A 57671-nucleotide genomic window follows, 5' to 3' on the forward strand; every position below is an offset into this window, starting at 1 on the left:
GGAACCTCTCCTGATACTATGTATTTTAGCACTTCCATAAGACGTTTTCCATGAGTATCAGACAAGAAATCATTTAGCTTTCCGTGGCAATACAAATATATATGGGTAACTCCATCTTTGTATTCAATGCCTGGATGTGTTGATTAGAAAAGCCCATGCTACTTTTTCAAGTAACATGAGCTCGTAAGCCATTAATTATCCTATTCCATAGCTATCCTTGAAGGCATCGCTTATCTCCGCGCCTTCTAACATTTTTTGACCTCTTTGGATGAGTTCCTCTAATGAATACTGTTTGAAGTAGCCAAGTTTCAGCTCCCCATTAACATTTTCATTAAACACAATAAATGAGTCTGTGCCTTCATGATATCCAATACAATTCTTAAGATATGCAGTTTCAACCCAGGAATTAGTATCTATAATGTTATACACGTAATCCTGTTTGATATATAGAAGATGTTTTGCATCATCAAACCTCATCATCGAAGTCCCATTATATAGCTGTGGACGTGAAATAGTAATACCTGCAATCAGTTCTCCAGTCTCAGCCTCATATCTATATAGGGTGCCATTGGAATAAACCGCATAAAACTCCCCATTATGTGAAGTCATTGTAACCACTTCTCCCTCTGGACAAGCAATCTTATAAAGTTCTTCTCCCTTTAGGTTACTAGCAATAATAAAATTATTATCAGTGGTATAAATTCTTTCTTTTTGGTAATCGAAATATATCCCGGTTGTTCCGTGCCAGTCATTGGAATGTGCTACAACTACAACTTCTCCAGTCTCAGTGTTAATTATTGAATCATCCTTATAAGCAAAATAAATAGTGTTAAGTTCTGGACAATAATCTATTTTTTTCTCATAGTCACTTCCGAATAAATACTCAAAGCTCACATCATACAATCTGGTTGATCCATGCATTACATCGCAAACTGCAATCTTATAATACTCATAATTCATAGAGTCTAGATAAATCAATTTACCATCTTTAAAAATTGGTAGAGAACTCGTTCCTATACTAGAATCTCTGGCAATCACTATTTCTCTTACTTCCATAGTATCAGCTTTAACTCTGAACAAGGATGTTTTATCGTTTTCATAATATTTTATAGATGCAACACCATTTTCAAATCCGATAAGTTTGCACTTATAAGTATTTAAATCAAGAGGAACCTCTCCCAAAAGTTCTTTTGTATTCACATCAAAGAAAGATATTATAGCCTTTTCATCCTCAGTTCTCATTACAGCCAGCTTATCACCATCTATGATAAGTTCCTCGAAAGGCGTATACGGATATGTCGGAGAATCCTTAAACTCTTCAAAACTCTCATCACATACTCCCACGCCATAGTATATAATTTCTGAACTTGAATCTTTAATGATGTATACTCCTCTATTAGCCACTGCTTTTTCTATATCATTAATAAAATAATACATAAGAGAAACACTATCAGCCGATCTTTCCTTACTATTTCCAACAGTACCTGTGGCTCCATTCCTAAGGAAGAAACCTGGATAGTCATCATCTTTACTCATCATTATGCCGACTATTGTATCAGTAAAATCAAATCTATTGATCCGTTCACCAGTTTTCTTATCCCAAACCTCACAGATATCACCGCTGTAATAAGCGAAAGCTGAAATATTTGGAAGATCAACAAAGCCGTAATCATAAAGAATTGCATTGGATATAAAATCATTACTCCATCTCAATGATAAGTCTTCGCTATTAATGCAAAAGATATTCTCAGTCTCAGGTTCCATTACTTCCATGGTTAAAAATCCAAAGTTACTTTCTGTCCACTCTCTTCCGACAGCCAGGCAAATTGAGTTATCGTCAATCCATTTATATTCATCAAGAGTTTGATTGTTGGCAAAACAGCCCATCTCTTCTAAATCTCTATAGATCAGACTATTTGAATTCAAATCATAAACTACAATACATAATCCATCATCTACATTACCTAAAAAGGCTATTTTATCACCTTTGGGAGATACTCTAAAATCGCCAAAGTTAATGCTTTTCGCATATGCGTCTTCTGATTCAATTATATAATTGTCAATGACTTCCCCATTTGAAATAGATACTTTAAAAATACCATCTCTTGTTGTGCCGATCAAAATAGAACCATCAGTAAGAACATTGTAATACCCAGATAAGCTTGTATAATCATCAAATAAATCATCTTTTTCCCATATAACCTGCCCATTTGTAATGTCAATTGCTTTTAGTGTATGGCTTCCCTGTATAACAAAAGATTTTTCATCGGCAAAATATATTTTTTTAACTGGATCGAGTTGGGAGCTAAATGTATATACAAGCTCGTGACTACTGCATTTCCATGCTTTGACATTATGAGACCTGTCTATCGCAGCAATGTATTCTCCACCATCAGCAAAAACCATTTCAGAAACAACATCTGGCATCGTGTAGTTCCAAACTGCGGTTACTCCCGCTCCTGACCTATTCTCATAAGCAAGTGAAGCATTACTCAGTGCCTTTACAGCCTCTGGCACAACTGGTTTGTCGGGATTTTCCTCATTGGGGAGGGCTTCAAGCGCAAGGTATAATGCATTGATCCTCTGCTCTTCGTCGAGAAGTCTTGAAGATTCTGTGGCAAGGTACTTGGACTGGCTGATAAGGGCCTTTTGGTAATTTTCGTTGACCCTGTGATTGCTGTAGAGCATGTATGCACCAAAGCCTACAGAAAGCCCCATTACGCCTGCTGCCATTGCAGTTAAGCGTTTCATCTTGTACTGGCGCTGTCTATTCATAAGCTCGTTATAGGAACATCCGATAAGCGCGGCCGCAAGTCGTGGAAGCTCTGTATTCTTGGCTTCTTTCAGGGGAAGTCTCCAGTCGCAGGACAGAGGTTCAACAGGCTCTGTAACAGTTTCCACCTGCCCCATAGAGTTAAGTCTCTGAAAGGTTCTACTAAGTAGCATTTTGGGAATAACTTCGTATGGTTCTCCCTCTGCCAGAACAGTCAGAACTCTATCAATTGGATGATCCTGCAAAAAGATGGTGATTTCCCTCTCTACCCAAGTGGAAAGGCAGGTGCTCTTTGAGCAGAGGACAATAAGGTAATCTGAATTTCTAAGGGCATCTTCTATAGTTCCACTAAGGTCACTAGTAATAGGAAGTTCATCCTTATCCCTGAAGATGCGCTCTATCTTTTTTACGCCTGTCTTTTTCTGTATTTTCTTTGGAATATGGTAACGCTCCAAAGCCTTTTCAATCTGCGCAGCCACCTTGTTGTCAAGCTCCGCATGTTTGTATGAAATAAAAGCATTGTAATGTAAGCTCATATTAGAATCCGTATTCTTCTCTTAATTCCTGTGAAGGTTCTGTTCCTTTTGTAAGTTTCTTTGCTTTCTCAATAAGTTCCTGGACTGAGTAGTGTCTGAAATATCCTATTTCTTCCTGAGAATTCTCAACATCCGATGTAACAATGAAGGTATCTGTGCCCTCGTGATATCCAAGGCTTCCTACAACGCAGGCTGTCTGGACATAGCTCTTTAGCTCTATAATATCTATTACGCCATCAATCTGAAGATAGAGTAAATTATTCTCAGGGTCATAATTAAATTCAACCCTGTCTGTTGTGATTGGAGATGTATATGGGGTAAATTCTGTTTTTCCAATAAGTTCTCCAGTCTCAAGATCATATCTATAAAGCATTCCATCCTCATAAGGAACCAGCAGAACTGCCTTACTATTGTCTAACGCTCTGTAAACTGATACATCGTAAGGTTTTATCTCTGGGCATTTGATGCTATAAAGCTGTTCGCCTGTATAGTCGCTGACTTCAATTGAAGAATAGTCAGTCTCAATAGTCTTGTGGCTTGTAGCATCAATACTCACCTTCTTAGTATCCTGCCATTCTGAAGAGTGGGTAACGCTTGCCACTTCTCCTGATTCAACATTCAGGATGTAGTCAGCACTTCCGGCCAGATAGACTATGCCATCTTCCGGGCAATACTCTATATTCTCGACATTTACATATCCATTCTCAGGAAGCGCAAACTCTTTTTTCTCAGCTGTCTCTACATCATACAGAGCAATAGTATTCTGTGAATAAGATTTACAGTCAAAATAAGCTATCTTGCCATCTTTAAAAGACATCTCGCCGCAGCTTGTTTCCTCAGCCAGTGTAGTTGTCTTGTTGTTTCCTGATATATCATCAAGTTCAATAAGCTCTAATACATTTCCTCCGATGCTTGAATAGTGGGAAATATATATTTTGCCTTTATCTGCTGCAATAAAATTGTAGTGATTATAAGAATTATCCTCATTATCTATATGAACGCTCTTTAAGAACTTTTTATTCTGAGCATCATATAGGTCAATGGTTATTCCGGCGTCATCTCCTCTGAGTACAGCAAGACTGTTTTCTCCTACAAATGCACTCTGTGACATGATGTTGTCATAAGAAAGAGTCGCATCAAAGCTAAGATACTCATCGTCTGAAACACCCACACCATAGTAAATAATAGAGTTGCTGTTTCTGACATGAGCATAGGCTCCCTTTGAAACCTTTATGCTGTCAATATCATCAGTAAAATACTTGGTTAAAGCTATGGTGTCAGTTCCCTGCGAAGGAAGTGGAATAGCATGTTTTCCTGACTCAGTCTGGAAGATAGGAAATTCTGCACCCTTGTTTAGCTTGGCTCCGACAATTACGTCGTTTAAGTTGTAATCATAGAGCATTTCACCAGTATTTGGATCTATAATGGTAGCCTTGTTTCCTTTGTAGAAGCAGAGTCCGTCCATTTCAGTCAGAACTATGAATCCATCTGTGCTTGAATAGGTGGTAAAAGAAAAATCGTAGTTCCATCTTGTAGACTTATCTTCCAGATTAATGCAAGTTATCATGTCATGGTTTGTTGAGTAAACATCCATGTTAAGAAAACCGTAGTTTCCGCCCATTCCTTCCTGGTTTACTGCGATAGCTATCGTATCATTATCCATCCAGCAGAAAGTGGAAAGGAAGTTATCATCGGTAAAAAGCCCCATCGCCTTGAGGTTTATAAACTCATAGGTCTTGTCAGATAGATTATATATGCAGAGGCTTTTATCCTTGGTATCACCCAGTTCCACTTCAAACATGAGCTTTTGTTCATCAGGAGAAATGATCATGTCAACAAAATAGCACTTCATAGCATCAAGATCATTTTCTGCAAAGCCATAGGTGTCCACTATATTTCCGGTAGCTGAATCCAGCTTATAAATAGTGGCATCACCTACTGGAACATAGACAAAAGAGCCATTGTCACTAGCTGCGTAATAATTGGCCACTGCTCCATCGCCTAATTTCTCATGTTCCCAGAGGACAGTCTTATTCTTGACATCGACGCATCTGACAAAATATAAGCCTGTTACAAGAAGCTTATCTTCTGATATGTAGTAGATCACATCTGCGCAGTCATCACTTGAAGAATAGCTATACACAAGTTCTTTTGTCTGAGCATCCCATACCATCACGTTGTCAGACATATCGATGGCAGCCAGGGAGTCTCCGTCAGGTCCCACATAGAACTTTTTTATATTATCAGGCATTGTATAGTTCCAAACTGATGTGATATTGGAGCCGTAAACTGTCTCGTAGGCAAGACTTGCATTTGCTATAGCTCTTTCTGCCTCTGGAATTACTGGTCTGTCAGGCGTCTCTTCATTTGGAAGGGCTGCCAGCGCAAGGTGGAGGGCATCAATTCTCTTTTCATCTTCAAGAAGCTGTTCAGAAGAGTTGGCCAGGTATCTTGACTGGTTGATAAGTGAATTCTGGTAGTTCTCGTTGATCTTCTGATTGCTGTAGAGCATGTATCCGCCAAAGCCAACAGAAAGCGCCATCACGCCTGCTGCCATGGCAGTAAGTCTCTTCATCTTGTACTGACGCTGTCTGTTCATAAGCTCGTTATAAGAGCAGCCAATAAGAGCAGCTGCAAGTCTTGGAAGCTCAGTGTTTATAGCTTCCTTACGAGGCAGGCGAAAATCGCAGGAAAGGGGCTCAACCGGCTCAATAACTGTTTCTACCTGGCCCATGTAGTTAAGTCTTTGAACAGTTCTATTAAGAAGCATCTGGGGGATAACTTCATAGGGCTCGCCCTCTGCCAGCACAGTCAGAACGTGGTCTAATGGATGAGTCTGTAAAAAGAGACTTATCTCCCTCTCAACCCAGGTCGAAAGGCGTGTGCTCTTGGAGCAGAGAACTATAAGGTAATCTGAATTAAGAAGTGCCTCATTTATGGTGTCTGTAAGGTCGCTTGTAATTGGAAGCTCATCCTTGTCCCTGAAGATGCGCTCTATCTTCTTCATTCCGGTTTTTTTCTGGATCTTTTTTGGAATATGATATCGTTCCAATAGTTTCTCTATGTCAGCAGCTACTTTATTATCAAGTTCTGCATGTTTGTATGATATAAATGCATTATAGTGTAAACTCATGTATCCTCCTGAATATCGTCCTCAATATATTCTTTCCACAAATCCGATATTTCATTTTCAAAACTAAACATATTCCGCTCGATTTTATCAAGCTTCAAAGAAAATATCAACGCAACTTTTTTGCAATTTTGTTTGTACTAGATTTGCACACCCATAGGTTATACAATTTGCCTCTCATTTTTGTTTCAATTGCTTTTGAACCTATAAAAATAAGGAGCTGCGTCTGTTTTATAGGTATATCACCCAAAAACAATGCAGCTCCTGTATAATTCAAGCTCTATTACTCATTCTCCGCCTTCTTCACGGTCTCAGGGAAGATGATCTTGTTTACAAAGAAGAATACTACCATTGAAACGCCGCCGTTTAATACTGTAGTTCCGATGTTGTAAACAAATGCTGGAACAAACTTGCCTGCTACAGCTACCCAGATGCAGTTGATTGAGTTTACGATGCAGGTGATCAGGATGAATGCTGCAACGTACCATGCAATCTGCTTGCCGGGCTTGTCGTGGTTACGGAATACAAAAAGCTTCTGGATAGGGAAGTTAATGCATTCGCCGATGACCATGGCGATCATGTAAGCTACAAAGTAGGCAAGTCCACCGTGTGCCTGATCGTAGCCAAGAATATTCCAATCAAATGTCTCACCAAATAATGTAAGAGGAATTCCAGGCCATCCAAAAGACCTGTCTCCTAAAAATGCAAAAGCAGCTGGTAAAAATGTAAGGAGAAGGTACTTAAATACTGTGATCAGGTTACTTACGACCACAAATAAGCCTCCCTCTCTCACCCACTTAGCAATCTTAGGGTGCTTCTCCTCGAAACTCTTCCAAAAATTCATTACAAAAATCCTCCATCAATTATTATCAAAGCTCTATTAGGCAGCCATTAAACGTCTACACTCACTTAATCTTAGCCTCATATTCCTTGTTGAGCTTACTGTTACGGAAGTAACCGGAAATCACCTTGCCAAGTCCGCCAAAGAACTTGCCATTTACAATATCAACAATGCCATCCACCATATCCATTGAAACAGCGCCGCCAGTCATTTTGGCCATAGCTCTGAATGGCATGTTATAGATAAAGAGTACGTTAAGATTAGGCTTGCCGCTCTCATCAGCTTTCTTCTTCATAGCTGTAAGACGCTTATAAGCAAATCTGGCAAGTCCGCTCTTTGCATAGTACATCTGGCAGATAGCATCATTGGCTGTCAGAAGTCCGCTCCACTTGCCATCTGGAATGCTTCTGCCAAGAAGTGCCTCAAACTCAGCATCTTCTACAGTCTGGATCTTGCCGCTGTAATATGTAGGCATCTTCTCTTGAACATATGGAAGCTCCTCTGTAGTTGCAGTTCTTGTAATGTCGCCAGTCAGCCTGATATCTGCGCTGGAAGCTCCCAGGAGGATCTTGTACTGCCCACCTTCTACTTCCCACTTGTTAGTCTTGACATTCCAGTAACGGAAAGTCTTATCATCAAAGGCAATCTCAACCTTCTTGGATTCTCCTGGCTTCAGGAACACCTTGGCAAATCCCTTAAGCTCTTTTTCTGGTCTGAATACCTTGGCATCAGGAAGAGAAACGTACATCTGAGCAACCTCAGCACCTTCCATCTGTCCTACATTCTTGATGGTAAAAGAGATACCCTCTTCAGTAACATTAAGATCGCTGTACTCAAAACTTGTATAGGAAAGTCCAAAGCCAAATGGATAAAGCACAGGAACTTCCGCAGTTTCATAATATCTGTAGCCAACAAATACGCTTTCTCTGTACTCAGAGGTTCTCTCTGTGCTTGGATAATAGCGGTATGCAGGTGTATCCTCAAGTCTTCTTGGAACAGTCTCTGAAAGCTTACCAGATGGGCAAACTTTACCGGTTAAAATGTCCATAACAGCACTTGCTCCAGCCTGGCCATTTAAATAGCCATGGAGAATAGCCTTGAAGTAATGATGCCAAGGCATCTCAATTGCTGAACCTGCACTAATGATTCCAACAAGATTCTTGTTGACCTGTCCAAGCTCCTGTAAAAGATTTATCTGATTCTGAGGTATTCTCATGTGTGTTCTATCCATACCCTCAGACTCACTATCTTCATTAAGACCAAAGAAGAAAAGAACTATGTCAGCTCTTTTTGCTATATCAAGAGCTTCCTTCCTGGTTGCAGCATCTTCCTCGCCAGTTCTGGAATAGCCCCTTGAAGATCCAATAACCTGAATATCATAATTGCCCAGAATCTCTGATACAGTCTCAATCTTAGTAGGATTAACAAGAGATGAGCCTGCGCCCTGGTATCTTGGAACAAAGGCAAAATCTCCAATTATGGCAACCTTGGCACCAGGCTTAAGAGGAAGGATGTTGCCCTCGTTCTTAAGAAGGATTGTGCTCTCAGTAGCAGCTTTTCTTGCTACTGCGTGATGTGCTGCCTTGTCAAAGTCATCAGACTTGCCCTGAGCGTTAACATAAAGAGTCATGACAGCATCAAGAAGCTCGTCTACTCTTGCATCCACATCCTCCATGCTGATCTTGCCGCTCTCAACAGCAGCCACAAGTTCTCTTGCAGAATCAAGGCCAGGATTAGGCATCTCAAGGTTTGAGCCTGCTGCCACGCCAAGAGCATGGTCATTGGAAGCACCCCAGTCAGTAATTACTATTCCGTCAAAGCCCCAATCTTTTCTCAAAATATCAGTCAAAAGATGCTTATTCTCATTGGCATATGTGCCATTGACCTCATTGTACGCAGACATGATAGTCTTGGCCTTACCTTCTTTTACAGCAATCTCAAAACCAGTAAGATATATTTCTCTTAAAGTACGCTCATCAACAACCGCATTCATAGCCATACGACGAAGCTCCTGTGAGTTCACCGCAAAATGCTTGGGACAAGCGTATACACCCTGTGACTGAATACCTCTTACATATGATGCAGCCATCTTACCTGCAAGATATGGATCTTCTGAAAAATATTCAAAGTTTCTTCCGCAAAGAGGACTTCTCTTTATATTAAGACCTGGTCCCAACAGCACGTTGACACCTTCTGCCATAGCCTCTTTTCCAAGTGTCTTTCCTAGTTCCTCGCCAAGCTCTGTATCCCAGCTATTGGCTACTGTTGCTGCAGTAGGGAAGCATGTTGCAGGAAGGGATTCGTTAAGTCCCAGGTGGTCTCCCGCTCCAGCCTGCTTTCTGATACCGTGAGGTCCATCTGAACAGAATATGGATGGAATTCCAAGTCTCTCAAATTCCCTTGTCTGCCATTCTCCCTTTCCGCTCAAGAAAGCTGCCTTCTCTTCAATTGTCATCTTCTCAATGATATCTTGATATTTCATTTTTTCCCTCGCATATCTATGTAATTTGCCAATTCCATGTGACAATTGGCAAACACCTTTTTAAATATGGAAACATAGGTCGGCACAGGACCTCCCGTGCCGCCTATGATCCAATCATATCCTATATATTTATAGGTCTAAATTACTATTACTCTACAGTAGCTTCTGCTGCTGCCTTTTCATTTGCTCTATTCTTCTTGAAGTTCTTGCAAAAGATAGCCATAAGGCAGATCATAAGTACTGCAAATACGCAGTCACAAACGATCATAAGAATCTTCCAGGAAGCCATTCCTGTCTTGAGATTCTCAGGTGCATAAGCACGGCTGTTAACTACAGTATAAAGAATATTCTTGGTAGCCTCACGCATAGCCTGCTGTGCTCCGTTTGTATCTCTGAACTGAACGCTGTTTGTAGCTGTTGGATAGTTAACAAGCATACAGTCTGTACCATTTCTGATAGCCTGGTCAGATGACATGTATCCGTAAACTCCGAAGTAGTCAGTAAGTACGAAGCCATTGAAGCCCCACTCATCTCTAAGAACTGTCTTAAGAAGTTCCTTACATCCGCCTGCCCAACGGTTACCAATGTAGTTGAAGGAAGACATAACTGCTGTCATCTCAACGTTCTTGACACTGATCTCGAAAGGCTTAAGGTAAATCTCACGAGCTGCCTGCTCATTAGTCCATGTGCAGAGCATGTCGCATCTATTGCCTTCCTGATCATTAAATGCAAAGTGCTTAACATAAGCGTAAACTCCGTTAGCCCATGAGCCCTTTGTAGCTTCTGAAGCAATCTTTCCAGAAAGAACACCGTCTTCTGAATAGTACTCAAAGTTACGTCCAGCAAAAGCTGTTCTGTGAATGTTCATAGCTGGTGCATACCAACCAGATACATCCATCTCGTTAGCCATCTTACCGATGTAGTCACCGAATGAATAAGCAAGCTCTTTGTTGAAAGTAGCTGCAATTGTAACACCTACAGGGAATCCAAGAGATCCAACACCTGTAAAGTTATTGTTGATTGAAGCAGGGCCGTCACAGTCGTTTGTACGAACCTTGCCGATTGACTCAACTGAGTTTGTCTGATATCCGCCAAGAGAAATAAGGGCGTTCATATCATCAAGTGTCATAGCATTAAGGAGCTCATCCCACTTAGGATCGTCCTTGGCAAGACCACGAAGGTCCTTGAGCTGAAGTGATGAAGCTGCGCCAGTTATAACTGCTGCTGCGTTTGGATCCTCATCAGCTGCTGTAGCTTCTGGTGTAAGGTAGTTGCTGATGTTGTAGAAAGTTGCCTTTACATCTGCAGGCATCTCGTAGCTCTTAGGAGCTGCTGTTGCTGCATTGTAGTTAGCAAATCCATCTGCTCTTGAAAGGTACTCAAGGTTACCATTAGCAAAATCAAATGCGTTTGTAGCTGTAACCTTATCTGAAGTTCTCTTGTTTGATCCGTCATAAGTTACTGTAGTTCCTACAGTGTATGTCTTAGAATCGATAACGTTGTGAGAATCCTTGTTGATAGAAATCTCATAGTCACCAGCGTCAAGTACATAAGCCTTAGCGTTCTGGTAATCATAAGATGCCATATCTTCTGCTGCAAAAGAGATAGTGATTGTCTCTGATGCGCCTGGCTCAAGGAGCTGAGTCTTTGCAAACTCTACAAGGTTTGCAGAAGCCTTCTCGATTCCACCGTTCTCATATGGAGGATTGTAATAAACCTCTACTACGTCCTTACCTGCAACAGAACCTGTATTTGTAACAGTTACATCAAAAGTAATTGTTCCATTTTCCTCAGTAATGTCGCCCATTGTCTGCTCAAATGTTGTGTATGAAAGGCCATATCCGAATGGATACTGAACCATTTCGTCATAGTTGATGAGACCTTCAAGTGCTGCTGTCTCATAGAACTTGTATCCTACATAGATACCCTCTACGTAATTTACAAAGCTAACTTCTGCCTTGGTCTCAACGCCAGTAAATCCTGTTGATACATAAGCGAAGTCTTCCATATTTGTATAGTTGAAGTCACCAAAGTTGTTCCACCAAGGTGTCTTTGTCATGTCATAAACATAAGTGTCGATTGTCTTACCTGATGGGTTAACCTCACCAGTTACGATCTCGCCAAGAGCCTTCATACCAACGTGGCCCATACCTGCTGCCCAGAGAACTGACTTAATCTGTGGGTGATCTTTTACAAAACCAAGCTCGAATGCGTTAGCACCGTTGTAAACAAGGATTACCTTGTCAAAGTTTGCGCATACAAGGTCAATCATCTCTTCTTCTCTGTTTGTAAGCTGAAGGTAGTGATCACCTGCATCCCAGTCGTTACCCTCGTTGAGAGCATCATCATAAGTACCAGCTGTGTAAGTTGTTCCATCCTTGAAAGAACCATCTACTACAGAAGGCATATTTGTTGGAAGGTCTGCACCCTCACCGCCTGAACGGCTGATAACGATCATAGCTGTGTCTGAGTAAGACTTAGCATTTGACATAAGTTCGTCTGTATAAAGAGAAACGTTAGGTTCTGGAAGTGTCCAGTCCTGATTCCACATACCAACTACTGGTCTGTCTGCCTTGTAGTCTGTGTAGAACTTTGTAAGTTCAGCGTTTGTCTCGATTCCAGCATCACTAAGTGACTTAAGAAGATCGATAGTTTCATATGCATCATTAAGAGCACCTGAACCAGCGCCACCAAGGATAGGATTTGTTGAAGCCCATCCGAAAACGTTAAGCTTGCTTCCTGAAGCAACAGGAAGAGTGTTCTCATCATTCTCAAGAAGAACGATACCCTCTCTTGCGATATCCTGTGCAAGAACAGTTGTCTCATCAGATGTAGTCTTTGAGATTGTACCGCTTCCACTAATAAGATCCATCATTGTGCTCATAGGTCCTGTCAGGATCATATTCACACATATAACAATACCAGTCAGCATAGCAACAAGTGCTGTGCCTCTTACAAGCTTCTTGGTTGACTTCTTAAGCTTCATAACTGCGATCATGATAACGATTGCAACTGCAATTATGATACCTATAGCAATCAAAAAAGGCTTGATTGAATTGATGACTTTCATCACGTCATCCAGATTGATAGATAACATAGATTAACCTCCCTTTTTTAATCTGGAAACTAAATCTGGTCAGGATCTAGTTCCTTAGTTTGACCGCATAAATAATCTTAGCGGCGCTTACAACATGAGGTTAACACGCATAAAAAAAACGTGCCGTTTTTGTCATAAACGGTACGTTTTTTGTCATGAATGGTGTTTGACCTTTTCCAGATACATATTGTCGTCCATATGTCTAAAGAAGCTATCCACATTATCTTTTTCCGGATCAAATAATGTATAGCCTATAGATAGCGATAACTGATACTGTCTACCCTCTGTCTCGTTAAAAAGATCCAGCTCATCCCTTATATTTTTTACCACCCTTTTAAGGGCTTCTTCGGAAGTTCCCTTCAATATAAGAATAAACTCATCTCCAGCAAATCTTACTGCCACTGCCTTATCAGGTTTACTAAGAGTTATGACTCTTGCAGTGTCAATAAGGGCTTCATCACCAACGGAATGTCCGAAGGTATCATTTATTTTTTTAAAACGGTCAACATCTATCATGATGCCGCCCATACGAGCCCCCATGTCCCTGGAGTACTGTTCGAGGACGTAGTCAAGGAAGGCCCTGTTATAAAGCCCCGTCAGCGTGTCCAGATAAGAAAACTCATTCTGAAGAGACATATAGATTGCTGTAAGTCCCACTGCCAGCGATACCCAGATAAGTGATATTCCGTAAAAGACAAGCTGAATAATGCACCCTGCTATTACAGGCCCCATCATAAGACCTATTGGGAAAAATCTCACCTTGCCGTATCTACTCTCATATCTTTTAAGAAGCACATAACTGTAAATAAGATATCCAAACTCGACGATAAAGTAACCATAGCTAAGGGGGAGTCTGTGATATACATTCATTTCATCAATATAAAAAACTACCGGAACAAACAAATTCATCAAAGAAATCAGAATCAAAATAAGTCCGGGTACTGCTATAAATTTGTAGCGCCTTCTTATCCTTACTGTAGACTTAAATAGCTTGAGCTCAGTGTACATACACCATCCAATAGAAAAAAGAGGATTAGTCATAAAGCAGTAAGTGTTGCCTGCATAGCCAATAATACGGCTAAGCTGCCCTGGCTTTCCATCAACATAAAAGGTAAGAAAATCAATAGCACAGGCAAAAGCCGACAAGCCTGCTATAAGAGAAAAAATCTTATACTCAAACCTGCCCTCAGATCTTCGAATGTGGCTGCTGTATAGCATCGCTATAAGAATGACCACACCTATATAATCAGCTACAGCTACTGCAACTAAATTCATCCAAGCCCTCCTTTTGGAATAAGCATCGTAAGCTCAAACCAATTATCTTTAAGGCCAAAATTCAATGTTCCGTGGTATTTTTCCACTGTATATCTGATACTCTTAAGTCCAAATCCATGATTTCCCTTATCAGCCTTGGACGTAACAGGGTAACCATTTTTAATTGTTATAGTGTTTTCGCAATAGTTATTTATCTGGATCAGTATAAAATTCTTTTTCTGGGAAAGAGATAGATGAATAAGCCTCTTCTCAGGATCCTCTATAAGAGCCACACTCTCAATTGCATTATCAAGGGCATTACCAAAAATGGTACAAATGTCCGCCACATGCATAAATTCCAGAATATCGCCATCTGCAACGCAGGTTATCTTGATGTTATTGGCCCTGCAGTTCATCATCTTTCCGGCAATCAGAGTATCAAGCACACTATTTCCAGTCTCCAGCTCTGGGCTGTAGGATTCAAGCTCCTGTTCCAGGGAATCAATCCACTTTTTGCGCTCCTCATCGCTCATCTCAGCGCGAAGCCCCGCGATCTGGTGCTTTAGGTCGTGATACTTCATATTGATAACTTCAAAGGTAGACTGGTAGTTTCTGTACTTGTCGTACTGGGCCTTCAGCATTGCGTGGATATTCCGCAGCTCTTTTTCCGCAAGAAGTTCGCAGATACGGCTCTGATATACATAAAGAATCATGATGCCTGCTATATCCACGAGGGTTCTTATGTAAAAGATATCTGCCTCAAGTCCTGCAGAAAATGGGGTATTCCTAAATACAAAGCTAAGGTTACTAAAGGCAAACACTACTGCGGCTATGGCAATTGCAGCCCACAGCTCTCTTCCATTTATCTCAAGCTGGAAGACTCCCCTGGTTATACCAATCTCCATATAATGGGCCCAGGTAAAAACAAGAGTGTAGACTCCCACAAGTATCAAAATCTGGACTAGTATCGAATCCGTCATGTTCCTGATAAAGTATGCAAGCTGCCACTCAAGGGAGGCGGCCAATTCCGCCAAAAGAAAGGCTCTTGCACAGTAATAACCTATGACATTTCTGCTATCATCGCAGCAAAAAGCCATATAGGCATACATAAGCCCCACAGCAATCAGCATGCAGGGAATCCAGAATACTACAGGAAGCCCCTTAGTCAGTACCAGAAACATGCTCTGAACCACAAGTGCCAGGATAGTAACCAAAATGAAGTCCTCATTTTTGACTTTTCTTTTCATCACAAGGCAATAGGTCAGGCAGGCCAGCCACTCAGCCAGGGCCGTGTATATTCTAGGAATGTCTTCGAAAAAAATTTCCATACTATTTACCAATAAACATCAGGCCAGAGATGCCATGTAGTCTGTAAGTGCAGACATGAAGTCATTTTTCCTTGATCTGCTGATAAGTAGCTTCTTGCCAGCAATGATGCAGCTTCCATTCTCCACTCCGTCTACAAACTTAAGATTCACAAGATAGCCCTTGTTGCTCCTAAAGAAATTGTATCCTGAGAGCTGTTCCTCAAAGTCGCCAATCTTGGCTCTTATTGTAAACTCTCCGCCTGTAGTGTAGAAATTGAGGTTGTGCCCCTCGCTTTCTATATAAAAAATGTTGTCGATATCCAGCTTTTTTACCCCTGAGGGCATATCCACGGTGATAATCTTGGAAGTTGGCTTTTTTATCTTGCCGACAGCTCTTCCAAGTTTCTGTGAAAAAGCAAAATAGCTAACTGGCTTAAGGACATAGTCCATGGCGTCAACCTGATAGCCCCTTATGGCATAGTTGGTCATGTTTGTGATAAACATAATGACTACATCACTATCAAGCTTTCTGATCTCCTCTGCTGCAGTCATGCCGTCCATAAGCTTCATCTCAATATCCATAAGGATAATGTCGAACTGCCCCTTATATCCGTTAGTGATCTCATCCCCATCAGAAAATCTTGTAATCTTGAAATAATTACCGCTCTCGGACTGGAATCTGTTTATGTATTCTGTAAGCTGTGCTGCGTATGAATCCTCGTCCTCAACAATTGCAAGCTGAATCATATCTGTTCTCCCGGATGAATACAGGTCTTTTACCTGGTCTTACTTGTTCATGAAGGTGCGCACGTTGATCCCGTTTACTTCTATGTGATCATCCACTGCGATCACCAGGCACTGTCTGCCATCGACAATTCTTGATTCCACAAGATCTGTCCTGTCTGGCTTGACCTTGATCACCACATCTGGAGTCTCTATATCAAACTTCTTGGTATTGGCTATATTGCTGGCAAGTAGAGGAAAATCCTCATCTCCTGCGCATTTCACATAATTCTCGTCAAAATAGTCAAGTCTGTCCTGAGCTACACCGCTGTCCTGAAGAAGCTGCTTGACGTCTTCCTTTTTAAGCTCGAGAGGCTCCGGATCGCCCTCGTGGTCTTCTATCATCTCATTCAAATTATCATGAATGTTCTTCATGATGTCGTAGTCTGCCTCTTCGCCTATGGTGTTCTGAACTACAGCATCGAAGATGTCCTTCTGCTCAGGCGCTGAGATAGGTGCTCTTCCGCCAAACATTGCCTCAACAAACTCTGGCTGAAGGTCATCAGGCTTCTTTGTGAAATAGAGCATGTTGTGGATATCTGTATCTCTTTCTATAAAGGCTGGGAAAAGAAATCCCTTTGTAGGGCCTTCTACAATCCAGTCACGGAATCTGTCTTCAATGACGTTCTTGCTCTCGTTGTAGCCAAGTCCTGCCTTGGAGAGCTTGACCGGGCAGATGCTGCAGAGAATGTAATCATAAATCTTCTCAGATGCATCCTCCATCTCAATTCCATCCCTTGTGATACCTGGAATGTCGTAAACTGCGTGAACAAGAATAATATAATAGTTCTCGCCATTTACATAGTTGGCGATGATCTTGTCATAGAACTCATCCACAAGCTCATCGTCCTCGAGTCTTGAATTTCTAAGAGTTAAAAGAAAATCTTGAGTCCCTCCTGGCTTCTCCTGGTCTAGAGGGAACTCAAGACTAATTAGGTTCTTGCCAAAAGTGCCTGCAAGTGTATGCTGGAAAATGTCCAGATATTTGAACATTTCTTCCTCTGGAATCTGTCCAAAGGCCTTTCTAAAGGTAAGTCTCTTGTTCTTTTCGTGATCAACATAACATCCGCAAATGTGATCTATAGTACATCTGTCTGGTGTAAACTGTTTCTTGATTTCTAATGTTTCTGCCTTATTCATTTTGAGTGTTATTTTCCTTTATCCATGAATTTTTGGCACATATCCACTGCGAACTGCACCGGATACAATTGTACCATGACGGAATCAATAAGGTCACCTATTGTCATCCTAAAAGCTATTTTAACAAATTTATCGTAAGTAGTATCAAACATTTTTTCGAATACTTTTATACTCTCAACATCAATCTGGTTAACAACAGGAGTGCTGATATCGGTAGCAATTCCAAGCATTGAAGATAAAGATGTGGCACTTGTGCCCATCATCTGGTTCATGGCTTCTGAAGCTGCAGAAAGATGAAGTTCTGTGATTTCTCCGGAAGTATTGGTGCCATCGCCACCCATCATAAGATCTGTCATGACTTTTACGTCATTCTCTTTTAACACAAGCACGTTGTTTCCTTCAAGGCCCTTGACGTAATGGATCTGCACAAAAATACAGGTTTTCTCATAATCATCGAGAGCTTCGCTTCTTTTGATCAGCTTAACATTAGGGGTAGTGATATCAACTTTTCTGTTCACCATCATGCTAAGCGTGGTGGCAGAGTTACCCATGCTGATATTTGCTATCTCACCTATGATATCAATCTGTTCCTGAGTTAAATTTAATTCTTCCAAAATCAGTACCTCCTGCGGCTTAACTGTAGAAAAATTCTAATCTTATTTTAACTTTCCCAGGTGCTTTTTGTAAATGTTTTTTACGCTATATAGATAAAGCTTTATTGTTTTTTTATATTTTTCTGACAATCATTTGGTGAGCATCTTCGTGAGTGACGTGAGCGTTTGTGAGTGTTTTGTGTGATTTTAGTGAATTTTTGTGATTATTTAATAATATTTTAAGTGATTAATTGTGATTATTTTTGATTGATAATGATTGCGTATGATGTTATCATGCAATTAGAGTTCAAATTATATACGTGGTCATCACAATCTTTTTTTCCATATATATTCATAATGATCAGAGGGGAACAATATGCTTACTCAGGAAAGACGGGATTTAATTGTTGCACTTATAAATGAAAGAAATGTTGTAACAGTGGCTGAGCTTATGGAGGAGTTTGATGCCTCCGCAGCTACCATCAGAAGAGATCTTACTGCTCTTCATGACGACAAGAAGATTGTTAAGGTCTTTGGCGGCGCAACATCCATAATCGATCAGGATGTGAACACTACAGAGCCTACAGTTTTAGCTAAATCTGTGCTCAACACTCAGGAGAAAGAGGCTATCAGCAAATATGCTGCTTCATTAATAAATGATGACGACTTTGTTTATATCGACTCAGGTACCACTACTCTGGAAATGATCAAATATATCACCAATACCAAGGCCAAGTACATCACAAACGGCATTGTTCATGCCAAGAAGCTTTTGGAAAAGGGCCTTAGCACCATGATAATTGGCGGAAGATGCAAGCCTACAACCGAGGCCATAATCGGTCCTGACTGTATCGAAGGCATCAGCAAGTACCACTTCACCAAGGCTTTCATGGGCACAAACGGGATTTCACTTCACGCAGGCTACACTACTCCTGATGTGGATGAAGCCCTGGTCAAGCAGGAAGCTGTCAAGCACGCCTACGTTTCCTACATACTGGCGGACCATACCAAATTTGGCAAGGTAAGTTCAGTAACTTTTGCAGAGATACCTAACTGCTGCATCATCACAGACAAAGAGCCTAATAAGAACTACAGCAGTAAAACAATCATAAAAAATGTAAATGATGGAGAGAAATTATGATCTACACTATTACCTTTAATCCAGCAATTGACTATGTTGTAAGGATGGGCTCAGAGCTCCTTCCAGGAATGACCAACAGGTCTGACTCCGAGGAATGCTACTTTGGTGGCAAGGGCATCAATGTTTCAACAATTCTCAAGAACCTTGGGCTTGAGAACACAGCTCTTGGCTTTGTAGCTGGTTTCACTGGAAAGGCCATCGCTGCTGATGTAGAGAGAAAAGGCATCAAGGCTAATTTCATCGAGCTTCCTGAAGGAATCTCAAGAATCAACGTCAAGATAAAGGGCGCTGCTGAAACAGAGATAAATGCCCAGGGCCCCAAGATTCCACAGAGCGCACAGGATGAACTTTTTAAGCAGCTCGATGCTCTTAAGGACGGAGATATTCTGATTCTGGCAGGCAGCATTCCAAGCTCTCTTCCAAGTGATGTATATGAGAAGATCCTTGCTAAACTCTCTGACAAGAAGATTGATGTTGTTGTAGATGCTACCAAAGATCTTTTAAAGAACGTTCTTAAGTATCATCCATTCCTTATAAAGCCCAATAATCATGAGCTTGGAGAGATGTTTGATACAGTTTTAAAAACTGATGATGAGATTGAAGCTCATGCCAAGAAGCTCCAGGAGATGGGTGCCAGAAATGTTCTTATTTCCATGGCTGGCGATGGAGCAATGCTCATTACAGAAACTGGTGAGAAGCACAGAGTTGGCGTTCCAAAGGGACAGGTCAGAAACTCAGTTGGCGCAGGCGATTCAATGGTTGCTGGCTTTGTTGCAGGTTACCTTGAGAATCACGATTACAGTCAGGCTCTCAAGATGGGAACAGCTGCAGGAAGTGCCACTGCTTTTTCCGATGATCTTGCAACTGGCGAAGCTATCAGAGAGCTCTACGCCAAGCTGTGATCACAAATATAATTGAGTAGATGATTACTCTTTATATATAGCTATAAAAAGAAGGTATATATTGGGACAACCAACAAAGGAGGGACTATGAAAATAACAGATTTACTCAAAAAAGATGGCATCAATCTGAAAGTCAGCGCTGCTGATCAGAATGCTGCTATTGATGCACTCATTGAGTTGCATGAAAAGGTTGGAAACTTAAACAATGTTTCTGCTTTCAAAAAGGCAATCCTTGCAAGAGAGGAAAAGGGCTCAACAGCAATTGGCATGGGAATCGCAGTTCCACACGGTAAGTCATTTGCAGTAGCCAAGGCTGGTGTTACAGCCATCACAATTCCAGAGGGTATCGACTACAAGTCCCTCGATGGAAATCCTAGCAAACTGTTCTTCATGATCGCAGCTCCTGATACTGCTGCTGACACACATCTTGAAGTTCTGTCCAAGCTTATGACACTTCTTATGGACAGCTCTTTTGCTAAAAAACTTATCGAGGCTAATACTCCAGATGAGTTTCTTTCAATAATCGATGCTAAAGAGGCTGAGAAAGACAAGGAAGAGGCAGAAAAGAAAGCCGCTGCTGCTCCAGCTAAGGCTCCTTCAAGCAAAAAGCTTTTAGGCGTAACAGCCTGCCCTACAGGTATCGCACATACATTCATGGCTGCTGAAGCTCTTGAACTTAAGGCTAAAGAGATGGGTCTTTCAATCAAGGTTGAAAAAGACGGATCTGCAGGTGCCAAGGATGTCCTCACAGCTGATGAAATTGCTGCAGCTGATGCAATCATCATTGCCTGTGACAAGAATATCGATATGGAGAGATTCGATGGTAAGGAAGTTATCATTACTTCTACCAAGGAAGCTATCCACAATCCAGAGGGTCTTATCAAGAAGGCCAGCGAAGAAAAGCTTGAAGTATATCACTTCACTGGAACAAAATCAGCTTCTATGAGTTCTGCTGCTGATGAAACACTTGGAAGAAAGTTCTACAAGCACCTTATGAACGGTGTTTCACATATGCTTCCATTCGTTATTGGCGGCGGTATCCTGATCGCGCTTGCATTCCTTGTTGATACAGTCGCAGGATATGGTGCAACTGGTGGCGGTAACTTCGGTAACATGCTTCCACTTTCATCTTTCCTTAAGTATGTTGGCGGCCTTGCAATGGGTCTCATGGTTCCTGTACTTGCTGGATACATTGCTTACTCAATTGCTGACAGACCTGGTCTTGCAGTTGGTTTTGTAGGTGGTATGCTGGCTTCCAGCGGTAATGCAGCTCTTTTCTCAGGTGATAGTCCAGCATTCCCTTGGGTTACAAGGCTTATGGGCGAAGGTACTCCACTTGATGGATTTAACACATTTATTGGAAACTTCGCATTTACAAGTAACGGCGCTACAGTATCAGGTTTCCTTGGTGGTATCGCAGCTGGTTTCCTTGCAGGTGGAATCATTCTCGTTCTCAAGAAGCTGACAGCTGGATTTCCTAAGTCACTTGAAGGAATCAAGCCAGTACTTATTTATCCACTTTGCGGCATATTTATCATCGGCGTTTTGATGAGCTTTATCCTTAACCCAATCATCGGTCTTATCAATGTAGGACTTAGCAGCATGCTTACAGCACTTCAGGCAGCTAATCTCATTGCAGTTCTGGGACTTATCCTGGGCGCTATGATGGCTATAGATATGGGCGGCCCTATCAACAAGGCAGCTTATGTATTTGGAACAGGTATGCTGGGAACAGCACAGGTACTCATGGAGAAGGGCGCAGAAGCTAATGACCCTGCAGTAGTTGCCTGCTACATCGCAATGGCATCCATCATGGTAGGTGGTATGGTTCCTCCAGTTGGTATCGCTATCGCATGTAAACTCTTCCCTTCAAAGTTCACAGAATCTGAGAGGGAAACCTGGATCACAAATATCGTAATGGGAAGTTCATTCATTACTGAGGGCGCTATCCCATTTGCAGCAGCCGATCCTGCACATGTAATTCCATGTACTCTTGTAGGTTCAGGTATTGCCGGTCTTCTTTCAGCAATCTTTGGATGCACACTTATGGCTCCTCACGGCGGAGTATTCGTATTCGCAACCGTAGGCAAATGGCCACTCTACATCCTTGCATGGCTGATTGGATCATTTATCACTGCTGTTATGCTTGGTCTTATTAAAAAGCCAGTTAACAAATAAATTATAAAAACCATTCCCAGAGGGTTATTATGCCTTCTGGGAAATTGGTGCTTTACTAGAGAGGAAAAGAAATTATGGTATCACAGAAAATCACAGTAACTAACGAACAGGGAATGCACATGCGTCCAGCAAGTCTCTTTTGCCAGACAGTGACTCCTTTTGCAAGCGATGTAAAGGTTGTTTTCAACGGAACAAGCTATGATGCTAAGAGCGTTATGATGCTCATGAGCGCTTGCATCAAGTGCGGCTCTGAAATCGAGATCGTATGCGATGGTCCTGACGAAGCAGATGCCCTCAAGAAGGCTGTTGAGCTTGTTGAGAGCGGACTTGGTGACTGAGCTTCAGTCGAGTTGGTAATGGCTACCCGGTAGTGTGTGAATGGCTACCCGGTAGTCCGGAAGTGACTGCAGTGGTATATGTATGTCTCTCATAGTGCTAAGCATTTCGCAAAGCCCAGAGAAATAATCTCTGCGTGCACAGGCACTTGAGATTATTTGGTCTTTGCTACATAGCACTAAAATCGATCCATACATATACCACTTGCAGTCATTCCTCATATATGGAGTAACCTTCTATTGTAAACTGCAAAGTTCTAACATATGCCTTTACATATTGCCTGGTTAGCTTTATCAATTATCGCCAGGTTTATCTGACAACAACACAACATATGTCAATTTAGGCAAGTAATAGAGTCTACTTATTAGGTGACAATAGACTGCTAACAGCGTCTAATGGTAAATAAAAAGTTCAGTACATTTTAGACAAGAAATAAGATATGGAGGAAGAAAATGCACAAAGGAATTGCAGCATCACGTGGCATAGGAATTGGTAGCGTTTGTGTCATAAAGGAACACGACCTTAGCTTTGAAAAGAAAAAAATCGAGGACACAGCTGCTGAGAAGGAGCGATTCAATAAGGCGCTTGATGAGTTCAAGGCTGAAACAACTGCCATGGCTGAGGATATCAGAAAAAGGATTGGCCCCAAGGAAGCAGAAATCCTTGAAGGTCACCTGGTTATGGCGTCAGACCCTTCAATGTCAGGCGAAATGCTCAAGATGATCGATGCCGGTCAGTGCGCTGAAGCGGCTGTTGAGGCAGTCTGTGATATGTTCATAGGCATGTTCTCACAGATGGATGACGAGATGATGAAGCAGCGTGCTTCTGACATTAGCGATATCAAGATCAGCCTTTTAAAGCTTCTCTTGGGCATCAAGGATATTGATATCAGCAAGGTGCCAAAGGGTACAGTTCTGGCCTGCAAGGATCTTACTCCTTCTATGACTTCCCAGATCAACAAAGACAATGTATCTGGTATCATCACAGAGGTTGGAGGCAAGACTTCCCACTCTGCTATTCTTGCAAGAGCCCTTGAGATTCCTGCTGTTTTATCTGTTCCTGATATCACAAGTCTTGTTAAGGACAAGGATACAGCTATTATTGATGGAACTGAGGGTATTGTATACATCAATCCTGAGGGAGATGTTTTATCCCAGTATATAATCAAGCGAGAAGATTTCATCCGCAAGCAGTCTGAGCTTAAGGGATTCCTTGGCAAAGAAACACTTACAGCTGATGGCAACAGTGTTGAACTGTTCTGCAATATCGGTACACCCAAGGATGCTAAAAAGGCTCTTGAGTGTGACGGCGAAGGCATAGGTCTTTTCCGTTCAGAATTCCTGTTTATGGATTCCAATCATCAGCCATCTGAGGAAGAACAGTTTGCAGCTTACAAGGAAGCTGCCCAGACCATGGGTGGCAAGCCTGTTATTATCAGAACTCTTGATGTTGGCGGCGACAAGGATATTCCTTACCTTAACATCAAGAAGGAAGAAAATCCTTTCCTGGGCTACAGAGCTGTCAGATACTGCCTTGGCAACAAGGATAGCTATAATTTGCAGCTCAGGGCTATTGTGAGAGCCAGCGCCTTTGGTAAGGTGAAGATCATGCTTCCTCTTGTTACCTGCGTAGACGAGCTCCGCGCAGTTAAGGACATGATTGCTGATATCAAGAAAGACTTCGATGCAAATGGAATCGCCTATGACAAGGATATTGAAGTTGGCTGCATGATCGAGACTCCTGCTGCCTCACTTATAGCTGATATTCTTGCTAAGGAGGCTGATTTCTTCTCAATTGGAACAAATGACCTTACTCAGTACACTATGAGTGTAGACCGAGGAAATGCTGATGTAGCTTATCTTTATTCTACATTCCAGCCATCCGTCCTTCGCAGCATCAAGCACATCATAGAATGTGGCCGCAAGGAAGGCATTCCTGTCGGAATGTGTGGAGAAGCCGCTGCTGATCCGCTTATGATTCCTCTTCTTATTTCATTTGGACTTACAGAGTTTAGTGTTAACCCTGTTCTGGTACTCACTGCCCGCTGTATCATCTCCAAGTGGAGCAAGGCTGAAGCTGATGAGCTTGCAGATAAGGTTATGAGCCTTACTACAGAGGCTGAGATCGTAGCTGCACTTAAGGAAGCTTCTAAGGAATAAATTGTGTTAGATGGCTTGATTAGCTTGGCTAATTTATGAATTGTATATTAGTGTATATTTTGGCTGCCGCACTGTGAATTCACAGTGTGGCAGCTTTTTTCTATGCTGGCATGGGTTTAATATAGCTTCTGTGATGCATAGTTTGTTTTTCTATTTCTTCTGCATTACATATTGCAGAGCATTTCAAGCAAAACAAGACTTTTTAATTAAATTGCATGAATTGTAATTGGTATTACCCTCGTAGTGTTACGTAATACTTATATGCAAATTTATCTTGCTTCGGTATTACTCCTCTGGCGCTAGGTAATATCAATAGCAAGGAATTCTTGTATAAAGGTATTATCTGCGTAGGCTCGCGTAATACCTTTTTGCAAGTTTATCTTGCTTTAGTATTACTACCCTGGCGCTAGGTAATATCAATAGCAAGGAATTCTAGTATAAAGGTATTATCTGCATAGGCTCGCGTAATACCTTTTTGCAAGTTTATCTTGCTTTGGTATTACTACCCTGGCGCTATGTAATAACAAGAGCAAAAAATCTTGTATAAAGGTATTACCCGCGTAGTGCTGCGTAATACCTTTTGCAAATAAAAAGAGCATAAGGTTCTTATTCTAACAAAACCTTACGCTCTCAATCATTTATTATCTTAGTTATTCTTTATTCACTATTATTTCTAACAGCTTCTAAATTTGTATTTTTCAAATATTCTTATATTCTATTGTTTCTAAATCTATATGGTTAATGGTTAAAGCTCATATCACAATCATCTAATCATCTCATACTGCGGAGCATTTCGATTGCTGTCTGAGGACGTCTCTCCTCATGAGTATCGCTTGAGTAATCATATTTAGCAAGAAGTTTCTCTCGCATCTCCTCAGGGTGATTATATAATTGATCCATAAGTCTATCAAAGACCAGTTTGTATTCTCCCATATTATTGCCTCCTACCGTGCCGAGCTGCCAAACTAGTTATCAAGTTGGTATTATGAAACATACTGCCAATCTTATCTGATCAGAATAAGTAAAATGATCATACTATCCAACACATCTAGTTATAAGCAGTCCCACGAACATGCTGTCCCACTCATCTAGTAATAATCGGTACTACGTACATAAAAACTACTGTTAATTCACGCTAGCGCTTAACATCGTAACCGATTAATCGAAGGAATGCAATGGAAAATATCACAATAATCTGTGAAAAAATTGTGTCCACTTGTGCACAATTTAGTTTCACAAGTGGACACAAATTTTGATTTAAAACATCAGATGTCTTCAGCCTTTACGCCTGCTGTTCTGATAATGAATTTAACGCTGCAATCCTCTTCGTCACTTGCTCCAGCAAATGATGTATATTCTGTACCAGCTTCCTTAATAGCGGTGAGCTTGTCAACGAAATCTGTAAGATCTCCATCAAATGCTTCGTAAAGCTTCTTGATACCTTCCTGATCAAGCTTTGTAATACCATCAAGAAGTTCCTGAACGCCAGCATCAACCTTGCCGATACCTTCGTCAAGTTTACCAGCACCGTCATCGAGGTCCTTAGCACCATTCATAAGTTCTGTAGCACCATTATCAAGTGTTCCGGCACCAGTGTTGAGCTCATCAGCGCCACTCTTAAGATCCTTGGCACCTGTAGCAAGCTTATCAGCGCCATCCTTGAGCTGTGCTGCACCAGAATCAAGCTGTGCTGCGCCATCGCTAACCTGCTTAGCGCCGCCGTTAAGCTTGTCATTATTGGCTACAAGCTGATCTGTTCCAGCCTTGATCTGTTTAGCACCTGCATTAACCTGCTCTACGCCTTCTGAAAGACCAGTTACATGTGTGCCGTCAGGCATATTATATCCATCTATACCAGCCTTAAGCTGTGTAGCACCTGTATTAAGTTCCTGAGCTCCAGCATTTAACTTAGCTACGCCTCCCTGAAGGTCAATTAGTTTCTGCTTAGTGAGGTCAAGCTTCTTATCAAAAGTAATACCATATGCTTTTTCCTGATCAGTAACAAATGCATCAAATGAAGCAAGAGTATCATTTACAAATGTAAGTGTCTCAGAAACTGCGTTCTTTGTTGCCTTTGTAGCAGCAAGTGTAGCTGAATATGTGCTGATATCACTAACTCTGCTTGCCACCTCCTGCTGAACTCTCGTTGTAACTTCAGCCTTTACAGTTTCCTCCATCTTAGCTGCAGCTGCTGCCTCATATTTTTTAACAGCTTCTTCAAGCTTCTCCTGTACAAGCTTATCAACCATATCATCTACATCTTTCTGAGAATAAATTTTCTCATCAGACCCTGTATCTGTATCTGAAGCTGCAGAATCAGCTTTTGGAGTTGCCTCATCCTTTATTTCAACTGATGCACTAGCATTATTCGCAGCTGTTGCTGCTGTTGTGGTTGCTGCTGTTGTAGTTCCTGTCGCTGCAGCTGGTGAACCTGCTGCGTCTGCTGGCGCTGCCTCCTGCTGCCCAGATGTCTCTTCCTTGTTCTCAGCTGGTGCATTAGAAGGTGTACTTTCAGTTGCTCCAGAAGTAGCCGCACCTGATGCTGCTGAAGTATCTACTACATTTTCTGTAGAAGACTTTGAATCAGGATTTGTAATTTCTCCAGAAACAACTTCACTCTCAGCATTTTCAGATCCTGCAGGCTCCTGATGCACTTCACCACTTTGCTGCCCAGCAAGTGCAGCAAGTCCTGCATCTCTTACACGAACTGCGTCCTCTGCGCTTTGTATCTTACCACCTGACAATTGAGTAAGCGTTGGTACAAGTGCATTTGGACAAGCCACACCAGGTGTAGTCAAAAATCCTTCAACTGCATTAAGACCTTCAACGGTAGTATTAAGTTCTGTCTGCTTGGCCTCCAGAGCAGTTTTCTTTGCAGAAATCATATCAAGAGCACTTGAAAGCTGTGATAACTGGCTAACCCCATTATTCAATTCTTCAGTTCCTGCAGCCAACTGACCTGCTCCAGCCTGAAGCTTAGCAGCGCCAGCAGAAACCTTGCCGGTACCAGTTACAAGAGTTTCTGTTCCGTTTGAAAGCATTGTTGCTCCTGCATTTACCTTACTTACACCGCTTGTATAAGAAGAAACGCCATCTGTGAGGGTCTTGGAGCCGTCTGCAAGTTTACCTGTGCCGTCCTTTAATGTGCCTGTGCCGTTTGCAAGAGTGCCGGCGCCGTCAGAGAGCTGGCCTGCTCCGGTTGCAAGTTTGCCTGTGCCATCAGAGAGCTTTGTTGTGCCATCCTTTAACTCTTTTGTGCCGTCATAGAGTTTACCTGTGCCGTCCTTAAGTTCCTTGGAACCTTCAGCGAGCTTGCCTGTGCCATCCTTAAGAGTGCCAGCGCCCTCTACGAGTTTGGTTGAACCATCATTAAGTTCTCCCATATCATCCTTGAGGTCGTCAATCTTACTTGAATCAGCCATGTCCATGGCGCCGAAGTCTGAAAGGATATCGGAGCTTGCCATTGTGATTGTCATGCCAAGTTCGAAATCTGTTGTATCTGCTGTGATTTCAAAAGAGTTTGAGAGCTTACCCTTAATTTCTTCTGAATCCTCAAGTTCATCCCACTTTTCATCTGAAATATCAAGACTCTCCTTAAGTCCTGGAAGGGCAACACCCATAACAATGTAGTTGTTTCCTTCTGAAATAATCTTACCATTTGAAATCTCAACGTTTGAAAACTTGTCAGAATCAAGCATCATTCCAGAAACCATTGCAAATGGTGTATAGACTTCAATGTCCTTGCCATCTACGTTTACTGTCTGCTTGGACTTATTCTCATACTCGAAGCGGATTGTAACTTTACCGCTCTTGCCTGCAAGCTCTGATGGAGAAATCTCTTTTCCATCAAGAGTGTATGTGATCTTCATGTCTACAGGAAGTTCCTTGTCTGTAGTTCCCTGATAGTAGATATCTGATCCTTCAGCGTCCCATGTAACTGTTCCGTCGCCGTTCTCAGTATATGTCTCTGAACCCTTAACATTTACAATGTCGTGAAGCTCTGTAGTGTCGGACAATTCTGCGCTCTGCTCAGCGTTCTTGAGCCACTCACTTACGATAACGTCGTTGACTGCGCCGTTTGCATCTGCTGTGACATAAACTGTCTCAACCTTGCCTGCTTCCCCGATAGCGCCTAGCGCTGATGCACTATTTGCAAGGCTCTTTTCAAGCTGCTGTTCCTGAGCTGTTTCAACTACAGCTGTAGCCTGTCCATTTTCTGTAGTTGCTGTATTTGATCCGCATGCTACAGTCAGAACTGCCATCATGCAAGCCATAATTACTGAAACTGATCTTAAAAGATTCTTTCTTACCATAACTCTCCTCTTTTCCGCCCGCAGTGGGCATATTTATTATTTTCCTTTAAGCCGCCTTGTGGAAGTGAAGGATGTGATGTCCGCCATCGTGTGGATGAGGCTTTATCGCATCTTTGTTCATACCAAAGGTTGTTCTTACTATCAAACCATCAAAGAGCATATACATTGCCGGAAGTACCAGAATTACTGTAAACATGCTGACTATAGCGCCTCTGGCCATAAGGTTACAAAGTGAACCGATCATATCGATACTAGAGATAAGGCCTACACCGAAGGTTGCAGCAAAGAAACTAAGCGCACTGACAATTACTGACTTCATGCTGGTTGAAAGAGCTATAAGTGTTGCCTCTTTCTTGTCGTGGCCGTTATTTCTTTCACCTAGATATCTGGTAGTCATAAGGATTGCGTAGTCAACTGTTGCGCCCAGCTGGATTGTGCCGATTACTACAGATGAAATGAAAGGAATTGTAGTATGAGTGTAGTACGGCAGTCCCATGTTTACGAAGATTGCAAACTCGATTACAGCAACCAGGATAAATGGCAGTGATACTGATTTAAGTACAAACGCGATGATCAGGAAAACAAGTCCAATTGAAACCATGTTAACTACCTGGAAATCGTGGTTTGTGATATTGATAAGGTCCTTGGTACAAGGCGCCTCACCTACTACCATTGCTGTAGGATCGTAGGATTTAACGATTCTATCTATAGTTGTTATCTGATTGTTGATCTCATCAGAAGCAATCTTATAATCTGTTGTCAAAAGAACCATCTTCCACTGGTCACTCTCAAGCTTTGAGAGGGCATCTTCTGGAATAAACTCTCTTGGAATAGAAGGTCCTATAAGAGAATCTGCGCTGAGAACTGAGATAATACCGTCGGTTTCCTTTATCTCTTTTAACATCTGGTTCATTGATGCGCTGTCCAGATTCTTGTCCACAAGGAGCATATATGCTGAATTCATCTCAAACTTCTCATCTACCTCATTGGCGCCCTGCACGCTTTCAAGGGTATCTGGAAGTGTCTGAGTAAGGTCGTAATAAACGCTGGTGTGGTTGTTTCCGTAAATTGCTGGTGTCAAAAGAGCCAGGAAAATAAGGAAGAATGCCAGATAGTGCTTGGATACAAACTTAGGAATCTTAACGAACTCAGGCATTAGTGGTTTATGTTTGGTCTTTTCAATAAGGTTATCAAATACAAGGATCATGCTAGGAAGGATTGTAACGCATCCGATAACGCCGAATACAACGCCCTTAGCCATTACAACGCCCAAGTCAAGTCCCAGTGTAAAGCTCATAAAGCAAAGTGCCACGAAACCTGCGATTGTTGTGATGGAGCTACCAATTACTGATGTGAAGGTTGCTGAAATAGCCTTGGCCATAGCGTCCTTCTTGTCATCGTTATGCTGGAGTTCTTCCTGATAGCTGTGCCACAGGAAAATTGAGTAGTCCAGTGTAACACCCAGCTGAAGTACTGCTGACAGGGACTGTGTTATGAAGGAAATCTCACCCTTGAAAACATTGGTTCCCATATTGTAAACGATTGCCATTCCTATACTAAGAAGGAAGAATAATGGGATCAGGTAGGAATCCATTGTAAGTGAAAGGACTATAACAGCCAGAAGTACTGCGATTCCTACGTAGATAGGAGTCTCTTTTTCTGCCATATTCTTGGTATCTGTAACAATGGCGCTCATGCCACTCATAAAGCATTGTTTATTGGAAATCTTTCTGATGTCCTCGATTGCCTGCATGGTTCCATCTGATGATGTACCTTCGTCGAATACGATGAACATCATTGTAGCATCGCCTGAATTAAAGGCCTTCTCTACGTCCTCAGGAAGCATTTCCATAGGAACTGACAGGTCCATAACTGAGTCATACCAGAGAACATCTGCCACATGATCTACTTTTTCAATTTTGGATTTGAGAGTCGCAACGTCCTTCTCCTCCATGCCTTCTGCCACATACAGGACAAAAGAGCCAGTTCCAAACTGGTCAAGCAGAATGTCCTGCCCCTGCATGGTCTCAATATCCCCTGGCAGATATGTCAGGATATCGTAATTGACCCTTGTGTTAAAGTACCCGATTGCTGATGGCACCAGAAGTGCAAATGCAACGATCAGGATCACAAATCTTAGCTTTACAATAAGATGTGAAAGCTTATTCATAACATTTCCTCCTCTTTTAAATATGAATTCAGCCCCTCACTATATGAGCAATAGGCTAAAATATTGTTAAAACATAAAATTGACCAACGGTCATTTTTCTGCTATATTTGGTATACCACAAAAAATGACCAACGGTCAATATTTTGGAAATAAAATTTTTTACCCACTTTTGCATTTGTGGGTAAAAGGCTTTGAAAGCCGCATAAAACGTGTGAAATTTTAATTCGCTTTTTTATTTTTTCTGATATAATCCTATAAGAAAGGTAATAAAAATGATCGTAAAAGAAACTGAGAGTATAGAAAAATTAAAGAAGAAAACTACCAGTAAAACTGGCGCCAGTAAGAAGACATACGACAGAAATGCCAAGAAAAGAGAGTCTAATAAAAAGGCCAAATTTGAAAGTCTCTTGAATTCATCTTTCGAGCTCTTTACTTCTCAAGGTATCAACATGACTTCCATTCAGGACATAGTCAATAAAGCCGGAGTTGCCAAGGGCACTTTTTATCTGTATTTCAAGGACAAACACGACCTTAGGGACTTTCTTATTGCCCACAAATCAAGTCAGCTCTTTATGCAGGCTTATGCTGAGCTTCAAAAGGCCAATATCACAGTCTTCGAAGACAGACTTGTCTTTTTAATGGACCACGTCCTTGACGAGCTTGCCAATAATAAAGGGCTCCTTATGTTCATCTACAAGGACCTGTCCTGGGCAGTATTTAAAAAAGCCCTCACCACCCCTTTAGGCAGTGAGGACATTGACTTTGGAGAAGTCTACCGCAAAATGGTAGAAGAATCCGGTGTTAAGTTTAAAGATCCTGAGGTCATGCTGTTCATGATCATAGAGCTGGTCGGATCCACAGGCTATAGCTCTATTATATACGGTGACCCTATTTCTCTTGAGGAGCTAAAGCCCCATCTAGCTGATACTGTACGCAACATAGTTGGACAGTTCACTCTTAATTGATAGATGCTGCATTGGAGATATCAACAGGAGCAAATGGCACCCATACATATTTAAGGTCTTCTGTTGCTCCTTCCACTGTGCTGAGGTCTCCGCCGCTTCCCATAACGGCTGCAGCGCTTACAGCAGCTGCTCCTTGTCCCTTAGCATCCTGAAGCACGGTAAAAGACATCTCTCCTGCCAGAATTGATGCGCAGCCATCAGCTGTAGCATCTACGCCACATACAGGAATCTTACTGCAATCCAGTCCATATTGCTTAAGTCCCTCTACAGCTCCAAGGGCCATTGTATCGTTATTGCAGAAAATAACGTCTACATTCTGGCCAGTTTTCATGAAGATACCAAATTTTTCTTTTGCCTCTGCATCAGACCAGTTGGCTGTATCCACAAACACGTAATTAGCATCGCAGCCGCCTTTTTTAAGAATCTGCTTAACTGATTTTGTTCTGTTAATAGTAGCAGAATGTCCTATTTCTCCTTCAAATATCATAACGTCCAAAGACTTGGGATTTCCGAACTTTTTAAGTATATATTCGGCCTGATACTGGCCTGCCTGATACTCGTCAGATCCAACATAGATATATTTGCCACCTTCAAGATGCGCATCATCTGGCTGGGCATTAACATAAACAATTGGAAGTCCATTGGCTGCACCATTCATCTGAAGCGCAGTTGCGGCGTCGCAGGCCCTTAAGATAATTGCTGTATAGCCGGAAGCCTTGGCATTTGCTACTTGCTGGGACTCAAACTCAGCATCTCCGCCTGTTTCAACCATATCAAGAGCTATTCCCTGGTTCTTGGCTGCTGCTACAATTGCATCAGAAAGAGTTGCTCTAAAAGTATCATCGGTATCCGTCATTAGAAAGAGGATTTTTCCTCCAGCACTTCCACTTCCTCCTGAGGATGAACTTCCGCATCCCAAAACAGATACGGCAATCAGCATGGCAGCAACAAGGCTTGTGATCATTCTTTTTATCTTAATGTTCTTACTCATAATTAACCTCCTCAGATCTTAAACTTCTGAACGTAGGATGTAAGAGTCTGTGAAGTTCCAGCCAGTTCCTGGGAATTATCAGCCACATCCTGACTGCTCTTTGTAATATCATTGGCCATCTGAACCATATTTTCTGAGGTTGCAAGAATTTCATCAGCACTTGCTGCCTGCTCCTCAGAAATAGCAGCTACGTTGGTGGCAACATCATCTACCTTTTCAACATCGCTGACCATTTCCTCTATAAGTTTGTTAGACTCCTGAATATTATTGTAGATCTGGTCAAAGGTTCCTACTGCTACTTCTATAAGTTCGCTGTTTGCCTTTATGCTCTCAGCACTGGCATTGGCCTGGCCAACAGCATCTCCAATAAGCTTTCTGACCTCTTCAATAAGATTCGAGATGTTCTGTGCGCTTTCTGCTGAAGTCTGGGCCAGCTTGGCAATCTGTGTAGCAACAACAGCAAAGCCTTTTCCGGCTTCTCCAGCTCTTGCGGCCTCAATACTGGCATTGAGTGAGAGAAGGTTGGTTTCTTCTGCAATCTCACCGATCATTCCAACGATGTTGGTGATTTCTTCAGATGCAGTACCTACCTTGTTAATTGATTCAACAAGTCTCTCATTGGCATCCGCAATTCCGTCCATGGCTGTGCTAAGTTTCTCCATGTCCTTACGGCCCTTCTGGGAGATGTCAACTGTTTCTTTCATGCTCTTATCAGCCTTGTCGCTGTTTTCTCTTGTATCCGTAGCTATCTGGGCCAGAGTTGTAGCATTCTCGGCAATCTCATTGACGGCTGTTGCCAGCTGGTCAACTGTCTCATTTAGCTGTTGCATGGCTTCAGCCTGAGACTCAGAGGCCTCGTGCATAGTCCTTGATACCTGGTCAGAATTTTCTGACTCTGCCTGAAGTTTATCTGATTCCTGGCTGATACTGGATAACATTTTCCTCATGGCAGCAACAAAGTCAGATACTTTGCTACCCATTACGCCAATCTCGTCATCGCTGGAGGTATCAACTTCAATTGTGAAATCGCCCTCAGACATAGCTGCGATGTTTCCAGAAATTTTTGAAAGAGGAGCAACAACTCTTTTAACTACAAACAAGATCATGATAAAGATAAGAACTACAGCTACTGCACCTACAATAAACAGAAGCATTCCCATCTGGTTGACAGCGCTGAGGATTATATTTGTAGGTATGTAAGAAACCAGGAGCCAGTCCGTTCCTGATATTTCATCAAAGGCAACGTAGTACTCTCCTATTTCTCTGGTGGAATAGTCACCGTCTGCAATTGCCTTGGCAACTCCAGATAAAAGAGCTGTTCCAGAGCTCTCAGAAATAGGCGTTCCTACTATAGTATTATCTCTGCTGGCCAGAACCTTGTTGTCGTTTGTATCAACCAAAAGAGATTCTGCCTTATTCATCTTTACACCTGCATTAACAATGATACTGATCTTATTTAGAGTAACATCAGCACCCATAACCTTTATCTCGTCAGAGCCGTCATTTATGATACCTGTGGCACTTACAACGGTTTCTCCGGCATCATTTGTATAGGCAGTTCCGTAAGCCATCTCAACACGGGTTATTCCCTGCTTATACCAGATACTGTCCTTTACATTGTTTTCTGTATGCTCAGAGCCTGACGCTTTATAGAACTTACCAGAGGCTGTTCCAATGTAAAATCCATTTGGAGAATTTGAGTTATAGCCATAATAATTATCAAGGAAAGAAGTATACTCTTCCTCTGGAATATTCTGCTTTTCGAGGGTATGCTTAACAGTTCCAAAGTACTTAAGGTTCTCTGAAAGCCATGCCTCAATGTTATCAGCCTGATTTGAAATAGATGACTGCAGCGTTTCTGTAGCCATTTCAGACATTCTGTTTTTTGAAATGGAAGCAGAAATAACAACCAGAGCAACCACTGTCACTACAACAACTGGCAGTATGTACATTAAAAGCTTGGTACTTATCTTTTTATGTTTCCTGGTCTCTGACTTTGCTGCCTTAGTTACATCTTCATTCTTTCCCATCATATCCCTCCATATTGGAAAAAACTGTAAGCAAAAATGCACACCAAATAGGCATCATATGCCTACCTGATGTGCATTCATTATAGCATCTTACGATATAAAATAATCAGTATTTCGTATTTTTTAACATATATTTAAGTATTAGTTAAGATAAGAATTATGAATTAATTAAGGTGCCAGATATCGCGGTTGTACTCTGCAATTGTTCTGTCAGATGAGAAATAACCAGCCTTGGCGATATTTGTAAGCATCATTCTCTTCCACTTATCTCTCTTTTCATAGTCAGCAAAGATTTCATCCTTCTTGGCAATGTAGCTCTCAAGGTCAATAAGTGTCATGAACCAGTCCTTATTAAGAAGCTCATTGTAGAGTCTTTCAAGATTCTCTTTGTGACCTACCTTAAGGCACTCTTTGCTTACGATAAAGTCTACTGCTTCCTTGATAACAGGGCTCTTCTTGTAGTAATCCTTAGATACATAGTCAGCCTTTTTGTAATGCTGTATTACTTCATCAGCGCTGATACCAAAGATATAGATGTTGTCATCTCCAACAAGTTCGTGGATCTCAACGTTAGCACCATCATCTGTTCCAAGAGTTACTGCACCATTTAACATGAACTTCATATTACTTGTTCCAGAAGCCTCCTTGGATGCAAGAGAAATCTGCTCTGATACGTCGCAGGCAGGGATAAGTCTCTCAGCGTAGCTTACATTGTAGTTCTCAACCATGATAACCTTCATATACTTGTTAACATCAGGATCGTTGTTGATGATCTCCTGAAGGACAAGAAGAAGATGAATGATATCCTTGGCAATAACATAAGCTGGTGCAGCCTTGGCACCAAAAATAAATGTAAGTGGTCTTACAGGCTTCTTGCCGCCCTTGATCTCAAGATACTTGTGGATGATATAAAGAGCATTCATCTGCTGTCTCTTGTACTCGTGAAGTCTCTTTACCTGAATATCAAAGATAGATTCAGGGTCAACCTCTACGCCTTCATGCTCCTTAAGGTAAGCTGCAAGTTCTTTTTTCTTGCCCATCTTAAGAGCCTCGAGCTGATCAAGAACTTCCTCGTCATTGATGTGGTCAAGGAGCTTTTCAAGCTTATTAGCATCCTTCTTGAATCCATCGCCAATTGTCTGAGAAAGGAAATCAGCAAGTGGATGGTTGCAGGAAAGGAGCCATCTACGGAAGGTGATTCCGTTTGTCTTATTGTTGAATTTCTCAGGATAGAGCTTGTAGAAATCGTTAAGTTCGCTCTCCTTGAGGATATCTGTGTGGATAGCTGCAACACCATTTATTGAGAAACCATAGTGGATATCAATAAATGCCATGTGTACTCTCTTATCCTTGTCGATGATCTGAACCTTAGGGTTCTTGTACTTGGCACGAACTCTCTTATCCAGTTCCTTAATATATGGAACGAGCTGAGGAACAACCTTCTCAAGGTACTCAAGAGGCCATGTCTCAAGGGCTTCTGCAAGGATAGTGTGGTTAGTATAAGCGCAGGTCTTGCTGACAACGTTGATAGCATCATCAATGTTGAAGGCCTTCTCTTCCACAAGAATTCTGATAAGCTCTGGAATGATCATTGTTGGATGAGTGTCGTTGATCTGGATAACTGCATGGTTGTGCAGTTCGTGGAGGTCATACTGGCGCTCCTTCTGCTCTCTTAAGATAAGCTGAGCAGCGTTTGATACAAGGAAGTACTCCTGGTAAATTCTAAGAAGGTTACCAGCCTCATCAGAATCATCTGGATAGAGGAAAAGAGTAAGGTTCTTGTCAATCTTAGTCTTGTCAAAATCGATGCCCTTCTTAACAAGGCTCTCATCTATTGACTCTATATCAAAGAGGCGGAGTTTGTTAACGCCTGTGTCATAGCCCACTACGTTCATGTTGTAGAGGCGGGATACGACTTTCTTCTTGCCAAAAGAAACCTCGAAGGTAGTATCTGTCTTCTCAAGCCAGGACTGATCCTCGATCCACTCATTCTTTTCTGCATTCTGAAGGTGATCCTTGAAAACCTGCTTGAAAAGACCGAAGTGATAGTTAAGTCCGATTCCTTCTCCTGCCATTCCAAGAGTTGCGATTGAATCAAGGAAGCATGCTGCAAGTCTTCCAAGACCGCCGTTACCAAGTGATGGCTCTGGCTCGCACTCTTCTATTGCAGCAAGTGACTTGCCGTTCTTTTCAAGGATTGCCTTGACTCTGTCATATACTCTTAAATTGATAAGGTTGTTGGAAAGAAGCTTACCAATAAGGAATTCCATAGAGATGTAGTAAACCTTTTTCTCACCGTTATATACCTCAGCAACATCCATGAGACGTGTTGTCATATCCAGAAGTACATAGTAAGTCTCGCGATCTGTACAGTCTCTGAGATCCTTTCCAAATTTGTCCTGAGCGATTCCCTCAAGCTGCTCCTCAAGGTTCAGGACTAAAACGTCGCGTTGCATGTTTGTGTGCTTTGACATGTGTAATTCTCCTCTCGTTTTTCTTGGGCTATGGGGTTCTTCCAGCAGTTCAACGTCGGATACATATTTTTCGTTCCTGTTGAACTAAACGCTGCGATGAGCCCATGGCACCAATTTCTGCGTGCAAAGGCACTTGAAATTGGTTGGTCTCATCTCCGCAGTTCAAAAAGTCACGAAATAATATGTACCCATCCTTTTGATCTGCCGGAAGAACCTCCATAGCCCTTGCACATTAGTAGGCCGCCGATATTGGTATGTAGTATTATCGGCAAAGGACCTTGGTTTTGTTGTATCATCGGCAGATGCATATTTTTTGTTCCTGTTGAACTAAACACTGCGATGAGCCCAAGGCATCAATTTCTGCGTGCAAGGGCACTTGAAATTGATTGGTCTCATCTACGTAGTTCAAAAAGTCACAAAATAATATGCATTCTGCCTCTGAACTACAAAACCAAAGTCTCTTTGCCCTGTATGTGGCTCTCCCACTACAGAAATCGATGATTTCCTGCTGCTTTTACTGTTGTAGTTATACTACTGATTATTTGTAGTAAAACTGTGTTGTGGTACACTTTGCTGCTGATAGCAAGGTGTTTGTATTTAGTTGTATTTTCGGAAAACGTTTTCTTAAACCGATGGATTTACTTTACCATAGGAAAACGTTTTCCGCAAGTATCTTTTTAAATTTCTTTTTGATTCCCATTTTTATCAGGGAAAAACAGGCTTCTGCTAACTTCTGACTTTTTCAGGGTCAGACCAGAATGTCTTCGTACTTGATACGAACGAGTTCGTGGGGCATGGTGATTTTGCGGCCCTTTTCGCCGGATAGTAGTAAGTTTAATTCCTCTACTGCTCTTTCTGAGATCTTAACAAAGTCCTGTCTGACTGTATTCATCTGCTTGCCAACATAGCCCATGAGGATAATGCCGTCAAATCCGCATACCGGGCGGAAAATGTCCATATCTATAAGGGCTTTCATGGCGCCGATTGCCATCAGATCTGATGCGCAGACTACGCAATCATTGTTCTTGGCAAAACGCATGGTGAGTTCTCTGGCTCTTTTTTCTGAGAATTGTCCATTTCTGACTGTAAGCTTTAATTTCTTATCCTCACAGAGTTTCTTTATGCCTTCAAGTCTGTCTTTGGTTACGTATCCGTCGTCCTCTCCTGAAAGGTATAGGATCTTTTTACACTTATCTGCTGTTATTGTCTTCTTGGCAATGTCATACTGGGCCTTCTTGTGGTCAACACCTATGCAGGAGGTATTGTCATTGACCATTGGCGCATCAACCACAACCATCTTAAAACGACCACTGTCGATCAGCTTGTGAAGGACCTTGTCCCTGCTTGTGATGCCGTATACAATGATTCCTCTTATGCCCTGAGACTCAAAGTAGCTTGTGACCTCATCAAGAGACATATCCTCTATCATAGAATGGAAAATAGTGATAACATCAAGCTGCAGCTCCTTGGCCTTATGGATTGCCCCCGATATGTACTGCATATTGATCTCATCACTTGCTGAGGTGTCGAGATTGAGCTTTAAAAGAAGCGCCACTCGCCCTGTCCTCTTGGAGGAAAGAGTGGCTGCAACTGCATTAGGTACAAAGCCCAGCCTTTCTACCACCTCGTTTACCCTCTGTCTTGTAGCTTCGCTGACATTGGGATAATTATTTAAAACCTTGGAAACTGTGGAGATTGCAACTCCTGCTTCCCTGGCAACATCCTTGATTGATACCATTTGAGCCCCCTGTTTATTATGCGTGTTAAAAAAGTGCTCGGAAATCGTTTTCCGAACACTTCTATCTTACCTTCTACTAAAGCTTTTGTCCATTAAGATTCTATTAACTTTAGCTTAACCTTCATAGATATCTGTCTGGGAGTCTCCATTTCGTCAAATTTAATTAGATAGCTCTCCTCATCCAGGTTGATATCAAGAACTGTGCCAGCTCCCAAGATTGCATGGGTAACTCTCTGTCCCTTTTCAAGAAGATTTAATTTCTCAGCCCCCTTCAAATGCCTGCTGTCATTGTCGATAAACTTCCTGACTGCCGCCATCATGGTCTCGTCTGGCTTCTCAGAAAACTCCAAAAGCTCTGGGTCAATATCCATAATAAATCTCGAAGGATACCTGGGGATTCCCTCAAAGGTATTACCACCAGCCTCGGAAATAAATAGTCTCTTTCTGGCTCTTGTCATGGCAACAAAAGCAAGGCGCCTCTCTTCCTCCATGCCTTCAAGAGTGTGGACCTTTCTGGATGGGAAAATTCCTTCATTCATGCCACACAGGAAAACATAGGGAAATTCCAGTCCCTTGGCAGCGTGGACTGTCATAAGCCTGACCTTATCTTCCTGCCCCGAATCAGAATCAGCATTAGTAAAAAGAGCTATGTGTTTAAGGTAATCTTCGAGGCCAACCTCTTCACCGCAGGTAGTCTCGTATTCAAAAACTGACTGTTTAAGCTCAGCGAGGTTATCAAGCCTATCCTGAGCCCCTTCCGTCCGCAGCATTTCCTCATAGCCGCTGTCATTAAGTATCTTAGACAAGACCTCCGACACTGGAAGTCCCTCGTAGTTCTCAGAAAAACGCTCTATAAGATCAATAAATTGCGTAGCCTTGGTACCCTTGATAATGTCGCTATCAAGATTCTCATATAAAGCCTGATACAAGGAGCACTTATGCTCAGCCCCATACTGCTCAAGAAAACTCATGCGTCTCTTGCCAAGATTTCTCTTGGGAACATTGGCAATACGCCTAAATGATATATCATCCCTGTATACCAGCATTCTCAGGTAACACAGAGCGTCCTTGATTTCTGCTCGTCCAAAGAACTGTACCCCGGAATAAATGGTGTAGGGTATTTTCTCCTTCATCAGTCCCTCTTCTATAGTTCTGGTAACATAGTGCGCTCTGTAGAGGATTGTCATATCCTTGTAGGGAACCCCCATCCCCTTTAAAACCAGTATCTGGCCAGTTATCCAGTCGGCCTCAGCTGCTGTATCCGGAGCAAGATGGCACAAAACGCTGTCCCCATTTGGCAAGGTAGGAGAAAGATCCTTCTTGATCCTGTATCTGTTCTTGCTGATAAGGCTGTTGACAGCAGCTAGAACCTGGGGCGTAGACCTGTAGTTATCATTCATCATGATGGTCTTAACATCCGGAAAGTTCTGATCAAAATCCAAAAGATACTTCACATTGGCCCCACGCCAGGTATATATAGTCTGATCAGGGTCACCCACTATAAAAAGATTCTTGTGATAGCCGCATAGAACCTCCATAAGCTCATACTGAAGGCTGTCGATATCCTGAAACTCATCTATCATTATATATTCCAGTCTCTTCTGCCATTTAAGCTTAATGTCAGGGTTCTCCTTGAAGATATAAAGAGAAAACTTGATCAGATCATTGTAATCAAGTCCGAAGCACTTCTTCTCCTGATACAAATAGCCATAAAAGAGAATATCTTTGACCTCTGTTGCTGAGTCATATTTGTCCTTGAGAGTCTCAAGGGGCATGGTGAGCATATCAAGATAATACTCAGGCTCTTCAAAGAGCTTCCTGATCTCAAACATGTCACGGGCAGAGCTAAAGGTCATGTCACGAAGGGAGAGTCCTCTCTCCTCATAGATTATCTTAAGCATATCGTCGATATCAGAATTATCAAGAACGAGAAAGTTCTTGGGATATTGCAGAGCATGGGAATCCTCCTGAAGAATAGACACGCAGAATCCATGAAAGGTATTGATATATCCTGTATCATTATCTCCAGTAAGGGCGTGTATCCTGTGCCTCATCTCATTGGCAGATTTATTGGTAAAGGTTACACACAAAATATGTCCTGGCATAATGCCAAGACCATTGACAAGATAGGCAAAACGAGTAGAGAGTGCCTTGGTCTTGCCACTCCCCGCTCCCGCTATGACACGAACAAAGCCTTCCGTTGTAGTCACTGCCTCTTTCTGGGACTTATTAAGCTTACTAAGTTCCTCTTCTAATATCATTGCACTCTCCAAACAAAATTTCTTTTTATATTATACGAACATTTGTTTGGTTTTGCAATAGAAAAATATAAGCCACCTATCAAACTTTTCCAAGTTGCATGCGATAGTATTTCTCATACAATCCGCCCAGCTTAATAAGTTCTTTATGATTACCTCTTTCCTTGATTCCATCGCCGTCTAGAACTATGATTTCATCAGCCCCAAGGATTGTTGAAAGTCTGTGGGCAATTGTGATTGTTGTGCGACCCACAGATAGTTTATCAAGGCTTTCCTGGATATAGCGCTCGCTTTCGTTATCAAGGGCACTTGTGGCCTCGTCCAGGATAAGGATTGGTGGGTTCTTTAAAAAGACTCTGGCTATAGCAATTCTCTGTTTCTGACCGCCTGAGAGTCTTGCGCCTCTCTCACCAACCTGTGTTTCAAAGCCATTTGGAAGTGTCTCTATGAAGTCAAGCAGATCTGCTCTTCTTGCTGCCTCCACGATTTCCTCCATGGTAGCCTCTGGTTTTCCGTATGCAATATTTTCTTTTACCGTACCATTAAAAAGATATACATCCTGCTGCACAATTCCGATGTAAGAGCGAAGGGACTTCTGGGTCACATCCCTGATATCTGTCCCATCGATCAAGACGCTACCGCCAGTAACATCATAAAACCTTGGAAGCAGTGAACAAAGCGTGGTCTTACCACCACCTGAAGGGCCAACGATGGCAACAGACTTACCTGCATCAACATGAAGATCTATGTGATTTAAGACAGTTTCATCATCTTCATAGGAAAAAGAAACATCTTTATAATCAATAACACCTTTAACGTTTTTAAGTTCTCCCGCGTTTTCTTTATCCTCAATATCAGGCCTTGTCTCAACAACTTCTCTAAATCTTTCAAATCCGGCAAGGCCCTTTTGAAGCTGCTCTGTGAACTCCACGAGAACATTTACAGGGTTGATAAAGATGTTGATATAAAGGGCATAAATTGCCAGATCTTCTCCAGTCATCTGGCCCTTAGCAATAAAAAAGCCGCCAGCCACAAGAACTGTCACAAACATAAGACCTTCAAAGAAATTGTTGCCTGAATTAAAGATACCCATCTGGCGGTAATTTGCTTTCTTTGAATCAAGGAATGCAAGGTTACTGTCGTCAAATTTCTTTTGCTCAATTTCTTCACCAGTAAAGGATTTCACAACTCTGATGCCGCCAAGAGTATCCTGAAGAGATGAGTTGATACCGGCAATCTTTTTCCTGTTGTCCCTAAAAGTAATGCGCATTTTCTTATTCTGATAAATTGCAAAAAGAGCCATGAGCGCCACCACAGTTACAAGGCACAGAGTCATTGGCACATTTATTCTCATCAGAAGGATGAAGGATCCGAGAATCTTGACCACAGAGATAAAGATATTCTCAGGGCCATGGTGAGCAAGTTCTGAGATGTCAAAGAGATCTGACACTAGTTTGCTCATCATCTCGCCAGTGTTATGGGTGTCGTAGTAGGAAAAAGAAAAGCTCTCAAACTTATCAAATAATTCCCTTCTCATGCCTGATTCCATACGGGCTCCCATCATATGTCCCTGATAGGTGACATACCATCTGCAAAGGGATCTGACGGCATACATCGCAATAAGGAGCACTGCTATAAGGCCAAGCCTTTTCAGGATAACTTCTGGTGCCTCCAGGAAAAGAGTTGCCCTCAGAATTCTCAGAAACTGTGGAAAAGCAAGATCTATTATGGATAAAATTGAAGCGCACAAAAGATCTAAGAAGAACACTCCAAGATAGGGTTTGTAGTAGGGGATAAACTTTTTGATAAGTTTCATAAATACGGCTCCGTTTCAGCAAAATACTAGTTAAAATCACATAAAAACAGTGTTTCCACAATATTTTTTGTGAAAACACTGTTTCATTTTACATTGTGCGCGTTCTAATTTCAATCGTCACATTTAGGTTATTTTTCCACATTTGGTATTACCCTGCAACCACATTATTTCCTTTGTGGCGCTTAATGCCTGTATTGCAACCAGTCTTAATAACATCTTTGACAAAAATATTGGTAATCTCGCTGTAACCTGTTTTACCATCCTTGTCATAGCTGCTCTCTAGAGATACAAATTCATCGTTGTCATAATTGATGGCCATAGAAGAGCCATCCTGGGCCTTTATGAGGATCAAGGTCTTCTGATCAGTCCGGATTTCTGTATATTCATAGTCTTCTGCATCCAGGAAGGCCTCTATATCTGCTACTGCACCAGCCATGGCATCTGCTGCCTGACTCATGTCAAACTCCACAGGTGTCTGAGCCATTTCTTCTGTAAGAACAGGCTCTTCCAGAGCCATCTCTAATTCTGAAGGTACTGGCTCTTCTAATACTAATTCATCTGTAGGCGCAGGCTCTTCAATAACTAGTTCATCAGTTGGTGCTGGTTCTTCAAGGACAAGTTCCTCTGTAGGTACTGGCTCTTCAAGGACTATCTCTTCAGGTGCTGCTTCGGCCATCGCTTCAACTTCTGCACTTAGCATAGCTTCAAGATTTTCTGCTGGTGTTTCCTCTACTGGCGCTTCCTCTACTAGAGCTTCTGGTGTAGGTTCTTCCACCGGAATGTCTGCAGGAATCTCCTCTGTTGGAATCTCTGCTGCAGGCGCAGCTTCAGGCATTGGTGCATCTCCTGCTGCGATCATCGCTGCCATAACCGGATCAATATCCATATCTGCTGGAATCTCTGCACCTGCCGACTCTTCTGTTGGCATTACAACAAGAATCTCAGGCTCAGAAGCTATTTCTGGAATTGGGGTTTCCTCTACTGGGGCTTCTGGTGCTGCCTCCGCTACCGGTGTCTCAACTGGCATATCTACTGGCATCTCTGGTACTGCTTCTACCGGTATATCCACTGGCATCTCTGGCATTGCTTCTACTGGGTTTTCTGCAGGAGCTTCTGCTGGGGCTGTCTCTCCTGCTGCCATTGCTGCCATCATTGCGTCCATATCTACGGGGGCCTCCTCTGCTGAAGCTTCAGGTGCAGCTTCTGCCACTGGTGCCTCTACCGGTATATCCGTTGGTATATCCACTGGCATCTCTGGCATTGCTTCAACTGGTGCCTCTGCTGGTGCTGCTTCTGCCGCTGCCATTGCCGCCATCATTGCATCCATATCTACGGGAGCTTCCTCTACTGGGGCTTCCGGAGCTGCCTCTTCCACTGGTGCCTCTACTGGCACATCCGTTGGTATATCCACTGGCATCTCTGGTACTGCTTCTACCGCAGGCGTCTCTACTGGTGCCTCTGCTGGTGTTGCTTCTGCCGCTGCCATTGCTGCCATCATTGCATCCATATCTACGGGGACTTCCTCTACTGGGGCTTCCGCCGGTATTTCTACTGGCATCTCTGGCATTGCCTCTGCCACCGGTGCCTCTACTGGCACATCCGCTGGTATATCCACTGGCATCTCTGGAACCGTCTCTACCGCAGGCGCCTCTACTGGTGCCTCTGCTGCTGCCATTGCTGCCATCATCGCATCCATATCTACGGGAGCTTCCTCTGCTGGGGCTTCCGGTGCTGCCTCTGCCACTGGTGCCTCTACTGGCACATCCGCTGGTATATCCACTGGCATCTCTGGTACTGCTTCTACCGCAGGCGCCTCTACTGATGCCTCTGCTGGTGTTGCTTCTCCTGCTGCCATTGCTGCCATCATTGCGTCCATATCTACGGGAGCTGCCTCTGCCGGTATCTCTGGAGTTGCCTCCACTGGTGCCTCTACTGGCACATCCGCTGGTATATCCACTGGCATCTCTGGAACCGCCTCTACCGCAGGCGCTTCAGCTGGCGCTGCCTCTCCTGCTGCCATGGCCGCCATCATTGCATCAACATCTGATGCAGACTCTGCAGATGCCATAGCTGCAAGCATAGCTTCAGGGTCAGCGGGTGCTGGCTCTGGCACAGCTGCCGCAGCAGCTGCTGCAGCTTCTGCTTCTGCTGCCTCAGCGCTTTTTGTCTCTGCCTTTATTTGTTCAAGATCAGGAAGATCAGGAATAGGTTCAGCTTCTTTTTTAGGGCGTCCCCTCTTTGGCTTTGGTGCCTCTTCCTGAACAGGAGCCGGCTCACCGCTAGATTCTTCTTGCTTCATCGCAGCCAAAAGATCATCCACATTAGCAGTTGATAAATCCTGTCCATTCAGTAAATCCTGAGTGCTCATGCCGTCCATTCTGAATCTCCTTTCAATTCAAATCGTTTCTATAAATGTATGCAAACTTTCATTCGCTGGCCTGTCTAGTGCAACAAAATAGTGAGTCTATTTATATTATCGTTTATAACTATATGTTTTTATAATTAATTTTCTATAAAAAATCGAAATTTATTATGCAATTTCGTGCATTAATAGTAATTATTTTATATAATTTCATCGTAACTATTATTTTTAGAACAACAAGTCGCATTTATAGTGGAGCATTTTTATAGAATGGAAAAGTACTTTCCGCTTCTATAAAAAGAGGGCTTTTTCAATGGACTTATTATTCGCACTACAATATTATTGGCCCAGACTGATCGTTTCTCTCTTATTCTGTGCCAATGTGATATATGTACAATGGGGCAAAAAAAATATCGCAACCCGGATATTCTCAGTGATTTTGTCCTTCTTTTTGTCGTGTACTTTTATATCAATTGTTATAGAGTTCCTGATATTCTATCCTGTTCGTTTTAATCTTTTGCCTGTTCTAGCGCTTGATATAGACATAGAGAACGCGCTGTTTGCTTTATTTTTTGTTGTTGTAGATCTTTTATCCTATGTTCTTCCCATATACATTTATGCAAAAATAAGCGGTTACAGACTTCTTATCGCATCAACAATCTACGTAGAATATATAATTCTTGACAGGATTGCTCAGACCTTATCTTTTTCTCAAGGTTCCTATATTTCTGTTTTTCTATTGGAGCTCATATATCTAGGCGTAGCTCACAGAAAAGATTTTGAATACGCCAACAGCCATAATTCTACTATCCGCTGGGAGCCTGTTTTTTACTACAACACAGCTCTTTTAGTCCTAATTGATATATGCTTTTCTGCCGTGTACATATTCCCAGAGTTATCTGCGGATACTATTAACTTCCAAACCTTCTGGATGGATACAGTTGTTATCATCTCTTCTATTGCAGCAGTTGGTTTTTCCAGTCTAAATGTGGTGGTATCCAAGGAGCACGACAAGCAGCTTGACTATATGCGCAAGTTCCAGGATAACCAAACTGATATAATAAGGGACTTTGCAACGATTTCTGAGGCCAAGTCAGGCGAAACCGGCCACCATATCCGCCGAGTATCGGAATATACAGCTATTTTGGCAAAAGACCTGGTTTCGAACGATACTGACCTTATGTACATAAAAGTAGCTTCCATGATGCATGATATTGGAAAGCTCATGATTCCAAATGAGATAATCGAAAAACCAGGAAAACTTACGCCTGAAGAATTTGAGCAAATAAAAACCCACTCTACCTACGGCGATAGTCTTTTGTCCCACGGAGAAGGCGAAATCATGGCTATTGCAAGGGCCATAGCCTATGAGCATCACGAAAGATGGGACGGCAAGGGCTATCCAAGGGGTCTTAAGGGTGATGAAATTTCGATTTACGCTCAAATTGTTTCTGTGGCTGACGTATACGATGCTCTTACCAGCAAACGATCCTACAAAGAGGCCTGGTCTCCTATGGATGCAAAAATAGAGATTACAAGGCAGCGAGGTTATCAGTTTTCCCCAATTGTTGTGGATATTTTTAACACCAGATATAAAGAGATAGAAAAGATCAGACAGCTATACGCTGATGAGTGATGAATTTGTATGCAAGCATCCATTCGCTTGCCGGTCTTGTGCTACAAAAAATAAGCCATGCCGGAAGAAGTTATACTCCCGGACATGGCTTTTTCTTTTACGTGATATGAGTATTAAACAATACCCTGAGCCTTCATAGCTTCTGCTACCTTGAGGAAACCAGCGATGTTAGCACCAGCAACATAGTTGCCCTCCATGCCGTACTTCTTGGCAGCATCATCAATGTTGTGATAGATGTTAACCATGATCTGCTTGAGCTTAGCATCAACCTCCTCGAAGGTCCATGAAAGTCTCTCACTATTCTGGCTCATCTCAAGAGCTGATGTAGCAACACCACCTGCGTTAGAAGCCTTACCACAAACAAAGAGAACGCCGTTCTTCTGAAGGTACTCTGTAGCCTCGATTGTTGTAGGCATGTTAGCTCCCTCACAAACAGCTGTTACGCCGTTTGCAACAAGTACCTTGGCGTCATCGATAAGAAGCTCATTCTGTGTAGCGCAAGGAAGAGCAACATCACACTTGATAGACCAAACGCCTCTGCCCTCGTGGTACTGCGCTGACTTTCTAGCTGCAGCATACTCTGTAAGGCGGGCTCTCTTAACTTCCTTGACCTCTTTAAGAAGTGCAACATCGATTCCTTCTGGATCGTAGATCCAACCTGTAGAATCTGAACATGTAACAACCTTAGCGCCAAGCTGCTGAGCCTTCTCGATAGCGTAAATAGCAACGTTACCAGCACCAGATACAACTACTGTCTTGTCCTTTAAGTCTGTGCCATGGCACTTTAAGAGTTCCTCTGTGAGGTACAAAAGTCCATAACCTGTAGCCTGTGTACGAGCAAGTGATCCGCCGTATGTAAGTCCCTTACCTGTAAGAACTCCCTCGTATACGTCTCTGATTCTCTTGTACTGTCCATACATGTAACCAATCTCACGTCCGCCAACACCGATATCACCAGCAGGAACGTCTGTATCAGCTCCGATGTGTCTGTAGAGCTCTGTCATGAAGCTCTGGCAGAATGCCATAACTTCTCTATCTGACTTACCCTTAGGATCAAAGTCAGAACCACCCTTACCACCGCCGATTGGAAGGCTTGTAAGTGAGTTCTTGAAAATCTGCTCAAATCCAAGGAACTTAATGATTCCAAGGTTTACTGAAGGATGGAAACGAAGTCCTCCCTTGTAAGGTCCAATAGCTGAGTTAAACTGTACACGGAATCCGTTATTAACCTGAACCTGTCCTTTATCATCAACCCAAGGTACTCTGAAAAGAATCTGTCTTTCTGGTGTTACAAGTCTCTCGAGGAGGGCATCCTTACGATACTCTTCTTCATTAGCCTCGATAACAACTCTAAGGGACTCCAGTACCTCTTTTACTGCCTGATGGAACTCAGGCTGAGCTGGGTTCTTCTCAACAACATAATTGTAGATCTCGTCAACGTATGACATTTTTCTCTCCTTCCCGTACCTAAGGTACATAAAACAATCAAAGTAATATAAAAATCGAGTAGAAGGCGGTCAGTCTTCCTACTCGTCTGCGAGCCGCTGGTCAGCTTAGCTGACATATTTCATATCAGCGGCTCTGCAATAATATACGAAAAGGGCGTAAAAACCTAACGGTCTCTACGCCCCATTGCGCAGACATCACTGCCTGATGGATATTATATACTTCAATAATTTAAAGCGCAAGAGTTTTTTGTATTATTTTTCTTCGCTTGCCTGTTCCTGATAGGAACTTTCATCATGTGCGGAAATGCTCTCTTTTTCATCAAAAGACATATCGTCTTCCTTGAATCTGATATTGTTGGACTTTCTGATAAAATCCATCATATTTAAAATCTTGAGAGACTCAGAATGAGGCATCTCAGGGCATTCGATCCAGCCTTCATTAATAGCCTTTACACAGGACTCTATTTCGTATTCATATCCGGTTTTCTGTTTAGGCCTCTTGTAATGTGCCAGCTTCTTGTACTCATTGTTGTAAACGCTGATAGCCTCAAAGTTATTGATATTGTCAATAACCATAAAGCCCTTGGTGCCATAGATAACACCCTTTCTATCAGAAACTCCAAGTGCTGTAGCATTTAAAACAGCCATCTTGCCATCTCTATATCTAAGTGTAATGCTATCCTGCATATCCATTCCAAGATTATTGAAGGTGCAGATAGAAGCTATATCCGTCACATCATTGCCAAAGAACATTGATGCAAAATTAAGAACATATACACCGAGGTCTAAAAGCGCTCCGCCTCCAAGTTCAGGCTTATTTATTCTGTCCTTGTACGATATGTTATATCCCAGATTGGCAGTGAGCATTACTGGCTCTCCAATCACATTACTGGATAACACTTCTACAATCTTCTGTCTGAAAGGCATGTATCTTGTCCACATAGCTTCTGTGACAAGAAGATTCTGTTCCTGGGCAAATTTAAATATCTTCTCTGCCTCTTTCTCATCCAGCATAAAGGCCTTCTCACAGATAACATGCTTGCCAGCAGAAAGAGCTAGCTTGACATTCTCATAGTGCTCAGAATGAGGTGTAGCTACATATACAAGATCAACCTTGGGATCACTTACAAGCTCCGCATATGACCCATAAGCCTTCTTGATTCCATACTGGGCCGCAAATTTATCAGCCTTCTCCTGGCTTCTGGAACCAACAGCGTAACACACTACGCCTCTCATGCCCTTTATGGTATTTGCCATAGTTCCAGCTATGGAGCCTGCTCCCATGATACCAACTCTGATACGTCCAAACATATGACACCTCCTGCAGATATGACTTATTTAGACAAGAATTCTGACTTGATATATCCCTTCTTCTTGTCGTACTCTACCTTGGCCCATCCATTTGCGTACTGTTCAATAACATTTACTGTACTTCCTGAATAGATCATAGCAAGAACCTCTGAATCTGTACTCTGGCTCTCTCTAAGTCTAACTGTATCTGACACGGTCATCTTGCCTGTATCTGTAGACTTTACACCGTTATTATTCTCTGTAGCTGTAGTAGTACTTGTTTCCTCTGTATTCTCAGTCTCAGTCTGCGTTTCATTCTCAACCTCGACTGTTTCCTCGCCTACTACTTCAAAGAATTCTGTCTTAACATATGCAACTCCGCCATTATACTCAATCTTACTCCAGCCATTTGCAAGAGCTTCAAGCTGCTTGTACTCATCGCCCTTGGCTGTCTTGGAGATAATGTCTGCAGTCTCACTATCTGAACTACGTATATTAACAACATCTGTTGCTCTGATCGTATGTGTAGTAACTGTCTGAGTTGTCTCCTCAGAAGTTGCAGCTGTTGCGGCCTCATCTGCACTGCTCTCTTCCGCTGCAGCTGATGTAGCCTCAGAAGAAGCAAGAGATTCTCCTACAGAAACCTGAAGACCTGCACGCATCTTGGTAAGAAGCTCAGCAAGCTCCTCGTCTGAATTCACCATATCGTTATAGGCTGTAGCTACCTCGTTATTAAGGTCTATAACATCAGCCTGAACATTTACCTGTCTGAGATACTCAATTTCATTGGCATTGGCAACATCACCATTGATATAAAGCTTGCCATCCTCATCTGTGCAAATATACATTGATTCAAGCCCTGGAACAGCCTTGGGATAATTGTAAAGCTTGACTTCATTGTAAACGTAAGCAACATAGCTTCCTGCCACAGGTCCTGGCTTGGTATATACCTTGATATTCTGGAATTCCTCGATATAATCAGCAGCAGCTACTGCCTTTAAAAGCTCGGTTTCCTCAAGTCCCTTGTAGATTGAAGTGATAACCTCAGAATCACCATTGGCAGAAGCATTGTAGTACTCCTGAATAAGGGCATTGACCTCAGGATAAGCATTCTCTTCCATCTTAAGCTCAGGAATCTCGACAGAAGATGCAATATCTGCCTCTCCTCCTGTTATAGCCTGCTCCTGAGACCTTTTGTTGGCACTAAGGGCGATCACTACTGTTAAAACCACCGCCAGCGCAAACACTACAGGCATAAGGTATTTCTTATTATCTCCAAGTATCGCAAAAATATTCTTGTTATTATTTCTAAAAGAATAGTTCTCTTTCTTCTTCATCTATCAACAAACCTCAATTACATTAGTATCACTTTAAAGTATGCACCCGACAGGAATCGAACCTGCATCAAAGGCGTCGGAGGCCTACGTTCTATCCGTTAGACTACGGGTGCATAGCGTACCCGATAATAATACCATAATGGCCCTAGAAAGTCCACTTTTCAGCCTTTGGCAGTGCCGGAAGCTGTTCACTCCGAGTATATCTTGAGTTCTTTTGCCTTGTGATCATACAGATACACGCTGTCACTAAGCACCTCTTCATCGCTGACAACCGTAGAATTAACCTCACGGACCATAGAAACCAGACCGGAAATATCTACGCCCGTTGGAAGACACAAAGCGATAACCTCGTGGATTGACGAAGGTATGATCACAAAATCGCCTCCAAATCTGTCAGCGATTCTCTCCATAACACCTGGGTAAAAGATTGCAGAAGCTCCCTTTAACTTTGACTCATTTGAGATTACCAGCATATCCTTCAAAAATGAATCGCACATATTTCCTGGCACCATATGTCCCAAAGTATGCAAAATGCTCTCTATAGACACAGGGCTATTCTCCTCTGCATACTCATACACATTTTCCCAAAGCTCGTCAAAAGAGACTTCCCAGTACTTCATATGATCATTTTTAATAGTAATACTGCCTTCTCCGAGGCTATCACTTTTTATCATGCACACAGGAACAAGTGCCAGGTCATGAATCTTCTTGTAAGGAATATCGCGTAGCTGCTGCCTGTTCTTGTCATAACCTACAACCTTGAAAGTGAATTGTTTGCATGCCTTTGAAAAGTCGGTAAAAGAGCTAATGTCAAAATCTCCATTTACTGCATTCTCCTTGTAAATCTTTACAAATCGGTACACCAGGGTATCAATATCGACTCCTTCTGTAAAAGCCTTATAATCATCATCAATATAGATGGTTGGTGCAATCTTTTCTGATTCCTTCTTGACCAGGATTGCGTGGTAGACCTTCCCATTATTCTTCACCACCTCTTTATACTCAATAATATATAAAGAACCTAAAATTTCCCTAAGTTTCTCAACCATCTTGTTTCCAAATCCATTAATTGACATATTTAAATAATCCTTCCTATTACGTATCTTTTTGTATTTTGTCTTTGTACTTTTTTCTGCCTATGTTGTGCAACAAAAAAGGCAATAAAGACTCCACCTGTTCATAAGTGGTTCTCTATTGCCTTACTAAGTTTCTATAAAATACGTGTCAGATATGGATTGTAGTCAAAAATTAAACTCTTGAAAGATACTCGCCTGTTCTAGTATCAATCTTAATAACATCACCTTCGTTAACGAAGAGAGGAACTGCTACGTTAGCACCTGTCTCAACAGTTGCAGGCTTTGTAGCACCAGTAGCTGTGTCGCCCTTGAATCCAGGCTCAGTCTCTGTGATTGCAAGTTCAACAAACATTGGAGGCTCTACAGCAAATACGTTGCCGTTATAAGACATAACCTTACAAACCTCGTTCTCCTTAACAAACTTGAGAGAGTCACCGATCTGCTCTGATGTAAGACCGATCTGCTCATAAGTCTCTGAATCCATGAAGTTATAAATATCGCCATCCTGATAGAGATACTGCATATCCTTCTTGTCGATTCTAGCTGCAGGGAACTTCTCAGTTGGACGGAAAGTTGTTTCCTTAACACCGCCGTTGATAATGTCCTTAAGCTTAGTTCTTACGAAAGCAGCGCCCTTACCAGGCTTAACATGCTGAAATTCAATAATCTGACATACGTTACCATCAATCTCGATGGTTACACCATTTCTGAAATCACTTGCAGAAATCATAAAAAATCCTCCTAAATTACTTCACATCAAACAACTAGTATAGTTTAAACTATCAATTTCGATTTTTCAACTATTTTTTTCTTTAGTTGCATAGCAATTATAATCGATAGTCTCCAAATACACTAGTACCTGAAGTCTGTTTTTTATAATTTTTTAATCTTGTGGCATTATAAGTGTTAATTTCATCGCTTCTATCGTGACTTGCTATGCTTCTTTGAATGTCACCTTTTATGTCGAGATTATCAATACTCTTATTGATTTCTCCAGTTATATCGCGGCTTGCTATCTTATTCTTAATTTGCTGTGGAAGGTTATCCATTCCAGCAAAAGCGCTTTCTATCTCTGCTTCAAGATTAAGGCTCTTGAAACTTCCACTAAACTGATCTTCAAACTGACTTGAAATCTGACTTGAAACATCTCTGGCATCTGATGAAGTCTGTTGACTCTCATTATTTGCTTTATTTGCATAGGCAGCTTTTATTGCAGCTGCAAGTTCTTTTCCTGTAGCTTCCCTGACTTCATCTGAAATGCCCGTTTCGCTTCCTGTGGTTTCTCTTAGTAGTGTCAGCAGGCTCAATAGACTTGAGCTCTCGCTGAGTTTACCAAGCCCTGTCAGATCAGGAAGCGATGAACCAAATGCAAGATCAAGGTCTGATAACGAGCTGGAAGAATTAGAACTACCAGAATCAAGGCCTGTACTAAGGCCCTTTAGCGTAGACAGAGCTTTTGATACTTCAAGATCTGTCATGTTGTCATTGGAAGATAGCTGGTCTATTGCAGTCTTATCTGCTGTGACACCATTACCAAGAGACAGCATGGCACTTGCAATCTCATTGGAGTTAAGGTTATCTGCGCCAGATGCAGCATTTCTGATAGCTCCTGTCAGGTACTTTTGAAATAACCCTGCAAGTTCGGAATTTGCAGCCCTGCTAGAATCTGTGCCTTCACTAGCAGATGAATTTGTTCCTTGCGTCAAAAGTTTATTAACATCTGATATAGAATATAAGTATTTGTTAACTGCACTAGTAATACTAGAAACATCAAAAGCCATTTTATTTTCCCCTCAACAATTTCATTCGAGCCATTTACCCTGTATACATTATACCATTTTATTATAAGCATTATATCATTTATTATTTACAGCTTTTATTGCAATTTCCAAAAACAGGCAGAGGCATAAAAAATGCAATACGTCTATTTTTCCATTTTCGATAATAGAGTGTAAAAATACCCCCTATCTCTAGGGGGTAAAAAAATGTTTCTTTATAAATTTACATATCTAGTACTACTTTATTATCAAAAATACCAAAAACAGCTGTAAATTTGTGGCAGGCAATTGATCATAACTAGCTTGTTCTTGATTTCAAGAAGGCTCTCATACATCTTTTCCGGAGGAAATATAGATTTAGATGTACTGTATTTTTTCCCTCTCATCTCAAAAACAAAAAGCAAGAAAAAAGATGTAAATTCTCAACTATATCTCGATCATATAATAATCTTATTCCATTCCAGATCTTTCCTAGTACTTGCCTATATATTTGTATCAGTGCCTGCTCATATTACAGCATACGCTCTGCCTAGAATTCAGCATCAGTCAATTCCCTGGCCCTTTGCACACTGCAGCATAAGCCACTATCACTGCTGCATAAGCCACTACCACTGCAGCACAGGTCACTATCACTGCTGCATAAGCCACTATCACTGCTGCTTGAACATTGGAATTGTGCGGAGTTTGTGGAGGTTGAGCTGATGAAGGCGATCAATCTTCTTTCTCTTGTCATCGTCCTCAAGAACTCCGGTATAGATGTAGCGGTCAAGCTCATCGTAGGTAAATCCAAGCTTGTCCTCGTCAGACATTCCTGAGAGGCCGTCAGATGGAGTCTTGTGGATAAGTTCTGAAGGAAGGCCAAGGGCATCGCCGATCAGTCGCATCTCTGTAACTGTAAAGTCAGAGCATGGGCTGAAATCTCCAGCAGCATCGCCGTACTTGGTAGAATAGCCAACATAATCCTCTGATTTATTGCAGGTATTGGCTACTCTTCCGCCATTTGGAAGAGAAGCAGCAATTGCATAAAGTGTAGTCATGCGGATTCGAGGTGGAGTATTGATCATAGCATTCTTAGAAAGAAGCGCTCCGTCAGTTCCCTCATAATCGCCGGTTCCTGAAATCCAATCTACTCTGCCCATGCTGTGAATTGTAAGTTCAGCAGTTTCTATTGCATCGTACATGCCCTGCACTGCAGGATGGATATTTACAATTGCATGATCTATTCCAAGAACCTCTACAACCTTCTCAGAATCTGCGATATCCTTCTGCTCTCCATCTGGCATGAGAACGCCAAATACTCTTTCCTTGCCAAGGGCTCTTACCAAAAGAGCTGCAACTATAGTGGAGTCCTTGCCTCCTGAAATACCAATTACAGCGTTGGCCTTAGGGCCGTTTTCATCAAACCAGTCTCTGATCCAGGCTGTGATCTCCTCTATTTTCTTGTTTGCATCAAAGTCCTGCAAAAAATCCATACTCGTCACCTCGTAATTTCTACAATTCTCGTAATTAAATCCTTCAATCCACATGCCCCTTAACATACTGGCTTCTAACTGTCTTTATTTGTGGATTATTCTCCAGCTCATATATCTTGAAATCAGTCCACATATCACTTCTCGTGTGTCATTCTCCAGTCGATACATCTCTGAAGGTAATCTACATAATCTGGGTTCTTGCACATCCCCTTGCCCTTTACATCAGAGATCTTGGCAACATCCTGGCCGTTGCAGGCTGTAGTCTTCATTACTATATTAAGAGCTGGCACATCTGTGTCATTTGAAATATATGTGCCAATACCAAAGCCAACTTTAGCTCTGCCATCGAAATGTCTAAAGAGCTTGTCTGCCTTCTCGAAGTCAAGAGAGTCTGAGAAAAGAAGTGTCTTGGTTCTTGCGTCGATTCCAAGCTTCTCGTAGTGCTTTATCATCTTCTCACCCCACTCGATTGGATCTCCTGAATCGTGACGAACACCACTAAAGAGTGTCGCATAGGTCAGCTGGAAGTCCTTGAGGAAGCAGTCTGTTGTAATTGCGTCTGTAAGGGCTGTTCCGTTTAAGATACCATACTCTTTTACCCAGGCATCAAGTGCATACCAGTTAGAATATGCAGGATTGTGCTTGTGATTGCCCTGACCTGTGCACATGATCCACTCATGAGCCATAGTTCCTACAGGAGTTACGCCATATTTCTTGGCAAGGTAAACATTAGATGTGCCAAGGAACTTGGACTTGCCAAGGTCAGCTTCCTTAAGAGTCTTAACAGCAAGGTCCTGAGCCTCTGCTGAAAGTCTTCTTCTAAGACCAAATTCACTAAATACTGACAGGCAGTAAGTTCCATCAGAAACCTTTTTTACCTTCTCATCAAGGCGCTTTTTGAAGCTCTCCATGAGTTCGTCGTAGTTGTACTGCATTCTGAAATACACTTCATTAACAATAGCAAGTGTAGGAATCTCGTACATTGATGTGTTGAGCCATGTGCCCTTAGTCTCGATGTTAAGGCCGCACTCTGCGTTGTCATCGATTGTAAAGTCGTCATATCTTGCCTGCCAGAGTCTCAAGAAGTCAACATAAGAGCCCTTTATCCAAACGATATTCTCAAGATATGCAAGTTCTTCCTCTGTAAATCTAAGTTCGCAATAAGCCTTGATCTGTCTCTTTATCTCGTCCACCATTTCCTTGGTAAAGTGAACGTCCTTGTTCCTGCACTTAAAAGTCCAGGTTGTCTTGTAGTCACTAAACTGGTGGTAGATTGCCTGTCCCATTGAAAATTTGTAAGCGTCTGTTTCAAGTAGTGATGTAATGATCTGTTCCATAATTATTTTCCCCTTTTTTCGGTAAAAGATATCTCTCTTCCCGTTATTATATATCTCTTGTATCTATTGCTATTTTATATACGCTCTCTTACATATTATCTGGTAAAAGAACTATCTGTGCTCTCTTACATATTCTCTGAAAGCCGGTACCATGAGTTCAAGGCTGTTTTCTAGATCTCCCCTAATCTGGGTTCCGCTAACTGGCCTTACTCTCTGGCATCTATGAACTCTGATGTGCTGCGGTGTGTTTTCTAAAAGCTCTGTGTAATCGCCCTCTGAGGTGTAGAAGCACAGCTCATCTCTGGCAAGGATCAGCTCTTTTTGAAAGAGGTGCAGTAGCATCCTGTCAACCCAGTAATTCCAGATCTGCTGCTGATCCCAGTGTTTCTTGATCTCTGGATCTGTGTCAGGCAGCATTGTCACAAAAACCTTTTCGTCATCCGCAAACTCTTTTGCAGCAAGTTCATATCTCTTTTCCAGAGGGAAAAGAGGATATCCCCTGTCCCCTTCGTGCCCGCAGCAGATAAC

The 57671-nt window shown here is 42.1% G+C and carries 35 protein-coding genes, 1 tRNA gene and 1 pseudogene (1 of these 37 running past the window's edge); 7 read left to right on the forward strand and 30 right to left on the reverse strand.

The annotated features are described in order from the left end of the window. Positions 1-195: 195 nt before the first annotated feature. The 10 genes and pseudogenes from G631_RS0116260 to fliY form a co-directional block, all read right to left on the reverse strand. A complete protein-coding gene (locus tag G631_RS0116260; RefSeq protein WP_026490337.1) occupies positions 196-3309 on the reverse strand; it encodes an outer membrane protein assembly factor BamB family protein in 3114 nt (1037 codons plus the stop codon). Between the two features lies 1 nt (position 3310). After that, positions 3311-6442, reverse strand: coding sequence for a TIR domain-containing protein (locus tag G631_RS0116265; RefSeq protein ID WP_026490338.1), 3132 nt, complete (start codon positions 6440-6442; stop codon positions 3311-3313). Between the two features lie 280 nt (positions 6443-6722). Next, positions 6723-7283, reverse strand: coding sequence for a GtrA family protein (locus G631_RS0116275; RefSeq protein ID WP_026490339.1), 561 nt, complete (start codon positions 7281-7283; stop codon positions 6723-6725). Between the two features lie 61 nt (positions 7284-7344). Next, the gene (locus G631_RS0116280; protein ID WP_026490340.1) at positions 7345-9762 is read right to left on the reverse strand and encodes a glycoside hydrolase family 3 C-terminal domain-containing protein; all 2418 of its coding nucleotides are present in this window, start codon (positions 9760-9762) and stop codon (positions 7345-7347) included. 148 nt (positions 9763-9910) lie between these two features. Then, positions 9911-12859: a glycoside hydrolase family 3 N-terminal domain-containing protein gene (locus G631_RS0116285; protein WP_026490341.1), complete on the reverse strand. Its 2949-nt coding sequence runs from the start codon at positions 12857-12859 to the stop codon at positions 9911-9913. Positions 12860-13012: 153 nt separating this feature from the next. Next, the gene (locus G631_RS0116290) at positions 13013-14134 is read right to left on the reverse strand and encodes a GGDEF domain-containing protein (protein WP_026490342.1); all 1122 of its coding nucleotides are present in this window, start codon (positions 14132-14134) and stop codon (positions 13013-13015) included. Continuing rightward, complete coding sequence (locus tag G631_RS0116295) at positions 14131-15441, reverse strand: GHKL domain-containing protein (protein ID WP_026490343.1); 1311 nt, start codon at positions 15439-15441, stop codon at positions 14131-14133. Before G631_RS0116295 ends, G631_RS0116290 begins: the two co-directional genes overlap by 4 nt. An 18-nt stretch (positions 15442-15459) precedes the next feature. Continuing rightward, positions 15460-16167, reverse strand: a complete 708-nt coding sequence (locus tag G631_RS0116300) for a LytR/AlgR family response regulator transcription factor (protein ID WP_026490344.1) — start codon at positions 16165-16167, stop codon at positions 15460-15462. A 39-nt stretch (positions 16168-16206) separates the two neighbouring features. Beyond that, the gene (locus G631_RS0116305) at positions 16207-17343 is read right to left on the reverse strand and encodes a DUF4317 domain-containing protein (RefSeq protein WP_026490345.1); all 1137 of its coding nucleotides are present in this window, start codon (positions 17341-17343) and stop codon (positions 16207-16209) included. Positions 17344-17378: 35 nt separating this feature from the next. Continuing rightward, a pseudogene (gene fliY / locus G631_RS0116310) lies at positions 17379-17942 on the reverse strand (flagellar motor switch phosphatase FliY); the annotation flags it as partial. 370 nt (positions 17943-18312) lie between these two features. On the opposite strand from fliY, the gene G631_RS0116315 reads away from it, so the two are divergent. From G631_RS0116315 to ptsP, 5 genes are all read left to right on the forward strand, one after another. Continuing rightward, positions 18313-19077, forward strand: a complete 765-nt coding sequence (locus G631_RS0116315) for a DeoR/GlpR family DNA-binding transcription regulator (RefSeq protein WP_026490347.1) — start codon at positions 18313-18315, stop codon at positions 19075-19077. Next, positions 19074-19979 carry a 1-phosphofructokinase gene (gene pfkB, locus G631_RS0116320; protein ID WP_026490348.1) on the forward strand — a complete coding sequence of 302 codons (906 nt, stop codon included), beginning with the start codon at positions 19074-19076 and terminating at the stop codon, positions 19977-19979. The genes G631_RS0116315 and pfkB overlap by 4 nt, the downstream gene beginning before the upstream one ends. A gap of 87 nt (positions 19980-20066) precedes the next feature. After that, entirely contained in the window at positions 20067-22157 is a 2091-nt protein-coding gene (locus tag G631_RS0116325) for a PTS fructose transporter subunit IIABC (RefSeq protein WP_026490349.1), read from the forward strand. Positions 22158-22231: 74 nt separating this feature from the next. Beyond that, positions 22232-22495, forward strand: a complete 264-nt coding sequence (locus G631_RS0116330; RefSeq protein WP_026490350.1) for an HPr family phosphocarrier protein — start codon at positions 22232-22234, stop codon at positions 22493-22495. 450 nt (positions 22496-22945) lie between these two features. After that, positions 22946-24652 carry a phosphoenolpyruvate--protein phosphotransferase gene (gene ptsP, locus G631_RS0116335; RefSeq protein WP_026490351.1) on the forward strand — a complete coding sequence of 569 codons (1707 nt, stop codon included), beginning with the start codon at positions 22946-22948 and terminating at the stop codon, positions 24650-24652. Positions 24653-25423: 771 nt separating this feature from the next. Here ptsP and G631_RS21035 read toward each other — a convergent pair. The 3 genes from G631_RS21035 to G631_RS19590 all read right to left on the reverse strand — a co-directional run bounded on the left by G631_RS21035 (position 25424) and on the right by G631_RS19590 (position 31135). Then, positions 25424-25585 (reverse strand): hypothetical protein, encoded by a 162-nt coding sequence (locus G631_RS21035; RefSeq protein WP_155833953.1) that lies wholly within the window; start codon positions 25583-25585, stop codon positions 25424-25426. Positions 25586-25917: 332 nt separating this feature from the next. After that, on the reverse strand, positions 25918-28965 hold the full coding sequence (locus G631_RS0116345) for a hypothetical protein (protein WP_026490352.1): 3048 nt from the start codon (positions 28963-28965) through the stop codon (positions 25918-25920). 46 nt (positions 28966-29011) lie between these two features. Beyond that, positions 29012-31135: an efflux RND transporter permease subunit gene (locus G631_RS19590; RefSeq protein ID WP_051197332.1), complete on the reverse strand. Its 2124-nt coding sequence runs from the start codon at positions 31133-31135 to the stop codon at positions 29012-29014. A gap of 272 nt (positions 31136-31407) precedes the next feature. Between G631_RS19590 and G631_RS19595 the strand changes: the two genes are divergently transcribed. Continuing rightward, positions 31408-32100: a TetR/AcrR family transcriptional regulator gene (locus G631_RS19595; RefSeq protein WP_081671389.1), complete on the forward strand. Its 693-nt coding sequence runs from the start codon at positions 31408-31410 to the stop codon at positions 32098-32100. Here G631_RS19595 and G631_RS0116360 read toward each other — a convergent pair. The 7 genes from G631_RS0116360 to G631_RS21040 form a co-directional block, all read right to left on the reverse strand. Continuing rightward, positions 32093-33091: a substrate-binding domain-containing protein gene (locus tag G631_RS0116360; RefSeq protein WP_051197333.1), complete on the reverse strand. Its 999-nt coding sequence runs from the start codon at positions 33089-33091 to the stop codon at positions 32093-32095. The genes G631_RS19595 and G631_RS0116360 overlap by 8 nt on opposite strands. Positions 33092-33102: 11 nt before the next feature. After that, complete coding sequence (locus G631_RS0116365; RefSeq protein WP_242829117.1) at positions 33103-35124, reverse strand: methyl-accepting chemotaxis protein; 2022 nt, start codon at positions 35122-35124, stop codon at positions 33103-33105. A 161-nt stretch (positions 35125-35285) separates the two neighbouring features. Then, entirely contained in the window at positions 35286-37595 is a 2310-nt protein-coding gene (locus G631_RS0116370) for a glycogen/starch/alpha-glucan phosphorylase (protein ID WP_196803894.1), read from the reverse strand. 748 nt (positions 37596-38343) lie between these two features. Then, positions 38344-39333, reverse strand: coding sequence for a LacI family DNA-binding transcriptional regulator (locus G631_RS0116375; protein ID WP_026490356.1), 990 nt, complete (start codon positions 39331-39333; stop codon positions 38344-38346). Between the two features lie 92 nt (positions 39334-39425). Then, positions 39426-41594 (reverse strand): ATP-dependent helicase, encoded by a 2169-nt coding sequence (locus G631_RS0116380; RefSeq protein ID WP_035789967.1) that lies wholly within the window; start codon positions 41592-41594, stop codon positions 39426-39428. A gap of 79 nt (positions 41595-41673) precedes the next feature. After that, a complete protein-coding gene (locus G631_RS0116385) occupies positions 41674-43407 on the reverse strand; it encodes an ABC transporter ATP-binding protein (RefSeq protein ID WP_026490358.1) in 1734 nt (577 codons plus the stop codon). Between the two features lie 148 nt (positions 43408-43555). Next, positions 43556-45784 carry a hypothetical protein gene (locus tag G631_RS21040; protein ID WP_026490359.1) on the reverse strand — a complete coding sequence of 743 codons (2229 nt, stop codon included), beginning with the start codon at positions 45782-45784 and terminating at the stop codon, positions 43556-43558. 298 nt (positions 45785-46082) lie between these two features. Between G631_RS21040 and G631_RS21440 the strand changes: the two genes are divergently transcribed. Next, complete coding sequence (locus tag G631_RS21440) at positions 46083-47405, forward strand: HD-GYP domain-containing protein (RefSeq protein WP_081671390.1); 1323 nt, start codon at positions 46083-46085, stop codon at positions 47403-47405. 113 nt (positions 47406-47518) lie between these two features. Here G631_RS21440 and gdhA read toward each other — a convergent pair whose 3' ends face one another. The 10 genes from gdhA to G631_RS19610 all read right to left on the reverse strand — a co-directional run. Then, a complete protein-coding gene (gdhA, locus tag G631_RS0116400; RefSeq protein WP_026490361.1) occupies positions 47519-48853 on the reverse strand; it encodes an NADP-specific glutamate dehydrogenase in 1335 nt (444 codons plus the stop codon). Between the two features lie 252 nt (positions 48854-49105). After that, positions 49106-50164: a Gfo/Idh/MocA family protein gene (locus tag G631_RS19600; protein WP_051197336.1), complete on the reverse strand. Its 1059-nt coding sequence runs from the start codon at positions 50162-50164 to the stop codon at positions 49106-49108. Between the two features lie 23 nt (positions 50165-50187). Further along, positions 50188-51480: an SH3 domain-containing protein gene (locus tag G631_RS0116410; protein ID WP_026490362.1), complete on the reverse strand. Its 1293-nt coding sequence runs from the start codon at positions 51478-51480 to the stop codon at positions 50188-50190. A 41-nt stretch (positions 51481-51521) separates the two neighbouring features. Continuing rightward, positions 51522-51593: transfer RNA gene (locus tag G631_RS0116415), tRNA-Arg, on the reverse strand. 75 nt (positions 51594-51668) lie between these two features. Further along, the gene (locus G631_RS20460) at positions 51669-52556 is read right to left on the reverse strand and encodes a DUF5688 family protein (protein ID WP_026490363.1); all 888 of its coding nucleotides are present in this window, start codon (positions 52554-52556) and stop codon (positions 51669-51671) included. Positions 52557-52728: 172 nt separating this feature from the next. Continuing rightward, positions 52729-53286, reverse strand: coding sequence for an elongation factor P (gene efp / locus G631_RS0116425; RefSeq protein ID WP_026490364.1), 558 nt, complete (start codon positions 53284-53286; stop codon positions 52729-52731). A 97-nt stretch (positions 53287-53383) separates the two neighbouring features. Then, positions 53384-54337, reverse strand: a complete 954-nt coding sequence (locus tag G631_RS0116430; RefSeq protein ID WP_026490365.1) for a hypothetical protein — start codon at positions 54335-54337, stop codon at positions 53384-53386. Between the two features lie 647 nt (positions 54338-54984). Then, positions 54985-55806 (reverse strand): NAD(+) synthase, encoded by an 822-nt coding sequence (gene nadE, locus G631_RS0116435; RefSeq protein ID WP_035789969.1) that lies wholly within the window; start codon positions 55804-55806, stop codon positions 54985-54987. A 134-nt stretch (positions 55807-55940) separates the two neighbouring features. Continuing rightward, positions 55941-57149, reverse strand: a complete 1209-nt coding sequence (pncB, locus tag G631_RS0116445) for a nicotinate phosphoribosyltransferase (RefSeq protein WP_026490367.1) — start codon at positions 57147-57149, stop codon at positions 55941-55943. A gap of 105 nt (positions 57150-57254) precedes the next feature. Then, a protein-coding gene (locus tag G631_RS19610) for an adenylyltransferase/cytidyltransferase family protein (RefSeq protein WP_026490368.1) crosses the window boundary here: on the reverse strand, positions 57255-57671 show its 3' portion. It continues 96 nt past the right edge of the window; the window shows 417 of its 513 coding nt (coding positions 97-513); the start codon falls outside the window, past its right edge; its stop codon occupies positions 57255-57257.

Origin of the sequence: Butyrivibrio sp. XBB1001 (genome assembly GCF_000424505.1) — a bacterium.
Classification (GTDB): Bacteria; Bacillota; Clostridia; order Lachnospirales; family Lachnospiraceae; genus Butyrivibrio.

What these genes read in the sequence shown, in the direction of transcription:
- G631_RS0116375 (WP_026490356.1), bottom strand. Translation starts at nt 39,333, where the DNA reads ATGGTATCAATCAAGGATGTTGCCAGGGAAGCAGGAGTTGCAATCTCC.
- G631_RS20460 (WP_026490363.1), bottom strand. Translation starts at nt 52,556, where the DNA reads ATGTCAATTAATGGATTTGGAAACAAGATGGTTGAGAAACTTAGGGAA.
- G631_RS19600 (WP_051197336.1), bottom strand. Translation starts at nt 50,164, where the DNA reads ATGTTTGGACGTATCAGAGTTGGTATCATGGGAGCAGGCTCCATAGCT.
- G631_RS0116430 (WP_026490365.1), bottom strand. Translation starts at nt 54,337, where the DNA reads ATGGCTTTTGATGTTTCTAGTATTACTAGTGCAGTTAACAAATACTTA.
- G631_RS0116380 (WP_035789967.1), bottom strand. Translation starts at nt 41,594, where the DNA reads ATGATATTAGAAGAGGAACTTAGTAAGCTTAATAAGTCCCAGAAAGAG.
- G631_RS0116330 (WP_026490350.1), top strand. Translation starts at nt 22,232, where the DNA reads ATGGTATCACAGAAAATCACAGTAACTAACGAACAGGGAATGCACATG.
- ptsP (WP_026490351.1), top strand. Translation starts at nt 22,946, where the DNA reads ATGCACAAAGGAATTGCAGCATCACGTGGCATAGGAATTGGTAGCGTT.
- G631_RS21035 (WP_155833953.1), bottom strand. Translation starts at nt 25,585, where the DNA reads ATGGGAGAATACAAACTGGTCTTTGATAGACTTATGGATCAATTATAT.
- G631_RS0116260 (WP_026490337.1), bottom strand. Translation starts at nt 3,309, where the DNA reads ATGAGCTTACATTACAATGCTTTTATTTCATACAAACATGCGGAGCTT.
- pfkB (WP_026490348.1), top strand. Translation starts at nt 19,074, where the DNA reads ATGATCTACACTATTACCTTTAATCCAGCAATTGACTATGTTGTAAGG.
- G631_RS0116305 (WP_026490345.1), bottom strand. Translation starts at nt 17,343, where the DNA reads ATGAATAAGGCAGAAACATTAGAAATCAAGAAACAGTTTACACCAGAC.
- nadE (WP_035789969.1), bottom strand. Translation starts at nt 55,806, where the DNA reads ATGGATTTTTTGCAGGACTTTGATGCAAACAAGAAAATAGAGGAGATC.
- G631_RS0116365 (WP_242829117.1), bottom strand. Translation starts at nt 35,124, where the DNA reads ATGATGGGAAAGAATGAAGATGTAACTAAGGCAGCAAAGTCAGAGACC.
- G631_RS0116315 (WP_026490347.1), top strand. Translation starts at nt 18,313, where the DNA reads ATGCTTACTCAGGAAAGACGGGATTTAATTGTTGCACTTATAAATGAA.
- G631_RS19595 (WP_081671389.1), top strand. Translation starts at nt 31,408, where the DNA reads ATGATCGTAAAAGAAACTGAGAGTATAGAAAAATTAAAGAAGAAAACT.
- G631_RS0116370 (WP_196803894.1), bottom strand. Translation starts at nt 37,595, where the DNA reads ATGTCAAAGCACACAAACATGCAACGCGACGTTTTAGTCCTGAACCTT.
- G631_RS0116290 (WP_026490342.1), bottom strand. Translation starts at nt 14,134, where the DNA reads ATGAATTTAGTTGCAGTAGCTGTAGCTGATTATATAGGTGTGGTCATT.
- G631_RS0116385 (WP_026490358.1), bottom strand. Translation starts at nt 43,407, where the DNA reads ATGAAACTTATCAAAAAGTTTATCCCCTACTACAAACCCTATCTTGGA.
- G631_RS21040 (WP_026490359.1), bottom strand. Translation starts at nt 45,784, where the DNA reads ATGGACGGCATGAGCACTCAGGATTTACTGAATGGACAGGATTTATCA.
- G631_RS0116295 (WP_026490343.1), bottom strand. Translation starts at nt 15,441, where the DNA reads ATGGAAATTTTTTTCGAAGACATTCCTAGAATATACACGGCCCTGGCT.
- G631_RS0116325 (WP_026490349.1), top strand. Translation starts at nt 20,067, where the DNA reads ATGAAAATAACAGATTTACTCAAAAAAGATGGCATCAATCTGAAAGTC.
- G631_RS19590 (WP_051197332.1), bottom strand. Translation starts at nt 31,135, where the DNA reads ATGAATAAGCTTTCACATCTTATTGTAAAGCTAAGATTTGTGATCCTG.
- efp (WP_026490364.1), bottom strand. Translation starts at nt 53,286, where the DNA reads ATGATTTCTGCAAGTGATTTCAGAAATGGTGTAACCATCGAGATTGAT.
- G631_RS0116300 (WP_026490344.1), bottom strand. Translation starts at nt 16,167, where the DNA reads ATGATTCAGCTTGCAATTGTTGAGGACGAGGATTCATACGCAGCACAG.
- G631_RS0116280 (WP_026490340.1), bottom strand. Translation starts at nt 9,762, where the DNA reads ATGAAATATCAAGATATCATTGAGAAGATGACAATTGAAGAGAAGGCA.
- gdhA (WP_026490361.1), bottom strand. Translation starts at nt 48,853, where the DNA reads ATGTCATACGTTGACGAGATCTACAATTATGTTGTTGAGAAGAACCCA.
- G631_RS0116345 (WP_026490352.1), bottom strand. Translation starts at nt 28,965, where the DNA reads ATGGTAAGAAAGAATCTTTTAAGATCAGTTTCAGTAATTATGGCTTGC.
- G631_RS0116410 (WP_026490362.1), bottom strand. Translation starts at nt 51,480, where the DNA reads ATGAAGAAGAAAGAGAACTATTCTTTTAGAAATAATAACAAGAATATT.
- G631_RS0116275 (WP_026490339.1), bottom strand. Translation starts at nt 7,283, where the DNA reads ATGAATTTTTGGAAGAGTTTCGAGGAGAAGCACCCTAAGATTGCTAAG.
- G631_RS21440 (WP_081671390.1), top strand. Translation starts at nt 46,083, where the DNA reads ATGGACTTATTATTCGCACTACAATATTATTGGCCCAGACTGATCGTT.
- G631_RS0116265 (WP_026490338.1), bottom strand. Translation starts at nt 6,442, where the DNA reads ATGAGTTTACACTATAATGCATTTATATCATACAAACATGCAGAACTT.
- G631_RS0116360 (WP_051197333.1), bottom strand. Translation starts at nt 33,091, where the DNA reads ATGAGTAAGAACATTAAGATAAAAAGAATGATCACAAGCCTTGTTGCT.
- G631_RS0116285 (WP_026490341.1), bottom strand. Translation starts at nt 12,859, where the DNA reads ATGTTATCTATCAATCTGGATGACGTGATGAAAGTCATCAATTCAATC.